A 57,671-nucleotide genomic window follows, 5' to 3' on the forward strand; every position below is an offset into this window, starting at 1 on the left:
ACGCTGGAGCAGCTGTTCCTGCAGATGACGGAGGGTGAGAGCATTGAGTAACCTGTTGCCCCTGATCAAGAACGAGTGTATCAAAATTATCAAACGAAAGCGGTTCTATGTTGTCTTGCTCGTTCTTCTTGTTCTGGTTCCCATGTTTACCTATGCCCAGATGAAGTCGGCTGAACGAAGCCGGGACAAGTTCAACAGTGACTGGCGGCTTGAGCTTCAGCAGCGAATCACGGATAATGAGAATTCACTTAGCAGTGACAGGGTACCGGATGAATGGAAACGATACAGGCAAATCTTTATTCAGCAAATGCAGTATTATTTGCAGCATGATGTGAATCCTAATCAACCAAACGGGGTTACGTTCACACGTGAATTTTTGAATAATGCGATATCTCTGTTTATCCCGCTGCTCATTATGGCCATCGCTTCGGATATCGTTTCCGGCGAACGGACGACCGGTACCATCAAGATGCTGCTGACAAGGCCTGTGAAGCGATGGAAGGTGCTGCTGAGTAAACTGATCGCCTTGATCATGTTTACGTCTCTTATTGTCGTTTCCACCTTTGTCATAGCCTATCTGATCTCCGGTCTTGCCTTCGGATACAAGGGGTTTGACATACCGGTATTCACGGGATTCCAAATTGTTGGTTCTGATGTGGATATGTCTGGCGTTCATGCTGTTCCTCAGTGGAAGTATTTGCTGATGCAGGGCGGATTGGTGTGGTTTGTCGGCGTATGTGTCGGTATGCTGGCCTTTATGGTGTCCGTGCTGGTTCGAAGTACAGCGGCGAGCATTGTGATTATGATGGCCGCATTAATTGCCGGAAATATTCTGACGAATATGGCATCGGCGTGGAGCAGCGCGAAATATTTGTTCATGGTAAACCTGAATTTGACCAATTATTTAGCCGGCAATTTGCCGCCAATTGAGGGGATGACTTTGAATTTTTCCCTTGTGGTATTGGCCCTCTGGGCAATTTGTGCGGTTATTGTTTCATTCAGTGTCTTTACGAGAAGGGATATCTTGAATTAAAATGGACAAAGCATGAAACATTTGTTTGCATTTTTTAGAGAACAGCGTTCTTCTAAAATATTGAAATGTAGAAATAGAAATACACTAGATACGTGAAATTGAAGGAGGAGCATGAATGGTCGAACAGATCGATATGTTTGCAGAGTCATCGAAGAACGGCGGTAACAACCGTTCAGGATACGATGCTGACGACATTCAAGTGCTCGAAGGCCTCGTTGCGGTGCGCAAACGGCCAGGCATGTACATAGGGAGCACAAGCTCGTCAGGCTTGCATCATCTGGTATGGGAAATTGTGGACAACGCCGTAGACGAGCATTTGGCCAAGTACTGCTCGAGAATTGAAATTACATTGCATAAAGACGGGTCCGCGACGGTATACGATAACGGACGAGGTATTCCAACCGGAATGCACAAGACAGGCATCCCCACCCCGCAGGTTGTATTTACGATTTTGCATGCCGGCGGTAAATTCGGCGGTTCCGGATATAAGAAGTCCGGCGGTCTTCACGGCGTTGGCGCATCTGTGACCAATGCGCTGTCCGAGTGGCTGGAGGTGGAAATTTACCGTGATGGTAAAATTCACCGCCAACGGTTTGAATACTGGAAGGACAAAAAAGGAAAAGAGCATGTCGGGGAACCGGTAACGGGCCTTGAAGTGCTTGGTAATACGAACAAAACCGGGACGAAGATTACGTTTAAACCGGATGCACGCGTGTTTACCACGGGAACGCACCTGAACTACGACACGCTTGCAGAGCGCTTACAGGAAATTGCCTTCCTGAACTCCGGACTTCGTATTGTATTGAAAGACGAGCGCAGCGGCAACGGGGAAGAGTTTTTCTATGAAGGCGGCGCAAGCCAGTTCGTGCAGTTCTTGAATGAAGGCAAGGATGTGCTGCATGATGTGATCCATTTTTATGCGGAGAAGGATGATATCGAAGTTGAAATCGCCCTTCAATATAATGCAGGCTATACCGAAACGTTGGCTTCATTCGTTAACTCCATCCCGACGCGCGGGGGCGGTACGCATGAGACGGGTTTTAAGACAGCGTATACCCGTGTCATGAATGATTATGCCCGCAAGAACAATCTTTTGAAGGAAAAGGACAAGAACCTGGAGGGGAATGATCTTCGGGAAGGCATGATGACTGTCATCAGCGTTAAGATGGCTGAGGTCGAATTTGTCGGCCAGACCAAGGACCAGCTGGGAAGCGCCTCTGCGCGCAGTGCGGTTGACAGCATTGTCACGGAGAAGATGCAAATCTTCCTCGAGGAGAATCCGCAGATCGCACAAACGCTGTTAAAGAAGGCCATTCAGGCCTCCAAAGCGCGTGAAGCGGCCCGTAAAGCAAGAGATGAGATGCGCACCGGCAAGAAGCGCAGCGAAAGCTCCAATCTGGGCGGCAAGCTGACGCCGGCACAGTCCAAGGATTTTACGAGAACCGAATTGTTTATTGTTGAAGGGGACTCCGCTGGCGGCTCTGCGAAGCAGGGACGGGATTCGAAAATCCAGGCTATACTGCCTCTTAAAGGGAAACCGATGAATCCGGAAAAATCGAAGCTGGCCGACATCCTGAAGAATGATGAATACCGTGCAATTGTAGCGGCGATCGGAGCAGGAATCGGTACGGAGTTCACCGCCGGGGACAGCAATTATTCGAAAATTATCATCATGACCGATGCGGATACGGATGGCGCTCACATTCAGGTGCTGCTGCTTACGTTCTTCTACAGGTACATGAAACCGCTGATTGATGAAGGCCGCGTCTATCTTGCGCAGCCTCCACTATATAAAATCGCAAGCAAGTCCGGAAAGCTGGAGACGGTACGGTATGCTTGGACAGAAGGGCAGCTGGCTAATTACTTGAAGGAATTCAAGAACTATGAACTTCAGCGTTACAAAGGATTGGGCGAGATGAACCCGGAGCAATTATGGGAAACGACGATGAACCCGGAAACACGGACATTGCTGCAGGTACAAATCGATGATGCTGCCAAAGCGGAGCGTCGTGTGTCTACGCTGATGGGGGATAAAGTAGACCCTCGCAAGCGGTGGATTGTAGAAAATGTCAACTTCGCGGAGTTTGAGGAATAGAAGGTGAAGGAATGAGTTTATCGGAGCAATTTTTACCGGCTTATCTGGAAGAGGTCGTAGGTGACCGATTTGGCCGGTATTCCAAGTATATTATTCAGGACCGGGCGATCCCGGACGTCCGTGACGGCCTGAAGCCCGTTCAGCGCCGGATTCTTTATGCCATGTACGATTCGGGTAACACACCGGATAAACCATATCGTAAATCGGCGAAAACGGTCGGGGATGTCATGGGTAATTACCATCCGCACGGGGATTCTTCGATTTATGAAGGTATGGTTCGGATGGCTCAGCCTTGGAAGATGGGGCATGTGCTTGTAGATGGTCACGGAAACTGGGGCTCCCAGGACGATGATCCTGCAGCAGCGATGCGTTATACCGAGGCCAGATTGTCGCGGATTGCCATGGAGCTGCTTCGGGATATCGAGAAGCGGACCGTGCTGTTTAAGGATAATTTTGATAACACGGCTAAGGAACCAGTTGTGCTGCCTTCACGGTACCCAAACCTGCTAGTGAACGGAGCTAGCGGGATTTCCGCAGGCTTCGCGACTGAAATCCCGCCTCACAATCTGCGGGAAGTGATCGATGCTTGTATTGCTGTCATGCAGAAGCCGGAGATTGAGCTGGCCGAGATTATGACCTTTATCAAAGGTCCGGACTTCCCGACCAGTGGAATCATTATGGGCGGCGAAGGCATTTTGGATGCCTATCGGACAGGCAAAGGCCGCGTTTATCTGCGGTCGAAGACGGATATTGAATCGCTTCGCGGCGGCAAGCAGCAGATTGTCATCACGGAAATTCCTTACCAGGTTGTTAAGTCCCGGCTTGTTACCGCTATGGAGAACATACGACTGGAGAAAAAGGTCGAGGGCATCGCCGAGGTTCGCGATGAGAGCGGAAGGGAAGGACTTCGCATCGTCGTTGAGCTGAAGAAGGATGCCGACGCAAACGGGATTCTTGCTTATTTGTTCAAGAAGACCGATCTGCAAGTTACGTACAACTTCAATATGGTTGCGATCGTGAATAAAACCCCTCAACAACTGGGGCTTAAAGACATGTTATCCGCCTATATCGAGCATCAGCGTGAAGTCGTCACGCACCGGACTCAGTACGAGCTGGAGAAAGCAGAGGATCGGGCGCATGTATTGGAAGGCCTGGTGAAGGCATTAAATATACTGGATGAGGTCATTGCGGCGATCAAAGCGTCCAAGAATCGCCAGGATGCCCAGAACAATCTGCAATGGATGTTTGGTTTCACGGAGCGACAAGCCGATTCCATATTGACTTTGCAATTATACCGCCTTACGAACCTTGAAATTCATTCGCTGCAAAAAGAGCTGGACGAGTTGACGAAGAAAATCGAGGGCTTGCGTGCGATACTGGACAGCGATAAGAAACTGATTGCCGTCATTCGCAAAGAGCTGCTTGAAATTCGCGAGAAGTATGGCATCGACCGGCGTTCGGTCATTCAGGAAGAAGTGGAAGAGATCAAGGTTAATCTGGAAGTGCTGGTTAACGCCGAGGACGTGCTCGTAACTCTGTCTAATGAAGGCTATATCAAGCGTACCAGCATGTTATCCTTCACCCGAAGCGGCGGTGAGCTGGAAAGCTCAGGCGTTAAGGAAGGGGATTACATCACCCGACTGTTTGAAGTCAATACTCTGGAGAATCTGCTCATATTCACGAGCCGTGGACAGTATTTCTTATTACCGGTTCACCAGATTCCGGAATACAAATGGAAAGATGCCGGTACGGCCATCGTGAACGTGATTCAGGTGCCGAAAGAGGATCACATCGTATCGGTCATTCCGGTGTCGAACTTTGAAGAAGAGGGCAAATCCCTTGTGTTTGTCAGCCGCAAAGGTCAGGTGAAGCGCACAGAACTCAAGGAGTATGTCACCAAGCGGGCCGGGGCTGTTGCGGCAGCCAAGGTTGCTGCGGAAGACAGCATTATCCAGGTCGTCGTGAGTGATAGCAATAAAGATATTGTGCTGATCTCGAAAGAAGGGATGAGCATCCGGTTTAATGAGCAGGAAGTCAACGCCATGGGACGCGTATCCGGCGGGGTCCGGGGAATCCAACTCCGTGACGGGGACGAAGTCGTTGCAGCGTTATGGGTGGAGAACGATGAGGGTGAAATTTTAACCATCACGGATCTTGGCTATGGTAAGCGCAGCTTGGTGTTGGATTACCAGACGCAAAGCCGCGGCGGAAAAGGAATGGCTACGTTTGAGTTTAAGGAAGGCAAGCGGGTGAAGCCTAACGGCAGCGCCATTGTCGGTGCTTTCTATTGCCGTGAACCGCTGCAGATTATGGCGTACAGCGAAGACGGGCAAGCTTATCTGATTCAGACGGAGAAAGTTCCGATCGCGGAGCGTAAATCGATAGGCAAGCTGCTTGCCGATGTTGGCAAGCAAGGACAGATTGTCGATGTGGTAAGTCTTCCGCATGCGGAGTTAAGCAAAGAAAGTTAAACAAGAATGAATGAACATCCTTCGTTTAGGTAGTTTCAAGTTTGTTGTAAGATAGATGGGCAAAAAGCACCTTCGATGATATTTGTCGAGGTGCTTTTGCTATATTTTGTGTTTGCGTAATATTTGAACTGTTATTTATACTATTTGACATATGTCCGTCCATGTCGAAGTGAGGTGAACCTTGAAAAACGCCGTCATATAAGGGCTGGCGGGTTTTGTCGGTTGGTTGGAAATTATATTTTTTAACGAAAAAAGAAGGATATTAGGAGGTTCCCCGCGAAAAGTTAATCCTATAAACTATTATGGAATCATGACTTTGGTTCAAAACGAAATCCATTCATCGAAGTACAGTGCAACATCCACGGATGGTATCCGATGTTTGATCATGACAGACATAATTGAAGGGACGGGATAAACATGCATACTGCCGAATTCGCCAAGGTGTGGTCCAAGCTGGCTAAGGACTATAAGCTCCATATGGAAGCTGGATTAGCACCGACATTGACGGAATCGCAATTGATGGTGCTGGAGGTGCTTGCTGAGCTAGAGCGAATGAAACCTTCCGATTTCATTCCTTACCTGGCTACAAGTCCGGCAGCCGTGACGATGCTATTGGACCGGATGGAGAAGAATGGATTGATCAAACGGGAACGGGACGAAAATGACAGACGGATCGTCTGGGTGACGATATCCTATAAAGGGCGAGAGGAATATACGCGCGGGTTACAAGTTAGGGATGAGTACCTTTCCCAAATTCTGAATCGTATATCCTCGCATAATCAACAGCTGCTTATCTATCTATTAGGGAAGATTAATACAGCTCCCAAGGAAGTTCTGGTTGAGGCGTGAGTTCTTGATGCTAACGTTGACGTTGCAAACGTAGAGAAGCCCCCTGGGCGACTGCATACGGCAGCTACCTTGGGGGCTATTACATATCTTCATTCTATTGAACATCAAGATCATGGTCACACCACGATTTCGAATGTTCACAAGACGTAATGGGATTACTTAAGCAACCACAAAGCCGCGACGTTGGAGGGTTCCCAACCAGGTAGGGGTGTGTGGGCTTGGCGGCACTCATCGGTATTGCCTCCATATGTGACTAAATCAACTAAATAATGTTAAACTAATATATTTACTATTCTTTGGTATTCTTTGATAAAAGTAAAGGGATAATATAATATCATAGAGGGATATAATATTACAAAATTTTCCATAGTGAAACAGAGGCATGAAAAAACGAAATCCATCCTTGGATTTCGTTTTTTTTTTTGAGTTCTATTGTATAGAACCGTTATGTGGTCTCCAGCTTGTCCATGGAGAAGAGACTCCAGGGATAGACGGATGCCGGCATGGAACGGATGGCGATTTCCTCTTTGGTAACGGGGTGCGGAAATCCGACCAATACGGACCATAAGGCAATCTGCTGCCCGGCTTTGTTCACCTTGCTTCCATACTTCTGATCTCCGAACAGCGGATGTCCCGCATGGCTCAGCTGTACACGGATTTGGTGTGGCCTGCCCGTGTGCAGCTCGATCAGGACGAGGCTGAAGCCTTCCGCCGTTTGGAGCACGGTGTAATCCAGAATGGCCTCCTTGGCCCCGTCGGTACCTTTAGAGGTGACATGGACGGTGTTGGTTTTCACATCTTTATACAGCATATTTACGAGCCTACCTGAGGTTTTCGAAGGAATCCCGTGAACGACCGCTACATACTGCTTGCGGAAGTTGCGATTGCGGACGGCTTCCGATAAACGGGATGCGGCTTTGGAGGTCTTGGCAAAAACCATCGCTCCGCCAACCGGACGGTCCAGACGGTGAACCAACCCCAAAAATACATTACCCGGTTTATTGTAGCGCTCCTTGATATCCTGTTTCAAAATCGTCAGCATGTCGGGATCGCCGGTAGCATCCTCCTGGGAGGGGATGTTTACTGGCTTGGTTACACCTAACACATGATTATCCTCGAAAATTATCGGCACTACCGGATATGCTGCTGGTTCCCGCTTGCTCATCGAATCAGGACTCCCAGCGACCCAGGATGCCGCATGGCAGGTTCATACCGGAGCGGGTAATCGGCAATCCGATTTCACCCGCACTGATGATACCGCCGTATTTCGGCTTCATGGTCATGGTCAGCATGTTATTCAGAACGGTAGGGGAGATGCCGGTCGTATAGGAGTTAATCAGCATAAACAGCGGATTATCCGATACAATGCTCATGCAGCTTTCGAGAAATGGGTACAAGCTTTGTTCAAGCTTCCACGTTTCTCCACTTGGACCGCGGCCATAAGATGGAGGGTCCATAATGATCGCATCGTATTTGTTCCCTCGACGCTGTTCTCGTTGCACGAATTTAAATACATCATCCGTGATATAACGGATAGGACGGTCGGCGAGGCCGGACAATGCCGCATTTTCCTTGGCCCATTGAACCATCCCCTTGGCAGCATCCACATGCACAACCTGAGCTCCGGCAGAGGCAGCCGCGACGGTTGCTCCCCCGGTATAGGCGAACAGGTTCAGCACGCTGACCGGACGTCCGGCTGAGGCGATCTTATCCATCATCCAACGCCAGTTGGCTGCCTGCTCCGGAAACAAACCGGTATGTTTAAAATTGGTTGGTCGAATATGAAATTTTAATTGGTCGTATGAGATGGTCCACCGGTCCGGAAGCTGCTTTTTCATGTCCCATTGCCCGCCGCCGGACGAACTGCGGTGATAGTGTCCGTGAACACTGCGCCATTGTTCATCTTCACGTTCAATCGGCCATATGATCTGCGGATCCGGACGTCTGAGAATCACGTCGCCCCAGCGTTCCAGCTTCTCCCCGCCTCCGGTATCGATGACCTCGTAATCTTGCCAATCCTGAGCTACATACATGTTGAAAACCATCCTTCAAATAGTCATTTAGACTTTATTGTACAACATATCAGAAGCTGAATGCCACCAAGGATTGCCCGGCTTGACCAAACCTATTCGGATGATATGGACTTTGAAGCTCGACTTACCCCAAATCTTCGAATGCGGAGTGGAAACGGAATTCGCCATGCAGGTGGTTGAGTGCGCCTTGCTGAAGCTCGGCAACCATGAACACTTCATCGGAAACCGTGAATTGCGTTAAGTCGATCCCATAGGTTCTGGCCTGAACAAAGCCGTAACGGGGATAATACACCGGATGGCCGAATAGAAAAACAAGGGGATAGCCATGCGAGAGGCACCGCCGTTTGCCTTCTTCAATCAAAATTCCGCCGATCCCTTGACGTTGATAATCCGGAAGCACAGCCAGTGGCCCTAGCGCAGCCACGTGATGGCTATGAATGCCGTCAACAAGGCTGGCCTGGCTGAACATAATATGTCCCTTGATGATTCCATCTTCTTCTGCTACGATTGACAATTCCCGTTGAAAGGCTTGGTATTCCCGCAGCCGTTGTACTAGAAGCGCTTCTTCCTGTCCGGGAAAAGCCTGAGTGAGAAGGTCCTGGACCTTCTCATGATCGTTTATGGTTTCTGTACGTATGATCATCGTGATCTCTCCTCGCAAATCCTGTGGATTTTTTATAGATATCCTGCGACTCATCCCAAGAGCTTCGTTACTCCGGCTTCGTTTCAATCTGCAGTCCTTCAACGTGCTTGCGGTTCATCAGTTTACGCTTCTTCAGGTTCTCTTTGCTCTCAAAAACGATATCAAGATTATAATCCTCCGGGTAAAGATCCTTGGCGGCAATATAAGGTTTCAGTCGTTTGTGGTTAATCTTCAGTCGATCCTTCTGAATCATAACACCGATATTTCCTCTACCGTCCATGGTTTCATACACGGTTCCGCTACGTTTCAAATAAGGCACATAGACACGATCGCCAAGTTGATAGAGGGAAGAGGGAGGATCTTCATCTACATCTACATCTACATGATCTTGAACAATCACTAGCTCATCCTGTTCGTCTGTCGGTAAGGTAACGTGTTCTGCCAGACTCGCTTCTTCTGCCCATGCTTTGGGCTCTGAGCGAACATCATCTCTAAGGACTTTGTCGCCTCTTGCAGCTCCCGCTTCCGTGATTTCACGCGATCTGGTTATAATCGACTCCGGAATACCCAGCTTCGCGGCAATGACAAAGGCATAACTGTGACCGGCTTCACCGATCCGCAGACGATAGAGGGGCTCAAGTGTGTCAGCGTCAAATTCCATGCGGGCATTCTCAAAGCCGGCTGTGCGCTCGGCAAAATTTTTGATTTCTGTAAAATGGGTGGTGACTACAACCGTTGCTTGACGTTGACTCAATTCCTCCAAAATGGCGATCGACAATCCAACGCCTTCACCTGGGTCCGTTCCGGACGCCATCTCATCGAGCAGTACGAGCGTGGACCGGCTAGCCGTCTGTAAAATGTCGCGGATGTTGCGTATATGTGCAGAGAACGTGCTGAGGGCATGCTCCAAGCTCTGTCCGTCTCCGATATCGACGGAAACCTCGTCAAAGATAGCGCAATGGCTGCCATCCGCTACAGGAACCAGCAGACCGGATTGAACCATGACCGTAATGAGTCCAACCGTCTTGAGCGCTGAAGTTTTGCCGCCGGTGTTAGGTCCTGTAATGATCAGGGTTTTATACCGCTTCCCGATGGTGAAGTCCAGCGGTACCATGGTGGAGCCGATTAAAGGATGCACCGCGGATTTTAAATGGATGAACCCTTCCTGGTTCAGGCTCACATTGCGCCCGCCGATAGAAATGGCATACTTGCCTCTGGCTATGATGTAATCGTAGACTCCAACAATGTCGGCATTGGTTCTCAGTTCGAATTGATATTGCTCGGCAAGTGCGGTTAAATCACTCAACACCTTTGTTTCTTCCCGAACTTCATCGGCGTGCAGGAGAGTTAATTCCATCTGAAGTGCCTGCAAGTCGGAAGGCTCGATGAATACGGTCTGTCCGCTGGCCGATTCATCCAGAATCGAGCCATTCACGGATTTACGGTGCTCTTTCTTGATGGGCAGCACGTAACGTCCTCCGCGTTTGCTAATGACATGCTCTTGCATGATCCCTTTGTAACGGCTCATCAGGCTGTCGAGCTTGCGCTTGATCCGTTCCTCGGTCATGATGATTTTTTTGCGGACTTTTGCCAGATCTTTGCTGGCGCTATCCACGACACGTCCGCCGTGAATGCTGCGTTCGATTTCGGACAGAAGCGGACGCAGTTCATGCATGGAAGAGGCGTAGGAACTGATCAATGGAGCAATGTCGTTCTTGGCATTCATATATTGAATGAGCTGGCGGCAGCTTCTCAGATATTGGACCATATTCCCGAAATCACGCTCAGACAGGACATAGCCGGTACCGAGCAAATCCAGGACCATTTTTATTCCCTCCAGTGAAGGAATAGGTACGCTGGCTCCGGTATGGAGCAAAGTTTTGGCTTCTACCGTTTCATTCAATTTATTGTGGATGGCTTTCATCTGGGTGAGGGGGGCCATCTTCTGAATATGCTCGACTCCCAGATACGATACGGCAAAGCGTTCAAGCTCGGTGCGTATTCTCTCATACTCCAATTTGTTTAATGCGAATGGTTTCATGGGCTTCATTCTCCTTTTGATTTATAAAATGGATGGCATACAATGCAAAAAAGGGCGGAAAGCGAACTACTAAGGTTCGCTTTCCGCCCATAGATCGTTATTCCGATGGCATGGCGTTATGGGACAGCTCCAAATAACCCTTTTGCATAAAAGAGGGGAGACCCAAAAAATCCGCGCTGAACTCAGCACGGATGACCATATCATATCTGAATAAACCCTAAAGGGGCTTCAATTGATATCCGCAGTTCTTAACTAATTCAACGGATGAAATGAAAAACCATCAAAAAATAAACATATCCCTGTACAGGGAATGCCCAAAATTTTACATTTCGATCCATATGAAATTTGGTTAGTTAAGAACGACCACCGACATCAAAATCTCTCCTTTAGATAAGAGTATGAAATAACTATATCCATAAATAGGGTCAGAAGTCAAGGTCGAAAAGCGAATACGATCCCTTAAAAAACTGTGATATGATGGAATTGTTATACCGTTGCTAATCAATAGTAACTGCTGTCGTCAATCATGAGAGGACAAGACACGAGAGGAGTTGTATCCATGGGGAAATTGCTGACACGAAGTGAGGTTCCAATCGAGGCAACTTGGAATCTGGATGATTTGTTTGTCTCGCAAGAAGCATTCGAAGCGGGATTAAAAGCGATTGAATCGCAAGCTGCTCAATTGACTCGATTCAGAGGCAGGCTGGGAGAGGGTGCATCCGTTCTTCTGGAGTGCTTGAATGAACAGGAAGCTCTGATGGAGAGCATTAGCAGAGTCGGGGCGTATGCCAGATTACGGCAATCGGAGGACGGAACCAACCCGGCTAACTTGGCGAATTCGGCCAAAACGGGCGATGTTCTCTCACGCATCCAATCCTCTCTGACGTTTATTGTATCGGAGCTGCTGGATCTCGAAGATGGCGCCATCGAACATTACATAACGAAGGAAGAAGGGCTTGTTCCATATGCCCGAAGCTTGAGATTGTTGCTGGAAACCAAACCTCACCGCTTGAGCCCTGAGACGGAGAGCGTGCTAGCATCGCTAGGAGAGGTGCTCGGGTCCCCTTACCGCATCTATTTGCGCAGCAAGCTGTCGGATATGACCTTTGACGATATTCGAGTAAATGACGAAACCAAACCGGTCTCGTTCCGTTTGTACGAGAATTCTTATGAAATGTCCGAGGATACGCAGCTTCGACGCGAAGCCTATGCTTCCTTCACGAAGTCACTGCAGGGATCGCGCCATACCTTTGCAGAGGCTTACGCCACCGAAGTGAAGAAGCAAGTGGTGATGTCCCGGCTTCGCGGGTATGATTCCGTAACGGACATGCTGCTGAAGCCGCAGCAAGTGACCATGGAGATGTACAACAATATCCATGATACAATTCTAACGGAGTTAGCTCCGCATATGCGGAGACTTATGAAGTTGAAGAAGCGTGTGCTTGGGCTGGATCAAATGCTGTTCTGCGATTTGAAAGCGCCGATGGATACGGATTTCAATCCAAGCATCACTTATGAAGAAGCTTGCTCTACAATTTCCAGTGCTTTGTCGATACTGGGTCCTGAATACGGCGAGATCGTTCAATCCACGTTCTCCAAGCGCTGGGTGGATTATGCCGATAATATTGGTAAATCTACAGGCGCGTTCTGTTCCTCCGTATACGGAGTACATTCTTATATCCTGATGGCATGGGCGGACAATATGCGCAATGCCTTCACGTTAGCGCATGAAGTCGGGCATGCCGGTCATTTAATGCTGGCTGCTAGCCATCAGCGTATCACCAATGCGCGTCCTTCCTTGTATTTTATTGAAGCGCCTTCAACGATGAACGAGCTGCTGCTGGCGGATCACTTGCTCAGTCAATCCGAGGATAAGCGGATGCGGCGCTCTGTTATTCTTCAGCTTCTGAGCACGTATTACCATAACTACGTGACTCACCTTCTGGAAGCGGAAATGCAGCGACGAGTATACAGCCATGCGATGGCTGATGAGCCGATTACCGCAGATAAGTTATCTGAGCTAAAAGGTGCCGTGCTATCCGATTTCTGGGGTGACGCGGTCGAGCTCGATGAAGGAGCGAAGCTTACCTGGATGCGGCAACCGCATTATTATATGGGTCTTTATCCATATACTTATGCCGCAGGACTGACCGCATCAACAGCTGCAGCACAATTGATTCGCGAGGAAGGACAACCGGCTGTAGACCGCTGGCTCCAAGTCCTTAAAGCCGGAGGCAGCAAGAGTCCGCTGGAATTAATGGCTATGGCGGGAGTCGATATGTCCACTTCTGAACCAATCTCCAAAGCGGTAGCTTATGTTGGCTCATTAATTGACGAATTGGAGACCCTGTACGAGGAATAGTACCATTTGAATATTGGAGAAAAGGGTGGTCAACAGCTCATTTGCTGAAGATCACCCTTTTGTTTGTGGAAGATATTGGAGAGACTCTGAAGTTTATTTGTCCGTGTTATCATCATTCAGCGTATGGGTCGGGATCGTAAAATAGAAGGAGGAGCCGACATGTTCACAACTCTCGACGCCGATGACCCCTCCCATCAGCTCAACGAGTTTTTTACTGATCGCAAGCCCCAGTCCCGTACCGCCGTATTTGCGATTCAAGGAGGGGTGAAGCTGCGAGAAAGAGGTGAATAGCTGATGCTGCTGTTCAGCAGGGATGCCAATTCCCGTATCCCTTACTTGAAAAGCAAGCGTGAATTCCTGGGTGCCCGTCCTGGGCAGTCCCTCGACACTCATCATGATGCTGCCCTCATGTGTGAATTTGATGGCATTGCTGATGAGATTAACAAGTACTTGCCGCAGCCGCAGGGCATCGCCGATGATCACATCGGGTACCTTGGAGCTGTTGATGCTGCAGGATAACGATAACCCTTTTTCTTTGGCTTTGGCCGAGAATAGATCAACGACAACCTCAAGCAAGGAACGCAAATCGATCGGTTCATGAATGAGTGTCATATTGCCGGTTTCGATTTTGCTGAAATCAAGGATCTCGTTTAGGATGTGCAGCAGCGAACTGCTGCTCTCCATTAGAATATTGGTATAATTCTGTTGGTCCTCGTCAAGCTCGGTCGTTCTTAACAGCTCAATCATCCCGATGATGCCGTTCATCGGCGTGCGGAGTTCATGGCTCATCATGGTCAGAAACTCCGTTTTCGCTTGATCTGCCCGTTCGGCATTCTCCTTCGCCCGGATGATCTCTTTCTCATCGGTGATATCGCGGAACACCATAACGGCGCCTTTGCGCTCTCCTTGATCCCAGATTGGGTTGACCTGATAATTTGCCAGAAAACTGGTTCCGTCGCCTCGCCAAAGCACAATTTCGGCTCTGGACAGTGGTACTCCTTGTTTGACGGCTCGAACTAGCGGAGAATCGTCCCCCCGATAAAAAGTGCCGTCATGGCGAATTTCTTTGATAATCTGGTCGCAAGGTCTTCCGATGGTGGTAGCCGGTTCATAATCCAGCATCGCTGCGCCTGCCGGATTGATAAAAGCGACCTCTCCGTGAATGTCCAGTCCGATAATGCCTTCGGATACCGTATTCAGCAAAAGAGTGAGCTCGCGGCTAAGTTTCTTAATCTCTTCCATGGTTCGCATGCGCTCGGTAATGTCCCGGGTAATGCCATAGACGCCGACCACTTCGTCATCCACGAAAATCGGTATGTTGATGGTATTGATGTCGATAGGATGTCCATCCTTATGAATTATCGTCAGATCATAGCTCTGCGGTATGCCTTCTGTCGCCTGATTAAAATGATACAACGTTCGAGCCATGTCATTTTCCGCTACAATCGGTCCGAAATACATTCCGATCAACTCGTCCAAGGAATAACCCGTTAGGTCCTGCAGATTTTGATTGGCCGTTAAGTAGTCGCCATCCAAATTCATGGAGTATACCGCCGACGGATTATATTCAAATAGAGAACGATATCGCTGCTCGCTTTCTTTAAGTTTAAATTCCATCAGCTTTCGTTCGGAAATGTCGCGGGCAATCGAAATGATTTCGTTCTTTTGGCCGTCCTGCGTGCTAATGTACCTGCAATTGACCTCAAACCAGATGTGCCTGCCATCCTTATGTATATAACGGAAGGTGATCGGTGTGAGCAATTTGCAGTCCAGGCAATTCTTGAAATAGTCCTGAAGCGGTATGATATCCTCAGCGTATACGTAATCGAATATACTGGTGCCAACCATCTCATCCGGACGATATCCAAGCAGAGAATAACAGGAAGGTGAACAATAAAGAAACGTTGAACAGCCTATGGTGCTGCTCGATATGAAATCAAGGGAATTTTCGGTTATGAGCTTGTACTTATTTTCATTCTCCAGCGACTGCTGTTCAATCAGCACCTGCTCGGTGATATCCTGCGCCATGCCAACCATCTCCATGGGTCTGCCTTCATTCGTAACGGAGACTTCCCATTGAGCTCGAATGGTTCGGATTTGCTTGTCCTGAAGCTGGATCCGGTAGATGATTTCATTCGCCTTCCCTTGAATGGCTCTGCTCACCGCCGCCTCCAGCCGCTCGCGGTCCTCCGGAACGACCAATGACAGCAGCGTGTTATGGTTTGGCTCGGTGGCACTGATCTGATATCCGTAAATTCGCCTCATCTCATCGCTGTAGGTTAGCGTATGCGTGATCAGGTCCCAACGCCAGGAACCGATCTTGGCAATCCGCTGCGCATGGGCCAGCGTATCCTCATCCGTTTTTCGTTTGGTAATATTTCGTCCAATGGCCAGAACCTTGTTAATCTCACCCTGAGCTCCCCGAATCAGCTGAAAATACGTTTCGAACCATAAATAATGCCCGTCCTTATGGCGAATGCGTCGAACGAAGCTGTTTTCCTCTGAAAATAGTTTGCCCGGTTCTTTTATTTGCTCGGAATCGACTTGATGATAGTAATCGATCCGGCATTGGCCCGTCATTTCCTCCTGGGTGTATCCGAGTATTTCGGTCACAGAAGGTGAGATGTACTCGATGATGCCGTCAGCGTTGCTGATGGATATAAGATCTTGTCCGCTTTTGGAGATAAGTGCAAGCAGCTCATCATTCTTAATGGTCCGCGGCAAAGATAATTCCTCCTGTATGGTTCGGGGTTCAATACAGCACAATATCCATGGAGTCTCTCCAGGGGCAGGATGTTTTAACAGGGAAATAGTCACTGAGACATGGACTTGATTTCCGTCACGGCGGATAAAATAAGAGTTACTTTTGAGCTTGGTCGTTTGGTTATATGTGAATGATTGCAATGTTTGTTGAATCGGTAGGTTGGATAGAATTTGGATTTCGGAAGGTTTGAGCTGAAGCAGGTCTGAACTTTTGGTTTCGCTAAGTTCGCAAAAACGATCATTAACCATCGCCACAGGCTCGTCAACCGCAGAAATCAGGATCGCCCCAATAGGCAATGTATCAAACATTTGTTCCCAGACCCAATGTTCCGCTGTTTGCCTCATGATTATAGTTGCCTCCCTAACTTAAGCTATACCATTCGATCATAGAGGATAAGATCACTCTATCGCAATCGAAAATACCTAAGTATAATTTGAACTTGGAATTAAGGCGCGTAAAAGCCAACCGATAAGAGGAGCATTCTTATGGCTGGCGAGTCTAACTTTACGAGGGGGACATCCGATTATCAATGCCATATGTTATTTTTAGTATCGTTTTTTATTTGTACAACAGTACACGATCGTCGATGTTTTTATCAAAATAATGCCCGGCATAGGAGCATGCTGGGATAATTTTCAAATCTTCTTCCCGAGCGTACCCTATTACTTTTCGAACGAGTTCGTCGGCGATTCCTTGCCCGCGCAGGCTGGGTGAGATATAGGTGTGATCGATACTGATCACTCCATTACCTTGAGGCGAGTAGGTGATTTCGGCTACCGTTTTTCCGTCATCTTTAATGAAAAAGCTGCCCGATTTTGACTGTATATTTTGTTTGTCCATGGTGTTTAATCCTCCTTCATCTGGTTGTACTATACCCGTATCTACGATGCATTAAACGGATTTCACATAGGCGAACACCCTTGACGGGATATTTGCATACAATGCGGATAGAAGAGAACGAAGGAGGAGCATCATGAACAATTATTCAACGCAACCGCAAATGCTGTTTCAATGCGATCACCATCTGGTACATTCCATGAAGAAGCATAGAGAAAGCGCCCATGCTGCTATGAAAAATGTGATGAATCGCAAGGTAAGAGTGCATACGATGGATGATGAAGCCATCGAAGGCGTCGTCATAAACGTAGACGCAAAAAATGTGTACATTCTTGTAGAACAAGGCAACAGAGGATTCTTTCCCGGATATCCGCCCTTTGCGCCATACGGGCCCAATCCTAATGTAGTATTGCCGCTAGCATTGTTTAATCTTTTGGCTGTCAGCTTGTTGTGGTAGCAAACGAAGAACCTGCAGTCTGGTCTGCAGGTTCTTTTTTTATGATAAATTTTAGAAATCTGCATTTACATACATACAGTATGTATGATAAATTGGATTCATCCCATTGTAGAAGGAGATGTTTTCCATATGAAGCTGCAAGGATTTTATCCTGTGATCATGACAGACAAGATCGCCGAAAGTGCAGAGTTTTACACACGGTTGTTTGGATTTGAGATTGTTTTTGAAGCGGATTGGTATGTAAGCCTGAAGCAGGGAGACCAGGAACAAGGCGCCTATGAAATGGCCATTTTGTCCAAAGACCATCCCACGGTACCGTCCGCTTTTCAGAAATCTGTACAGGGATTGATTCTTAATTTTGAGGTGGAGGATGTGGATGCCGAGTACCAAAGGCTGATCATCCACGAAAAGCTGCAGCTTCATCAGGAGATGCGGGATGAGGAATTTGGTCAGCGGCATTTTATTATCAGTGACCCGAATGGGGTACTGATTGACATGATCAAAATCATTCCGCCTTCCCAGACCTTTCTGGAGCAGTATAATGAAGAAGTGTGGTCACCTAACGAGGTTGACTCCAGAGAATGATGCATAGGGGAGAACAACGCTAATTATGAGAAGAAGTAAAAGCGAAACCCACGAGACAATACAGCTGCTGCTGAAGGTAGCCAGAACACAATTTACGGAAAAAGGCTATGCCAATGCGGCACTAGAGGAAATTGCCGACGAAGCTAACGTTACCCGCGGCGCTCTGTATCATCATTTTAAGAATAAACTAGGTTTGTTCCTGGCTGTGCTTGAATTAGTACAATCGGAAATTGCACAGCGCGTGGAAACGGAAGCGGGTAGCTCCGAGGATCCCTGGGAGCAGCTCCTGTTTGGCTGCCGGGCTTTCATTGCTGCTGTGGTAGAGCCGCAGAATAAGCGGATAATGCTCATTGACGGTCCTAGTGTTGTAGGTTGGGAGGCTTGGCGCGAGATGGACGAGTTGCATTCGATGAGTCATTTGCGGGAGCAGTTAACTTTGATGCAGGAGCAGGGAATGATGAAGAAAATCTCTGTTGATGCTATGACCCATGCTTTGTCCGGCGCATTAAACGAATGCTCGCTCTGGGTCGCTCAAATGCCGGTAACCGATAAAGGCATCGAGGAAACGATGGATGTGATTGCCGGCATGTTACAAGGGTTTCGAGTAAGAGACTAAAGTATATGATAAGGTTTACCCCTATTATGGACCGGTTTTCCAACAAACCTTACAATTTGCACGAATGTTGTAAGCTGGATAGGTACAGCAATAAATCCATGAAATGGGAAAGGGGTTAACCATGAAACCAATGAAACCGTTGAAGGAATTTTTGGAAGAGCATCAAGATCATCCAATCGAAGCCATCGGAAGCTATATTTCCGAGTACATTGAACATAACTGGCAAACCGTACTTACCGTAAATCAGGAAAAACTGATGAGGGCATACAACGAGGGTGGAGATGCAGCGTATGGGACGTTTTTGAACCTTTTATTCTTGCCCATTCATAGACAATTAAAGGAATTAGGAATACGACCTGAACCGAAATTCCCCGGTGAGTTTGACATCTCAAGAGAATGGGGAAGCCAGGAAGGGACGGACCAACAGCGCTGGATGTGGAGCACGGTTTATTCGCCAGAGCAGGAGCGACTAGGCACCATCGTCACCGTCGTATATCACGATCATACACAGTTTCGCGTCCCAAGGCAGCCTCGCATCATAGCTTTGCAGGAGACAGAAAAAGAGGAAGTCGTCGCGGCTCTTTCGCTCAAGTCCCCGAATTTTAAGGAAGCACTCGAATTTACGGTTGAATATGAAGCATATCTTCGGAGTTTGCAGGAGTAGGAAGTAACGATGCGGCGGATGCAGCGCGGATTTTTCTGCCCACCAAGGAGATGTCTTCGTCCTAGTATAAGATTTCAGATGGTTCTCATGAGCCTATAAAAAAGCGCCTTGGGCAGGATGGAAATATCCTGAGACAAGGCGCTTTTAATATTTAGATTGAAGACAGCTGATCAACCGTCAGGTCTAACCAGTCTAATTCTGCCCTTGTCAGCTGGATGGTTGAACCCTCATCACAGGATTTTAATTCTTCGGCTGATTGCGCACCGATCAGCGCACAGGTTGGGAATGGTTGGTTCAGCACATAAGCGAGTGCGATCTGTATGGCTGTCACATTTTTCGATGCGGCCAGTTGTTTGGCGCGCTCTAATCGCTCCCAGTTCTCATCGCTGTAGAACACCCGCACAAGATCCGCATTATCCCGAATTTCAGGCGTGAATCGGCCTGTGAAGAATCCTCTCGCTTGGGAAGACCAGGAGAACAACGGGAACTGCTCGGCTTCATGCCACGCAATTGTCTCTGCATCGGCAGACACGCAGCCTTTCCAGAACGGCTCGTTTGGTTTGGCCAGACTGAGATTCGGGCTGCTGAAGGAGAAACCGACCAATCCATTCGCCTCGGCATAGGCATTGGCATCCCGGATGCGCTCCCATGTCCAGTTGGATACCCCAATGGCCCCAACGCTGCCATCGGCAATGTATTCGTTCAGAGCCTCAATAACTTCGCCTGCCGGAACCTCAGGGTCGTCACGGTGAAGCGCGTACAGATCGATGAAATTCGTCTGCAGTCTTTCAAAGCTCGTTGTGATGTCACTCTTGATGTCTTTTTTATTTACGCGCGGGCCATTATGGTCATGATGAGCACCCTTGGTCAGTATGACGATCTGATCCCGGTTACCTCTTTCCTGCATGTATCTGCCGATCACTTCTTCGCTTTGACCTCCAGCGTAGATGTGAGCAGTATCAACCGAATTGCCGCCGATGGCCAGGTATGCATCCATATTCGCGGCTGCTTTCTCATACGAATCATGATAGAAGTAGTCCGTTCCTTTCATTAGCACCGAGACGGGTTTGTTTAATCCCTTGATTGATATATATTTCATTTCCATATCCTCCTTGGGTGAAATTACAACACAATTCGCTTCCGTTCATGGGCAGATTGCAGGCAGGCGTCGATGACCTTCATGTTGTGAATGGCATCCTCTGCAGTGTAGCGGAGAGGTTGGTTGTTCAAAATCGCTTCAGCCATGTGGTCGCCTTGTTCACTGTATGCGTTTGCATGAGGAACCTCGATTTCTTTACGTCCTTCGCCGGTCGTTAAGAAGAAGTTCGCTCCGTCCTCAGGAAGGCTATAGGCGTAGGGGACTTCGATCAAGCCATCCGTTCCCACAATCTCAAGCGGGTTGCGATACGCCGCCCACATTCCGCAATCAAAAGTCAGGGATACATTGCCCTCAAATTCTATTAATCCGGATGCCATCATGTCGACAAAATCATGCTCGGGGGAGAAGAAAGCTTGAACAGTAACAGCTTCCGGTTCTTGACCCAGCAGGATGCGCGCGGCATTGATCGGATAACAGCCGATATCATAAATCGAACCGCCGCCCCAGTCTTTGCGAAAACGGACATTCCCGTGATTGGCGGAGCTGTTGAAGGTAAACGCGCTGCGTATGCCCCGAATGTCCCCGATGGCACCGGCGTCGATCATTTCCTTCATCAAGTCATACCGCGGGTGATAGCGGTACATAAAGGCTTCGGTCAGCACTACCCCGGCTTTAGCCGCTGCTTCTGCCATTTCAGCTGCTTCTGCTTCTGTCAACGCAAGGGGTTTTTCGCATAGAATGTGTTTACCGGCTTCCGCCGCACGGATGCTCCATTCTTTATGTAGATGGTTAGGGAGCGGAATATAGATAGCATCTATAGAAGAATCCTCGAGCAAGGACTCGTAACTGCCGTATGCAGTCGGAATATTCAGTTCCTCTGCCGTTTGCGCTGCCTTTGCCTGGTCGCGGCTCGCAATGGCAACGACATCATTGAGACGGGATTGCTGTAAACCAGGTATGACCGAGCGTTTGGCAATGCTGGCGCAGCCAAGGATTCCCCAACGAAGTTTTTGAGTCATGTTCATCAGCTCCTATGCAACTTATTAAGATTATATTGCGATTATAAAAGACAAGAATTAAAATTGATATAATATTATTTTGTAGTCTAATACAACAATATTGTCATTTGAGGAGTATTATGATGAAACGACAAAGTCATCTGTTAACCCTTCCGCAAATGCCATTCTTCTGCCTGCCCGAATCAGTAGGGATATACCGGGATGAACTGGATCATACCGTTACGCGGGCAGCCGGGTCTCTGAACAATTTTAATATTCATTATGTGGCTTCCGGTAAAGGGTATGTTGAAATCGAAAATGTAGTTCATACGCTTGGCCCAGGGGAAGCCGTGCTATATTTTCCTATGCAGGCTCAGCGTTATTACACAAGCGAGGACGATCCGTGGGATGTGCGGTGGTTCCACTTTTATGGCAGCGGTCTGCAGAACTATTTCATCGAACGTGGATTTCATAAAAGCCAGCTGTGGAGCATTCGGCAGCCGTCAGCCTTTGAGGAAGCGCACGAAGCGCTGTTATGTGAGGCGGAGACCCACCGGATGCTCAAGCCAGCGCAGCTGTCCACGCTAACGTATTCCTTGTTAGCCGTATTCGTGGAGCAGGCGTCCGCATTATCGGACAATAAATCGAACAACTCGGCCAACCGGATTCTTGAACTACTGCCGATCATGCAGCAGGAAGCGGCACAACCGTTTATTTTGGAGGAGTGGGCGGACAGACTTGGCGTCACCACCTACTATTTCTGCAAATTATTCCGCAATGTTATGGAGATGACCCCGATGGATTTTGTGACGCGCTGCCGTCTTCAGATGGCAAAGCAGTGGCTGCTCGACCATAAAGAAAAAACCATCGGACAAATTGCAGTGGAAGCGGGCTATCCGAGCGTCAGTTACTTTAACAAGCGATTTATGGAGCATGAAGGTATGACGCCATCTTCCTATCGTCGCTTATATGGGGTATAGTTATGGATATCACGTCGCCAAGGTTAGGTGAGAACTCGACTTAGGTCCAGGTTCTATTCACACCTATAGTCGGTTATGGAAACGGCTTGCCTCTACTACAATGGAATTAACGAAGGATTTGACGAAATCCGGATTCAATGAAATATGTAATCAATGTATGTGGGGGAAAGCCAAATGTCCGATAACCAAAATATATATGTTCTACTGACCGATACGGGTACGATGTTTACCAAACTGATTAAACGAATTACTGCCGCGCCCTATAATCATGCTTCGCTGGCGCTGGACGAGAACTTGAATGAAGTGTTCAGCTTTGGGCGCAAATGCGCCAACAATCCCTGGGTTGGGGGATTTGTTGAGGAAGATGTATACGAAGGAACCTTCCGTCACTTTCCAGGTACGCGCTGCGCTCTGCTCCGACTCGAGGTCACAAGGGAGCAATTTGAGGCGGCAAGAAGCGTGATTCAAAATTATAAGGATGAAGAGGATGCTTACGGGTACAATCTCATTGGTATGTTTGGCGTGCTGATGGGACTTGATATTATGAGAGAAAGATCCTACTTCTGTTCACAATTCGTAGCGGAAGCGATGAAGCAAAGCAGAATCCATTTATGGAATCGCCCTTCCTCCGCAGTAACTCCGAATGATTTCTTTCAGCATCCGGCATTCGAAGTTATTTATGAAGGTATGTTATATGACTATCCATTGCTTGATCAATCCAGGTTGGCTGGATTCCAATACCCGTTCCAAACGGCTTCAAGTTGAGTTACTATTGAGTTGATTTGTTGCATATCGAACCATAACTTCTGCCCTCGGCAGAAGTTATTTTTGTATGGTGCGATTCTTGAAAGCGTCATTTTAATTGCGCATTTGCTCGTGCAATGATAGACTCGATTTTTTGTTCGTGACTGTAAATGCTTTTCTTTTTCATCAAGATCTGACCGGAGAGCGTCAGCAGCCTGGAAAGGGTATCGCTGGTTCTGGCCGATTCATTCGTCTTTACTGCTGCTTTGAAATTTTTCCACTCGGTTGTCATCAGTTTATTTGGCGTTGAGATTGCGCTTTTATCGCCCTTGATCTTGCTTTTGTAGGAATCAATCTCGGACAGGATAGAGCGGACCTTTGCCGCTTTGGAAGTTTTCTCTTTCTTGGCTGCCGTAAGTGCCGCCTGCTTATTTCGGATATCCTCACGTCCCAGGGTAACCAGGATCTTCATGCCACCGGCCTGTGACTGCAACATCTTGGAGACTGTTTTGTCTTTAAGTTTCTTAGCAACGGCGATTTGCTTATTGAGAGCGGTATAGGTATTAAACAGCGGCTGGTACTTGGTTTTGGCTGCTTGGAGTTGATCCTCCAGCTTGCGGATTTTATCCTTATCGATTTCGCTGATTCTTTTGCGGGTTTCCGAAGTTTTGGATTCATTGGCATAACGAAGGGAAGAGATTCGATCATCCCAATCCATCGCTTGCTTTCGTTCCGATTTAAAATTATCGTACTGATTGATGAGTTTGGTACGTACGGTTCCACCGGCCCGGTCCGCCGTGGCATTCAATTGGGCTTGGACCGCATCGGTGAACTCGATCGCAGCTGCATTCGCGAGAGGCATGGGGATTAAAGTGAGAAGTAGTGCCATAACAAGGGATGAGGTCAGTAATCTTCTAAACATAAACATCGCTCCTTAACATAACGAATAATCATCATGAGCGGCAGTCGCATCATGACAGGATGGCCGGACTCACGACAAAAAGCACCCGTTAGAAAGGCGCATTTAACGCCAGACTTACGGGTGCTTCCTTCGTAAGAGCTCCGATTCACTTTTTGTAAATATACAGGTAAATTTTGGTTTTGTCAAACATTTATTCCCCTGAAATGAGCGAAAATCCTCCAAGAATGGTCATCCAAGCCTCCAAATCTCCCTCCCATGTGGGCCCTTTCGGTATTTGCTTGATGAGCACCCGATCCGAGAAAGAAGGAAGAGTAACAATACTTGGACTGCTGCTAAGCATGACAAATAAGAGGGTTACGTTCGGATTGGAGTAAGTTTCGCGAATAACCTGATCAATCGTCTCAGCATCCTTTTTATGCGGGATGATCCGCACGAGCAGCGTCTTTTGTTCAGAATTCAAGCAGCGGTTAAAGCGTTCGATTCTTCGATCCAGCCGTTCGCGAAAAGCGGGGTAGTCATATAGCGGCTGCTCCTCCGGGTTGTTCTTGAAATCATGGAAGGATAAACAGGAGGATCGTTTGTCGCGTACATAATAACAGTTCACGGATTTACCATAAATGTCCAGGTTATCCCGGAGCATGAAATCACTGATTTGATGTTTAATCACTTTGCAAAATTCACGGGTCGAAGCGAAGTTGAACCAGTCCCACGGACCTGCTGCATGACGCAGCTTGTTTCTTCTTAGCTGGGCGGCAACTTGACAGTTGTGACCCAGACTGAAAATGGCATCAAACTCCATAGGGGTTGTCATGCTACCAGACCTCCTTGAATCTATCATTAGATATCATATGCAAATTGATAGAGTTGGTATGGAGTAGTGACCAAGGTAGGTGTGGAGAGCAGACGATAGCCACCGTTTAAGCTTAACGGTAGAAGGAAGTGATACTTTGAGAGGAGGGTGCCACACAGGAAAAACGAAGCACGAGTAGGATTAGCGCTTCGTTTTTCATATATTCATATTCGGTCCCAACCGTTAAGGACTTAGGCTAAATTTTGAATGAAGCTGCCATATTAATTCCCTCCGGCTGTTGACACCAGTTTTGACGAAAATAGACTTCAGATGATCCTGAATCGTGTAGGGGGAGATAAACAGGGATTGAGCAAGCTCCTTGGTGGACAATCCTCGCAGAATACCGCTGATCACTTCGTTCTCTCGTTCCGTTAATCCTAACGCATCCGAGATTAGCGGCAGCATATCTGTTGTATTGGCAGGCTCAAGCGTGACGGCGAGCTTGGTAAGGGCATCCGGACCGTGCAGAAAACTTGCCCGTATGCTGGCAAAGGATCCGCCCTTCAGCCTGACGCGAGTATGAGCGCTCGTTGAATAGGCCGTACCTCGGTCGTTCTCGGACAAAGCCCGGAAGCAGACTGCCCGCAGCGGGCGGGGGAGTGAAGCGGCATTCAAACCCTCTACATCCTGGAGCAATGACATCCACTGCCGTGCAGCAGCATTATAAGAAAGAATTTGGAGCGTTTCGGACAGCAGCAATAAACCAGGCTCAGGCACAGGATCCATTCCATTTACAGTGGATCGCGGAAGACTTCGATCACGTAGTATGGCCGCCATGAATGGTGCCAGGGAAGAGAGCAGCTGCCGTTCCTCCTCGCTAAAAAAGGGCTGGCCCTCCTGACGGAATATCGTTAGAAATCCCCAGCACATGCCATCCGCTACCAATGCGGCACGCATCTCGTCATGAAAGCCTGCCGGCTGCAGCACGTTCAGATAACGAGGGCTTTTGTTCAAAGCCCCGTTCGTAGCACCGCTTAGCGTTGCCACCTTCTCCATGGAGTTCGCCAATTCATGAAAGTGATTGTAATCGCTGTGCAGATATTCGTACTCGAACAGGCGATCATGGATTGCCTCAATGTCTTCATCCGTTATCGCACCGGTAGAGAGCAATGTACGTGGATCTACCGTCGTAAAGCAAGCCGATTCGAAAGGAATCCAGCTGCGCAATTGCTTGATGAGTTTGCTCCGGTAGGCCTGGGAAGTAGATAAAGCCCCGCCAAGCGCCGTTATTTTATTTAATAAGCTGTTAAGTTGCGTGTCCATATTAAGTCACCTGCATCATCAGTCTAAGAAAAACCCCACATTTATGGGATAGGGTTATCGTTCTCTATCCTTATAATTGAGAATGATTCTTATTATGTCATGAATGCAGAAGGAATGAAAGAGATCTGTACCTTTGCATCATGTTGGAAAAAGGGAGGTTTACCCATGAAAAAAGTGAAATCAGGGCTTGCTTCGCTGGACTGGAATCATGAGCATGCCAGCCGTTACGTGGAGACGATCGCTCGGAAAATACCGGGATATTCCTTGATATATGACATGGCAGAGCGGCTGATAACGGCTCGATTAGGAGAGGATTACGGCGAGGCGCACTTTCTTGTTGTAGGGGCAGGCGGGGGACAGGAGATTGTGGGTTTTGGGAGCGAACATGAGGAATGGAACTTTCAGGGAGTGGACCCATCTTCATCTATGCTGGAGATAACGCGGCAGCGAGTGGAACAGAGACGCATGGCAGATCGAGTTGCATTGCTCCAGGGGACGGTGAACGTGCTTCCTCGGGAAGTGGTTTATGATGCGGCAACATGCCTGCTTGTGCTTCATTTTGTGGAAGAGCTGGCGTTAAAAAGAGAGCTGCTGCGGCAAATAGCGGCACGCTTGAAGCCGAGTGCACCCTTCGTACTGTCACACATTGGGGGTGATGTGGATTCGGCCGCTTTTCGGATACAAATGATGGCATGGCGGAAACACATGCTTGATAACGGCATCCCTGAGGAGGAATGGGATCGTTTCTCGCAGTCCATGGGGAACGGTTCCTATCCTGTCACGGATTACGTCATGCGGGAATTGTTGGAGGAGACGGGTTTTAAAGACGTGACCCGGTATTATGGCGCTTTTCTGATCGAGGGATGGTTTGCAGTTAAGGGTTAGTCTTCGTTCCGAGGCAATGATACCGAGGATTTTCAAGTCTGAGCGGGGCTCGTTACTTATATAGATTTTTTAGAGATGGAGAGGAAGTATCATGAAGGAACGCATTGTGGTTGTAGGCGGATATGGGCATGTAGGAAGGATCATATGCGAGGAGTTAGGGGAGAAATATCCCGGTCTTGTATACGCTGCAGGAAGAAGTTTGGAAAGAGCCGAACGTTTCAGTCAGGAGACAGGTGGGAAGGTGCTCCCCATGCGATTAGATATGGGGCAGCCGGTCATGGAGAGTGAGTGGGAACAGATCAAACTCGTGGTCATGTGTCTGGATCAAGCGGACGATGCCTGGGTCGGGGCTTGCATCCGGAGCGGGACCAACTATGTGGATATATCGGCAAAAGCCGAATTTTTGAATCAAGTGTCGAAGTGGAAGGTGGCAGCAGAGGAATCCCGATCGACAGCCATTCTGAGTGTAGGTCTGGCCCCAGGGTTAACCAATCTAATGGCGAGCTGGGCGAGCAAAGGTCTGGATGTAACAGAGTCGGTTGATATCTCGATTATGCTGGGTTTAGGGGATCGGCACGGCAAGGCTGCCGTAGAGTGGACTGTGGACAATCTCCTTTCCACCTTTCAGGTGATGGAGAACCATCGCTTTAGGACGGTTGCGAGTTTCTCGGATGGAAGGTCGGTTCATTTTGGCGAAAAAATAGGACGTAAATCCGTGTATCGATTCCCGTTCTCGGATCAATCCACATTGCCCCACACCTTGGAAGTCCCCACCGTGTCGACCCGGTTGGGTTTTGATTCTTCCCCTCTAACTTCCATACTGGCAGGATTCCGTGCATCCGGTCTGCATCATCTGCTTAAAGTGAAATGGATACGGAACGCTGCCGTGCAAGCTTTTATGAATATACGAATGGGGTCCGATGATGTTGCTTTAAAAGTTGAAGCCCAGGGTAAGCACCATAGCAAAAACAGTACAGTTGAATGCTTGCTGATCGGGCGGGACCAGTCCAGATTAACGGCTAAGGTAGCAGCGAGTGTTGCGGATGCTGTATACAGTGGGAATATAGCGTGCGGGGTGTTTCATATTGAACAAGTGTTTGAATTAGCGAGTATGAAGGGGTGGCTGGAGAAAGAGGTTAGCGTGGAGGTATGGCGGGACGGGGTGAAAGGGAGTATTTAGCCACCTTCTAAAGGCGCGAATAACATGCGAACCCTCTCCTGGCTTCTATATCATTGTATTTTTCGTCTTCCTTATCCGTATGTTATATTAAAATCAGAATATTCAAAGGAGGATTATTGCATGCGGCAAAAAAGATGGATTTGGGTACAAAATTTGAGGGAAATCGCATCATTGACCCTATAAACTGCGTATTCCCCTAAATTTACGGGGGCAACTACCAAGTGGAAGAGATTACTCAACCAAGTCAAAAATTACGGATCACAAATTTGAAAGGCGCGTTTGCCTGGCTGGGATTTTTGGTTTTTTTCAGCGTTTTGAATGAAACGGTGTTTAATGTGGCACTTCCGGATATCGCCAGACAATTTCATGTGGAGCCATCGACAGCCAATTGGATCAATACAGGCTTTATGCTGTCGTTTGCCATAGGTTCGTTTGTGTACGGAAAAATATCGGATCTGTACGGGATCAAAAAAATGCTCATTATAGGCATCGTAACGTACGGTAGTGGGTCTATGCTGGGATTAGCGGCACATGCCTATTTACCTACTGTGATTGCGGCAAGATTTATTCAGGGGGCAGGAGCCTCTGCCATCCCTGCGCTGGTCATGGTCATGATTGTGCGTTATTTCGATGCAAAATCTCGTGGAAGAGCTTTTGGTCTTATAGGATCGCTGGTTGCAACGGGCGAAGGAATCGGGCCTGTCATCGGAGGCGTTGTTGCCCATTATGTGCACTGGTCCGTGTTGTTTGTATTTCCTCTTATGACGCTTGCAACGATTCCGTTCTTTTTAAAAGTGCTGCCGGATGAAACCGAACAGAAAGGGAACGTTGATGTTACGGGAGCAGCTCTGCTCTCCGTTGGCGTAGTGCTATTTACCTTGTTTACGACCCATGAACATTGGATGTATTTGGCTGGCTGTTTAGCAGCGCTCGTATTATTCGCCGCACGTATCAAGCGGGCCTCAAATCCATTTATCGAACCTTATTTATTCGTAAGGAAGAAGTTCATCGCCGGAACGATCACGGGCTGCGTCATTTTGGGCATAGTAGCCGGATTTCTGTCCATGGTTCCTTATCTGATGAGAAGCGTCCATCATTTGTCTACGGACATGATTGGCGCGGGTATTATATTTCCTGGTGCCATGAGCGTCATGCTGTTTGGCATGTTAGGGGGGTTACTCGTCGATAAGAAAGGTCATCATTTTGTGTTCTATATAGGAGCCATGATGATTATCGGTGGTTTTTTAACCATGGCTATGCTGGCGGATCAATCACCTAGGATTGTAACAGCTATGCTGATTTTTGTATTTGGAGGCCTTTCATTTGTGAAGACGGTGATTTCAACGGTCGTTTCCGATTCTCTGGAAGAGAAAGAAGCGGGAGCAGGGATGGGAATGCTTAATTTTGCCTGCTTCTTATCGGAAGGGATCGGAGTCGCAATTGTAGGAGGCTTGCTTTCCAGACGCTTGCTGGATTTCCCGCTTCTTCCGATGTTATGGAATGCTGAGGCAGACTTGTACAGTAATTTGCTACTTCTGTTTTCGTTGGTTATCGTAGCTGGAAGTATGATCTATACATTGGCTTTTATCAGAAAAAGAAGCAGCCAAATCTAACGCCTAGAAGCACATATGTGATCCAAATCCCGCTCTCTCTTGTAACAACGGAGAGAGCGGGATTTTTGGGTAACAAGCCTTTTATACGTCATGGTTAGCTGCCACTTCTGTATTGACTAACTCACGGATAACGCCTATATTGTACGAATAATAAATGGAAGGAGTTGTATTATTTAAAGAAAAACGGCATTCCAGTCTAATTTGCTGCCAGAACTAAATATTGGGGGAGAGCAATGAGGCGTAAACGAACCAATTCTCGCTTATTCTATCAATTTCTACTGTCGCATGTACTGATTTTTGCCATACCGTTCATCATACTTAGCAGTGTCGTGTATTATAATGCGGTCGTACGATTCAAAAGTGAAATTGAGGCATCCAATGTATACAAGCTGAACCAGGTTAAGAATACGTTCGACTTATTGGCACGCGGTCTGGACAACACGGCCTCAAGGATTTCGATTGACTCCGAATTGACTCCATTCGTAGTGAAGAGCGGGAAATACAAGGAAATTGAAGCGGTAGATGAGCTGGGCAAATATAAGGCAAATAATACGATAGTCGATGAAGTCGCGCTTTATTTTCATGGGGATGAGCGGCTGTATACTTCGTCCGGAATCAACTCATTCGATACATTTGCAAAGCGTGTATACGGATTTAGTGACCTGGACGGGATTCGCCTGGACGAGGAAATGAGCCGACTTCAGATCCCAGAAATCCGTCGTATCCAGACTACGGTCACGGGCAGCAGCCAACAGCAAAACGTGCTGATGTATATGTTCCCGATTCCACGCAATAGCCAAGCTCCTTACGGCACGGTTAGCTTCTTCATTCGTGAATCGATGCTGACCGACCTGGTTGGTCCTATTTTAGGGGACTTTAATGGTAGCGTTTACATTTTGGATTCCAAGGACAGCATTCTGGCTTCAAGAAGCCACGAGAACGACCTGACAGAACAGGAAGCTAAACAGTTACTTGTTTCCAAGACACAGGATGGCATTCATGATGCCAAGCTAGGCGGCGAACATTATTCTCTAATGCAGGCTAAATCAAAATGGACGGGTTGGTCTTATGTCATCGTTATGCCAACCGACCAGTTTTTGGGAAGGGTACTGGAAATGCGGACCTTTGTATTGCTCATTTGTGGTGCAGTTGTCGCCTTCGGGATTCTGATCGCCGTCCTGCTCTCGACTAGACAATATCGTCCGATCCGGAACATTGCAGACTATGTACGGACTTTACAAGTATGGACGCATGGAAACGATAACCGCCGCCATAATGAGCTCGACTTGATCCGCGATTCCGTTCAGGCTACGCGCGACCTGATGAAGAGAATCGATGAACAGCGTCCGATTGTGCGTGAGCAGTTTTTCGTCCGACTGATATTAGGTTTGATCAAGGATGAGGAGGAGACGATAGCTTTTTTGTCTCGGGAAAATTTGTCGCTTCCCGAAGAGAACTGCTTTGTGACCGTTATCCCGATGGACGGGAGTGAGTATATATCCACGCAGAACCGGGAAGAGCTGCTGCGGCTGCTGTCCGAGATATCCATGACGGATGCAGTTGGGTATGGAGTGGAACTCATACCAGATCAGTCCCTCGCCATCCTGATTAGCACGGGCTGCAACGAATCATGTCTGCGCCATGTCCAAGAGGAAATTGCAGGCGAAATTGCTCGGCTGTTCGAGCACTGCTGCGGGTTTCGGCCAACGGTCGGCGTGGGCAGCCCGGTATCCGGGCTGATTCATGCGAATCGGTCTTACATTGAAGCTTCAGCTGCTATGGAGCAAAGTGGTCGGATTCGCAAAGGGGAGATCGTATATTTCGCTGATATGTCCGAATGGCAGGAAGGCAGTGAATGGTACCCGATCGAAGAGCAAATCCGCCTTGTGCAAAGCATGAAGCAGGGAAACAATGCAGCAGCCAAAACCGCGCTGGTTAACATCGTGCACGATTTAGAAGGAAAAGAAGTATCCTTGTTTTACTTCCGCTGTATGAGTTTTGATCTGATTAACACGTTCCTTAGAACGATGAATGAACTGAAACTGAGTATTCCTCAAGAGTATCGGAGCCATTTGGCGGAATTTACGACCTTGAAACAACTGGATGCGGGGATGACCGGACTCATTGACCTCATATGCGATTATGTGCAGGCCAATAAAGAAAGCAAGAACACCGCCATGGGAGCAGAGATTTTCCAATACATTGAGCAGCACTACCAGGAATATGACCTGAATTTGGAGAAAATCGCCGATCACTTCCAGATGTCCATTTCCTATTTCAGCCGTTACATGAAGGACCAGACGGGTTATACGTTCACCGAATATGTTACCCATCTTCGCATGGAGGAGGTCAAACGGCTGTTAAAGCACAGCGATCTGGCGATTAAAGATATTGTTGCCAGCGTTGGCTATTCGGACGTCTCCAATTTTATGCGCAAATTTAAAAATACAGAAGGTATAACGCTTGGGCAATACCGGAAACTGTATTCGTGAGCACAAAGCTGTAAATCTTCGTATAATCTTTCGATAAAACGCGTGTTTCTACTCGAAATTTTCGATTCGAGAGAACGCGCTTTTTTTGTCCATTAGCTTGGGGTCAGGGTATAGGTAATCCTTAATAAGGAGGGCTGATACAGAATTGTAAAGAATCGACAAGCCACAGCAAGAATAACAAATTTACACGAATCCGCCTTGTCGTGGCAGGCAATGTAAAAAGTAACAACCCCAGAACAATATCTACAGATTTACGATTACATCTTCGAACAGATAGCATGAGATTTATTAACTGTGGTTCACAAGTTCAATTTGAGAAAGGGGTTGGTAGGTTCATGACACTGCTTGCTGCCAAAAGTGCGGAACGCGGGCTCAGGAAAAGCAGATGGAAGTCGGTTCTCAAAAATTGGGAGTTGTATATATTCGTTCTGCCCACGATGGCCTATTTTATTGTATTTCATTATTTCCCGCTGTATGGCCTGCAGATTGCCTTCAGGGATTATGCCCCCAGTTCGGGGATATGGAACAGCCCATGGGTTGGTCTTGAGCATTTAAGGCGTTTTTTCGATTCTTATTATTTTTGGGATCTGATTGGGAACACGGTTGGCATCAGCTTGTATGAAATGATCGTTGGGTTTCCGATCCCGATTATTATCGCGTTAGCGCTTAATGAGCTGAAGAACGGGGCGTTCAAGAAGTGGGTGCAGACCGTAACGTATGCGCCTCACTTTATATCCGTCGTCGTTATGAGCGGCATGATTATCGCCTTTCTGTCTCCGGGAACCGGTTTAGTCAATTTGGCCATCAAGGCTTTGGGTGGAGAACCTGTACAATTTCTGGGCGAACCGGGCTGGTTCAAGTCTGTGTTTGTACTCTCCGGTGTATGGCAAAGTATGGGCTGGGGGACGATTATTTACCTGGCGGCGCTGGCTGGAGTCGATCCCCAGCAGCATGAAGCGGCGATGATTGACGGAGCCACCAGGATGAAGCGCATATGGCATATCAATCTTCCGAGCATCCTGCCTACGATGGTGATCTTGCTCATTCTGAACGTAGGGAGCTTTATGTCCGTCGGGTTTGAAAAAGTATTCCTGCTGCAAAATCCACTGAATTTGGAGTCGTCAGACGTTATCTCCACATACGTATACCGAAGCGGGCTTGTGCAAGGCCAGTTCAGCTTCTCGGCTGCGATTGGCTTGTTTAACTCGGTCATTAATTTTATACTGCTGCTTACCGTTAACCGGATCGCCAAGAGAGTAAACGAGACAAGTCTATGGTAAAGGAAGGTGGATAACAACCATGAAAAGGAAACTTAGATCGGACAGAGTGTTCGAAATCATCAATTTCATATTTCTGTTCTTCATCCTGATCATCGTCTTATACCCGCTCGTATACGTTATCAGCGCTTCTATCAGTGATCCTGTCTATGTGAATCAGGGGACGATGTGGCTTTATCCCAGAGGCATTACGTTTGAAGGGTATCAGCGGGTGTTTCAAAATCCGGAGATTTGGTCCGGTTACAGAAACACGATTTTGTATACGGTTGCAGGAACAGCCATCAACCTGCTGTTTACCGTTCCAGGAGCCTATGCGCTCTCCCGCAAAGATTTGAAAGGCCGCGGGATTATGATGGGTTTGATCGTGTTCACGATGTTTTTCGGAGGTGGACTGATTCCATCCTTCCTGCTCGTCAGCTGGCTTGGAATGCTGAACACCGTGTGGGCGCTGCTGATTCCTAATGCAGTTGCAGTCTATAACCTGATTATTTGCCGCACATTTTTTCAAACCAATATTCCGAAAGAGCTCCAGGAATCCGCCGAAATCGATGGCTGCTCCAATACCGTTCTGTTTTTGAAAATTGTGCTTCCGCTCTCTGCTCCGATCATCGCGGTCATGGCCCTTTATTATGGGGTGACTCACTGGAACAGTTACTTTAGTGCGATCATTTACTTGAAGGACCGCAGCTTGTATCCGCTTCAATTAATATTGCGTGAAATCCTCGTACAGAATCAGATGAACGATACGATGCTGATGACCGGAGACGACATGGAAGCGATGGCCAAACAGGCCCGGATTGCCGACATCATCAAGTATGCCGTCATGATCGTGTCCAGCTTGCCGATTATCGTCATCTATCCGTTTATGCAGCGCTTTTTCATGAAAGGTGTGCTGATTGGCTCCGTCAAGGGGTAACGGGACATCTGGAATTTCACGATGATCAACAATATAAGCTCATAGAGAGGGGAAATAAAGAAATGAAAAAATGGTTAAAAGGCAGTTTCTGTATCATTATTAGCAGCGCAATTCTGTTAGCCGGGTGCAGCACGGGCAATAAAACGAATCATGCTGGGAATGAAAGTGGGGGAGAACCGAAAAATTTCAATACTAGCGGCTACCCGATTGTAGGTGAGAAAATCACGTTGACGATGATGGGGGCGAAAGCGGCCATTCATGGGCCTTGGGAGGACATGATATTATTTAAGGAAATGGAAGAAATGACAAATATCCATTTTAATTTCAATACACCTCCAGCAGCCAACTATCAAGAGGCTAAGAATCTGGCGTTCGCAAGCCAACAATTGCCTGATGTGTTTTTCAATGCTGGTCTTACACCTGACGATGAAGTTACATACGGCAGCCAAGGTTATCTGGTTCCGCTGGAAGGATTGATCGAGAAGTACGCGCCGAATTTCAATAAACTCATGAATGATAATCCGGAAATCAAAAAGTCGATCACCACCGTGGACGGGCATATCTACGCTCTCCCGCTTATCATTGACGAGCCTCGCGCGTTCGTTCCGAGCAGACTGTGGCTGAACGGGGACTGGATGGAGAGCTTGGGGATTACGACGGAGCCAACGACTACGGATGAACTGTATGAGCTGCTGAAGCGGTTCAAAAACGAAGACCCCAACAAGAACGGCAAGAATGACGAAGTCCCGTTATCCAGCGAGAAACTGGGAGGGTTCCAGAGCGTGCTGCTGCCGACATTCGGCTTGCTTGGCCGTGAAGTGGAGGTAAAGGACGGGAAGGTCCGCTTTAATCCGGTGCAAGATCAGTACAAGGAATATCTCGCTTACTTAAACAAACTGTTCACAGAGAAGCTGATGGATGAGGAAACCTTTGTACAGACGTCCCAGCAAATGACGGCCAAAGGCAATTCGAACCAAATCGGTGCTTTCCCACATTCATCTCCAGATCTCGTCCTGAAGGTGGATAAACCGGAAGACAATTTGAAGCACCCCATGCTTGGGACGCTGACCAGTCCGGTCAACAGCGAGAAGCTGGCGATGAAATCATCGAAAATTCGCCGCGGTACATTCGCGATTACGAGTCAGAATAAGTATCCTGAGGCAACGATGCGGTGGGTCGATTATTTGTACTCCTCCGAAGGCAGCAAGCTCGGGATTTACGGAAACAGCATCAAATGGCTGGATGACGCCAAAACGAAGTGGGAGTTCGATTTTCCTGAAGGAATGAACAGTGAGGAATATCGGGCGAAGTTAACCCCGGACTGTGGCGGACAGCTGCCATTGATCAAGGAAAGAAAATTTGACGCTATGCGTGATAACGGCAAAGGGCCGGATTACAACAAAATGGTGGACGAGAAGTTGAACCCTTATGCGGTTCAGGCATACCCCGATGTGTATTTCAGCAATGATGAGCAAAAAAGGCTGAATATCATTAAGACGGACATTAAAACCTATGTCGATCAAATGGAAGCGAAGTTTGTCGTTGGCCAGGAGCCGCTCACGAAGTGGGACGATTATGTGAAGATGATTAACAAGATGGGTCTGGATGAAATGCTGAAGATTTATCAGGATGCCTATGACCGCTGGAACAAGTCGGAATAATTAGGATGAAGAACCGTGATTCATGATTTTATTTCAGGTTAATTTATTTAGTGTCACGGAAGTATTTCCATACCGGATTGGCTACCATAAGGCTAGTCGAGTGCGATCGGCACCCGCATTATAAAATGACTACCATTCTGGAGGGATAAACATATTTCACTATACGGTAGAAACGGATAAGTCAGTAGACGATGCCATTGCTGCATTGGAACAAGCGTTGGCCGAAGAGAAGTTCGGTGTGCTATGGCGATTCAGCATTCAAGACAAATTGAATGAGAAGGGCATCGAGTTTGATCAGAAGTACGAAATACTGGAGGTATGCAATCCGGTTGAGGCGAAAAAAGTGTTGAGCGAGAATGACTTGGCCGGGTATTTCCTGCCTTGTAAAATCGCCGTTTATGAGTTGGAAGGGGGAACGAAGATCGGACTCCCGAGACCCACGGCGCTTATTGGCATGGTGGAGAATGAATCCTTTGAATCCCTGCGGGGCATTGCCCAGGATGTGGAGAAACGGCTTATCGCTTGTATCGATAATAGCAAATAAATTCTCGCATTTGGCGTGAGTGAAAAAGGATGCCGGCACGTTTGTGCTCTGAACGATCAAGTTGATTACATCCATGGCATTTTACAGAAGAGGCCACCTTCTAAATGCTCTGACAGAAGGTGAAGCCTCTTCTGCTTCTATATAAAGGGTTACAACCTGCAGACTATCATGTTGCTCCATTTATCAGCGGTTTACGGTCTTTTCCTGTGGCGTACATTCATTGACAGAACACGGGTCTGGTGGTATCCTCCAATCAAAGACGGGGTTTATCCGGATCAAATGAATCAATCCGTATTTGTCCCCTTGGCGAGGGAGTGAGCTCTCCCAAGCGGAACGGTTACGGCAGCCATTTCTAAATACCGTAAGCCTTTAAGCTCTTCGCATGAAGAGTTTTTTTCTTTTATATTACAACGAAAAGAATGTGATGACAGATGTTGGTTCGATTACGAACCCAAATGAACGGCTTGCTTCAACAGCATTTATCCGGGGAGTCGATGGACTACCGGCAGATTTTCGCTTTATTTTTCCCGATATTGATCGACCAGGCATTCATCATCGGGTTGAACCTGGTCAATACGGCCATGATCAGTTCTTCGGGCGTATCGGCGGTCAGCGCCGTGAACATGGTGGACTCCCTGAACATCTTCCTGATCAATGTGTTCGTAGCGGTGGCAACCGGGGGCACCGTCGTTGTCGCGCAGTATAAGGGAAGCGGCAATGCCTTGATGGTATCCCGCGCTTCTGCGGCCACCGTTACATCGGTGGCGATGATCGCTTTAGCGATCGCGCTGCTGATCATTGGGCTTCACCAGCCGGTGCTGAATCTGCTATTTGGCTCAGCGTCTCCCGAGGTGCTGGAGAGTGCGCGGGTTTATCTGATCGGAAGCAGCACTTCCTTCATCGGAATTGCCATCGTGCAGGCCGTTTGCGGCGCGCTGCGGGGGATCGGAAAGACCCGCGCTTCACTTGCATTGTCGTTAATTATGAACCTGCTCTACGTTCTGCTGAACATCGTATTCATCACCCTGTTGAATATGGGCGTTATGGGCATGACGCTGGCGATTAACATCGCCCGTTTTGCCGGTGCGGCCTGCGCGCTCTACTATCTGTTCAGAGTGGATGCAACGCTGCATATCCGTCTACGGGATTTGTTTCACTTCCCTGTATCCATGCTGCGCAAAATTATGTTTATCGGACTTCCGTTTGCAGCTGAGCAGATGTTTTTTAACGGGGGAAAGCTCTTAACTCAAGTGTTTATTGTCAGCTTGGGTACGTACGCCATTGCAACGAATGCGATCGGGTCTTCGCTTGCGGCCGTTTTCCAAATTCCAGCCAGTGCGTTGTCCTTAACGATTGTGACCGTCGTCGGTCAATGCATTGGTCGCGGAAATATAGCGGATGCGCGCAAGTTCATCAAATCTTTTCTATGGCTGGGTGCAATCTCGCTGGCCTTGATGGGTTTGATTTTGATGCCGCTCTACCGGCCGTTGGTCGGGCTGTTTAACCCGCCTCCGGAAATCGTGAACGATCTGTTCGTGGTGCTGTTGATTAACACCCTTGTACAGGTTCCGTTATGGTCGATAAGCTTTATTCTGCCTTCGGCGCTGCGTGCGGCGGGCGACTCGCGTTTTACCTCGATCACTTCGATGCTGACCATGTGGCTGTTCCGGGTGATTCTCGGTTATATTATGGGGATCGTTCTGGGCTGGAGCATTCTCGGCGTATGGCTGGCCATGAACTGTGAATGGGGCGTAAGGGGAGCGGTCTTCCTATGGCGCTTCCGCGGCAAGAAATGGTATGCGCACAAGCTGATTTAAGCTATTATTCATTTAATATTAAGCAAAAAAAGGCTCCCGTTCTTCGGGGCCTTTTTTTGCATGTTTTCATATTATGCATGTCTTCTTATGCATCAGACAGATGATACAAAGCCAATTATGATGGCTTGTAAACCGATGCGTACGTTTTCCAGCCGCCGTCCAGGTTCTTAACGCTGAATCCATGCTCTGCCAAAATACGTGCGGCCAAATATCCACGCAGCCCAACCTGGCAGGTAACGTACAGGGTTTCATTCTCTGGCAATTCCTTCAGCCGGTTACGGAGGTCGTTCAACGGAATGTTGATGGAACCTTCAATATAACCCGCGTCCCGCTCCTTGGGCTCACGCACATCGATCAAGGTAGCACCCTTTCTTACCAGATCGTCGATCTCGTCCCATTGTACGGCTTCAACCAAGCCATCCAGGATGTTGGCGGCAACATATCCAGCATAGTTTACCGGGTCTTTGGCGGAGGAATAAGGTGGGGCGTAAGATAGCTCCAGTTCCGTCAAGTCCCATATGCTGAGCTTCCCCTTGATCGCTGTAGCAATGACATCGATTCGCTTATCCACGCCATCTGCTCCAACGGCTTGTGCGCCATAGATTTGTCCTGTTTCCGGATGGAATAACAGCTTTAATGATATCGAATACGCCCTGGGGTAGTATCCAGCATGTGACGAAGGATGAATGTGGATAGCCTGGTAAGGTGCATTCATCTGCTTGAGACGTTTTTCATTGGCACCTGTCGCAGCAACCGTCAGATCAAAGATTTTGGCGATTGAGGAACCGAGTGTGCCTTTGTAACGGTTGTTTTTTCCATAGATATGATCTGCAACAAGGCGTCCCTGCCGATTGGCAGGTCCCGCGAGCGGAATGATCGTGGGGCTCTGAAGGATGAAATCCCTCACCTCGATCGCATCTCCGATGGCATAGATGTTTGGATCAGCCGTCTGCAAATACTCGTTCACTCGAATCCCCCCGCGATCATTGACAGGAAGAGCTGCATCTACCGCCAGTACATTCTCGGGACGAACACCAATAGAAAGCAAAATCATATCGGTTGTTATTTGTTTCCCGCTGGAAAGTTCAATTCGTTGTCCGCCGTCATGGAATGCCCGAACACCATCCTCAAGTATTAAACGGACTCCTTTTTCCTTAAGATGCGAATGGACGATAGCAGCCATCTCGTAGTCGAGAGGAGCCATAACCTGATTAGCCATTTCAATGACAGTCACCTGAATGCCGCGATCGGCCAGATTCTCCGCCATCTCAAGTCCGATAAACCCGCCGCCAACAACAACGGCTTCCTTGGGGTTGTCATTATCTACAAATTGTTTGATTCGGTCCGTGTCCGGGATATTGCGCAATGTGAATACGTTGCGAGATTCCGACAGGCCGGGAATATCCGGCACAATCGGCTTCGCTCCGGGCGACAGGATCAGGTAATCATAACTCTCCGTGTAGGTTTCTCCGGTTTTAAGGTTTTTAATCGTAACCATCTTCTCATCACGCTGAATGGACGTAACTTCACTTACATTCCGTATATCCAGCTGATATCGGCTGCTGAGGCCGGGTACGGTTTGAACCATTAGTTTATTGCGATCCTGTATAGTTTCTCCTATATAATAGGGCAGGCCGCAGTTGGCAAACGAAATATATTCACCGCGTTCTACTAAAATAATGGTAGAGCTCTCATCCAATCTCCGTAGTCTGGCTGCTGCCGAGGCCCCTCCAGCTACGCCGCCGACAATGACGATTTTTTTGCTCATGGTCTATTCCTCCCTGAATTGGCGTATATTATGAATTGAATTTGTATACCCTATGGGGTATCATAACATATAGCAGCCATGCTGTGTGTGACAAATATCAAACAGGATAAAACAAGTGGTGAACAGACTAGTCGTTATGGATATGTGGCATCACACACTTGACAATATACCCTATGGGGTATATATTAATATCATGTAAAACAATATGGATTCTAGGTTAAATATAATAACAAAGTATATGGACAGGAGGGATTCGAGATGGATTACAATGATCAGATGAAGAATCGGGTGAAACGCATCGAAGGTCAGTTGCGCGGCATCCTGAAGATGATGGAGGAGAACAAGGATTGCAAGGACGTGATCACCCAGCTTTCGGCAACACGGACGGCAATAGATCGCACGATAGGCGTCGTAGTCAGCTCAAACCTTGTCGAGTGCGTACAGAAAGCCGAAGAGAGCGGGCAGGACACAGAGAAGCTTGTGGTAGAAGCGGTAAATCTGCTCGTAAGAAGCAGATAATTGAAGGACCTAACGCTTTGATCCATATCAAGATGGAAACTACAACATGATTGACACGACATTCAATATCATTTAATATACCCCTATGGGTATTTAATTTTTTTCATCACTTCTAAGGAGGAATTATAGTGAACGCGGATAAAGTATTGGATGCAACAGGCTTGGCATGTCCTATGCCAATCGTGAAAACGAAGAAAGAGATGAAGGATATGGAACCAGGTCAAGTGCTTGAGATTCATACGACCGATCAAGGCGCGAAGAGCGATCTTGCCGCATGGGCCAAGTCAACAGGTAATGAATTGCTGGATCATCAAGAGGACGGCGGTGTGTTAAAATTTTGGGTTAAAAAGGGCTAAATTTTTTTAAATTCCATCATACCCATAGGGGTAAGGGTAAGGTGATTTCATTAATCATTTCACAGGGGGAGATCATAACGTGACAGAACCAAAAAAGACAATGATCGTATTATTTAGCGGCGATTATGATAAAGCCATGGCTGCCTATATCATCGCAAACGGCGCTGCCGCGTATGACCATGAGGTAACGATATTCCACACCTTCTGGGGGTTGAACGCACTGCGTAAGGAAGAGGATGTGCTGCTGCCTAAGAAAAAGAGTTTTATGGAGAAAATGTTCGGGAAAATGATGCCGCGTGGGTCCGATAAAATGGGACTCTCCAAAATGAATTTTGCCGGAATGGGTCCCAAAATGATTAAGGGTGTGATTAAGAAGCACAATGCCGTTCCGCTGCCGCAATTAATTGAGATGGCACAGGAGCAAGACGTGAAGCTGGTCGCATGCACCATGACGATGGATCTGTTAGGTTTGCAAAAGGAAGAATTGCTTAACGGCATTGAGTACGCGGGTGTTGCGGCGTATTTGGGTGATGCCCAGAATGGCAATGTGAACTTGTTTATCTAATGGAATAGAGGCGATTATGCCTCTATAAAGAGAGGAATTCAAGATGAATATACTCAATATCATGTTCATTGCACTCATTGTCCTGTTTTTCGTATGGAGAACTCTCCCGGCCAAGGGAGTCAGACAAATTACCGCGTCACAGCTGAAGCATGAGCTGAAGGACACAAACAAACAGTTCATTGATGTCCGTACACCGGGTGAATTCAAGGGAAATCACATTCGGGGTTTTCGAAATATTCCGCTGGATCAGCTTCTGCAGTGCAGCGATTCGCTTTCCAAGGATCAGGAAGTCGTATTGATCTGCCAGAGTGGTATGCGAAGCAATAAAGCCAGCAAATCTTTGAGGAAGTCAGGTTTTAAGAAGGTGACCAATGTCAAAGGCGGCATGAGTGCCTGGTCCTAAATTTGTAAGAGGGAGTTGTTTATCAGCATGAGAGAGATTTCTCCAAAAGCAGTTGAGCAGAAGCTGAATGATGGGGTTATTATGAATATTATCGATGTGCGAGAAACGGAAGAAGTCGCAGAAGGGAAAATTCCGGGCGCCATCAACATTCCGCTGGGTTTGATTGAATTTCGCAAGCAGGATCTTGATCCATCAAAGGAATATATCATGGTTTGCCGATCCGGTGGTCGCAGTGGCCGGGCAACGGAATATTTGGAGGGTCAAGGCTATCAAGTCGTCAATATGACGGGCGGCATGCTTGCATGGGAAGGCAAAACAGAGTAGCTGTATTCACGTTGAGAAAGAATAGGTGTGTTTGGCGCACCTTTTTTTTGAAATAAAATATACCCCTGGTGGTATATGAAAAATAAATATGATGGAGGTTCGATGTTAAATGACAGCAATTGAATCCAATGTAAAGCTTGACGCAAAAGGGCTGGCATGCCCGATGCCCATCGTCCGCACGAAAAAGGTGATGAAGGATCTGGAAGCGGGTCAAGTGCTGGAGGTGGAGGCAACCGACAAAGGGTCCAAGGCCGACATGAAGGCATGGGCTGAAAGCACAGGGCACCAATATCTCGGAACGATTGAAGAGGGTGATGTTCTGAAGCACTATTTGCGCAAAGCTTCCGGTGAAGAAACGGCAGAACGAACCTATCCGCATGTAGCGGATCATGCACAGCTGGAGGAGAAACTGCAGTCCGGTGCACCAATCGTTGTTCTGGATGTGAGGGAAGCGGCGGAATTTGCCTTTGAGCATATTCCGAATGCGGTATCCATGCCGCTTGGTGAACTGGATAAACGTATGGATGAACTGAACAAACAGGATGAGATCTACGTCATCTGTCGTACCGGAACCCGCAGTGACATGGCAGCTCAAAAGCTTGCAGCTAACGGCTTTACAGACATTGTGAACGTCGTGCCGGGCATGAGCGGTTGGGGTGGACAAACGAAGAGCATGAACGATTGATCAAATGGTTAAGAAGCCCGCCTGTTAAAGCATGCTGCGTGATTCCAAGCTTTAAAACGCAGGTTGAAGCATTTATAGATGATTACTGAACTTACGAGGAGGAATAACAACATGACAGTAAGAGAAATGAAAGCACAAGAGGTGGCCATGAAGGCGATTCAGAAAGAGAGCCTGTTCATATTGGACGTAAGGAACCCTTCGGATTTCGAAGATTGGAAGATTGAAGGCGAACGAATTCAGCATTTGAATGTCCCTTACTTTGATGTGATTGACGGGGTGGAAGATATTCTGGATCGGATTCCGTCCGATCAAGAAGTACTCGTAGTATGCGCTAAGGAAGGATCGTCGGTGATGGTGGCTGAGATGTTGGCCGAGCACGGCCGGAATGTCGCGTACTTGAAAGGCGGAATGAAAGCCTGGAGTGAACACCTTGTGCCACTGAAAGTCGGCAACTTGGCAGACGGCGGCGCGCTCTATCAGTTCGTTCGAATAGGAAAAGGCTGCTTGTCTTATATGGCGGTATCGAACGGGGAAGCAGCATTGTTTGACCCAACCCGCATGACGGAGGTTTATCTTGAATTTGCTGAGAGCATTAATGCTGAAATTAAACATGTGTTTGATACCCATCTGCATGCGGACCATATTTCCGGTGGTCGAATGATTGCCGAGCAGACGGGGGCAGTTTACTGGCTCCCGCCGAAGGATGCAGGCGAGGTGGTTTATAAGTACGAACCGCTGGAGGATGGTAACGAGGTGATGATTGGCAGCACAAGAATCCGTATTGAAGCGCTCCATTCCCCGGGGCATACCATTGGCTCCACTTCGTTTGTTATCGATGATCAGTACCTGCTGACAGGCGATATTTTGTTTATCGATTCCATTGGCCGCCCGGACCTGGCAGGTCTTGCAGAGGATTGGGTTAGCGATTTGCGGGAGACGCTTTATGCCCGTTATACCGAATTATCGGATGATTTGATCGTGCTGCCAGCCCATTTTATGATCATGGAAGAACTGAATGAGGACGGAACGGTTGCGAAGAAACTTGGGGAACTTTACCGGGAAAACCATGGTCTGAATATAACCGATGAAGCAGAGTTCCGAACGATCGTAACGGAGAATCTGCCGCCACAGCCAAATAGCTATCAGGAAATCCGTCAAACGAACATGGGGAAATTGAATCCTGACACGGACCAGCAGCGCGAGATGGAGATTGGACCGAACCGGTGTGCGGTGCGTTAATTCTGACCAGACCATCCGTTCTTTATAGATGGATTAACAAAATATGCACGAAGGATGCTCAGTTCAGAAGTCAGAACAAGATGGAGCCAGGAACAACACAGATTATAAAGAGAAGGGGAACCATAAGGGTTCCCTTTTCTAAAGAAGTAAGGGGGCAACAGGATGGAACTGAATATAACCTTCATCATCACGATATTTTTAATCGGATTCATTGGCTCATATATTTCCGGAATGGTTGGCATTGGGGGTTCGATAATCAAATACCCGATGCTGCTGTACATCCCGCCGCTGTTCGGTCTTGCGGCATTCACGGCACATGAAGTGTCGGGCATAAGCGCCGTACAGGTATTCTTTGCCACGATCGGCGGCGTTTGGGCGTACCGTAAGGGCGGATATCTGAACAAGACGCTTATTATCTATATGGGGTCAGCCATATTGCTGGGCAGCTTTATCGGCGGCTTCGGCTCCAAGATGATGAGTGAAGGCGGTATCAATCTCATTTACGGAATACTGGCACTTATTGCAGCCGTTATGATGTTCATTCCTAACAAAGGCGTGGACGATATTCCGCTGGACCAGGTCAAGTTCAATAAGTGGCTCGCCGCTGGACTGGCTCTTGTGGTCGGAATCGGAGCCGGTATCGTCGGAGCGGCCGGTGCTTTTCTGCTCGTTCCGATTATGCTGGTTGTATTGAAAATACCGACCCGGATGACCATTGCAACCTCGCTGGCGATCACCTTTATCTCATCCATCGGTTCAACGGTAGGCAAGCTGACGACGGGACAAGTGGATTATATCCCTGCCCTCATCATGGTTGTTGCCAGTCTGATCGCTTCTCCGCTTGGAGCGGCAGCGGGCAAGAAGATGAATACGAAGGTCCTGCAGATCATGCTGGCAGTTTTGATCCTGGCAACCGCCATCAAAATTTGGCTGGACATTCTATGATTGCGGGTTCTGGATAGAGCCTGGATCATTCTGACCCCGTGCGGTAGATACTGCACGCCAAGAGGCTGATCTCCCGAGTCATTCAGGGAGCCTTTTTGGCATTTTAAGGGGAAAGGCAGGGGGGCATCACATAAGGCGTGATGCTGAATCTATGTAACAGGCATGGTATTATGGTGATATGTCCACTCTCATTTAAGATAACTGATGATTAATAGAGGTGATCAAACGATGAATCGATGGAATGAACGGTTTCAGGGAGAAGATTACGTCTTTGGAACCGAGCCGAATGTATTTATAGCCGATATGCATAAGAAGTTGGCATTAACGGGGGATGCGCTGGCGATCGCAGAGGGAGAAGGACGGAATGCGGTGTTCCTGGCCCGGGAAGGCATGAACGTAACCGTATGGGATTACGCGGAATCCGGCCTGAACAAAGCCAATCAACTGGCGGAAGCCTGCAATGTGCAGATTCGCACAGAGCTTGTGGATCTGCACGAAGCGCAGTGGAAGCAGGATCAATGGGATGAGATTATTTGTGTGTTTGGACATTTTCCCAAGGCATTGAGAACGAGGACTTTAGAAGGCGTGAAGAGAGCGGTGAAGCCGGGTGGATATTTTCTCGCCGAAGTGTACTCCCCGTACCAGATTCCTTATCGAAGCGGGGGACCGCAAGATCAACAGTTTTTATACGCCCCTGGGGATTTCCTCGAAACTTTTGCCGAATGGCGGATTGTCCATTTTTTCATGGGTGAGGTCATCAGGCAGGAAGGGCAGGGGCATCAAGGCTTGTCTCATGTCATTCAGTTTGCAGGCCAGAAACCGCGAACAACGGAATGAAAGCCAGCGGGGAATTAAGAGAGCAGCAATGAAACATCGGACTGATCGCCCTGCTGCACATAGTCGGAGGGTGACAGGCCGGTGTATTTTTTAAACATCCGATAAAAATAGGACGTGTCATAATAACCCAAATAGTGGGCGATATGGGCAATCGTCATGTCCGAATGTAGCAGCAGGCTGCACGCTTCGAGCACGCGCAGCTGATGCATATACCGAATCGGGGAAAGACCGTACACCTCTTTGAAGAGGGCTGCAGTATAGCTCGGAGAGCGATGGATTAGCTTCGCTAATCCATCGATTTCGATCGGTTCGCGGTAATGCTCCAACAGAAACGATTTGATGGTATCCGCGTAGTTACGTTTGCTGGGTGCCAGCTCGGTTTTCTCAAGTTCACGGGCCAACGTGCCGATGAGCTCCTGCATAATGCCCTGACAGATCATGGTGCGGTAGCTTTTGCCTCCCCGCATTTCCTCGTACAAGCGCTCGCAACGATGGTAGGCATATTGGATATGGGATAGATTGAATTTCATGCATTGACCCGCATCCAAAAATGGAATGCCTGTGGAACCTTGATGATCCAATGTAAAGAGAATGGTATGTTTCTGATGGGGAATGCCATTCCAGTTGCTGCCGCTGCGGCGCGTCGATCGGGGAATAAAGAGCACTTCTTCTTTTTCGGCAATGATTTCTTCCCCGTTGATCTCATATTTCACTTTGCCTTCTCTAACCACAACCAGGACATTGTACTCAATCGTCTCCAGCTGTGTCCGCCAATTCGGAATGTAATCATCAAAATTTACGCTCATCAATTGGATCATAGAACAACACCCCGTAGTGATTTTATACCTATAGCCTAGCACAATAATACTTCTGATGAGTAGCTGTTCATAGTTTTTAATAATCTTCCTAATTGAAAATGGAGTAGAATCGTACAACTTTTTATGAAATGTACATCGACTACGAATAGATGAGTAGCCTATAATTTCAGACAATTGCAGGATTATTGTAAACGCTGACATGAGTCCTAAGGAAGGGTAAGTGAATTCGACAAGAGGAAGGAAACGATGACGATATGAGAGTATTATTACTGGATTTGGATTCGACCAGGCCGGATCATTTAGGCTGTTATGGCTATCATCGGAATACATCGCCGAATATTGACCGAATCGCGGCGGAAGGCGTGCGTTTTGACAATTACTATACCTCGGATGCTCCATGTTTCCCTTCAAGAACCGCGCTGATGACGGGGAAGTTTGGCATTCATAACGGTGTTGTGGGTCATGGAGGCACGGCTGCTGATGTCCGGCATGAAGGCATGACCAGGGACTTCCGCGACAAGCTGGGGTCGGAGAGTTTTCCCGCTATATTCCGCCGGGCCGGCATGAAAACCGCCTTGATCAGTCCGTTTGGAGAACGACATTCCGCCTGGACCTTCTACGCGGGCTTCAATGAAATGTATAATACAGGTAAGGGCGGCTTGGAGTCGGCAGAAGAAGTATCTCCAGTCGTGCTGGATTGGCTGGATCGTAATGCCGATGAAGATAACTGGATGCTCTATGTGAACTTCTGGGATCCGCACACACCATATCGCGCACCCCAGTCGCTGGGAAATCCTTTCGAACATGAGCCGCTTCCCGATTGGATTACCGAAGAGGTGCTTCAGGAGCATCAGAAGAAGGTTGGCCCGCATGGGGTGAACGAAATTAACATGTATAATAGTGAAGTTTCCCCTGATTTTCCGCGTCATCCCGGAGAGATCAGGACGATGGAGGATTTGCGGACGATGGTGGATGGCTATGATTGCGGCATTCGGCATATGGACGAGCACATCGGCGCCATTTTTGAATTGCTGGAGAACAAGGGAGTAATGGATGATCTGATCGTTATCATTACAGCGGATCATGGCGAGAACATGGGAGAGCTTGGGATTTATGGTGAACATGGCACAGCGGATCAGGGAACCTGCCGCATCCCGATGATTATCCGGGGACCTGGCATCATGAAAGGGATATCGGATCGCGATCTGCACTATCATCTGGATCTTCTGCCTACGATGGCGGAATATTTGAACGTTGCACCGGTTCGAAGCTGGGATGGCATCAGTTATGCGAAGAGCCTGCGAAGCGGAAAAGGCAGCGGCAGGGAGTATTTGGTGGTCTCTCAATGCGCCCATGTCTGTCAGCGAAGCGTGCGGTTTGGAGAATGGCTCTACATTCGAACATATCATGACGGCTATCATCTGTTTGACAAAGAAATGCTGTTCCATATCACCGAGGATGTCCACGAGCAGGACAATCGGGCAGCCCAAAGACCGGATCTTTGCAGAGAGGCCGTATACCTTCTGAATGAATGGCATGATCATATGATGTCAACGATGCCGTTTGACGTGGACCCGTTGTGGACGGTCATGAAGGAGGGAGGACCTTACCATGCCAAAGGTCATCTGCCCCGGTATATCGAACGTTTGAAGAACACAGGCCGCGGGGAAGCCGTTCCGGAATTGATGCGCCGCCACCCGCAGGAATTCGTATAATATGATAGTTAAGTGAAGCAGGATAACCGCTCCGGTAGTGGTTGTCCTGTTCTCTGTATCAAGCATAGGACTGGTTAAGTATAGGAGGAACCGAGCATGGGAGAACAACATTCTTGCTGCGCTGGCGTAAGAGCGAAAGTGCAGTTGGGAGAAGCCGATCAGAAGGATCATCAAGGCAGTATAAGAGAAGGCCAATATCAAGACCAGTCTCATCCTGAGCTCCATGCCAACATGATCACGATCCCTGGAGGGACGTTTACGATGGGCACGAATTCGCAAGAAGGCTTTCCGCGTGACGGCGAGGGGCCGGCTCGCAGCGTAACCGTTTCCGGATTTGAGATCTCACCGTATGCCGTTACGAACGAACAGTTTCAACGCTTTGTGGAAGCAACCGGTTATGTCACGGAAGCGGAGCATTTTGGATGGTCGTTTGTATTTGAACTGCTGGCTTCGGAGGAAACCAAGGCAAGAGTTGCACAAGTCCCGCAAGAAGTGCCTTGGTGGCTGGTGGTCGAGGGTGCATACTGGGCTGCACCCGAGGGGGCGGATTCGAGCATCGAAGACCGGATGGATCATCCAGTCGTACATATATCCTGGAACGATGCAAATGCATACTGCTATTGGGCTGGCGTGCGGCTTCCCACAGAAGCGGAATGGGAGTATGCGGCGCGCGGCGGTTTGGAGGGCAGAACCTATCCTTGGGGAGATCTACTGAAACAGGACGGAGAACATCAATGCAACATATGGCAAGGTAAATTTCCAGTTAAAAATAACGCAAGCGACGGATACATCGGTACAGCGCCGGTGGATGCCTATAAACCGAATGGTTACGGACTATATAACATGTCCGGCAACGTATGGGAATGGTGCGGCGATTGGTTCAGCCCGTCCTATCATCAAGTGACTTCGGCCACCCATCCGTTCTTTGGTGAGTCTACCGGCAGAAGGTCGATGCGCGGCGGTTCGTACCTGTGTCACAGATCCTATTGCAACCGTTATCGAGTCGCGGCACGCAGCGGGAATACACCCGACAGTTCGACGGGCAATTGCGGTTTCCGTGTGGTTAGGGAGAAGAGGTAGAATATGCCATCGGTTGTATTGTGATGATGGAGCGTCTTCCAAGGATGTTTCGCGCCTAAAAATGCATATAAATGAACAAAACAGAAGGGAAATGCTTGATAAACGGAACAATAACGAATATAATGGAGGTGTAAAGCGGAAAACTTTGGAATAAACAGGAGGATAAGAGTATGGTGCAAGATCAATCAGGAATGTTTGCCGAGGAACGTCGTCAGAAAATTCTTGCTTTGCTGCATCAAGATAAACGGGTGATTGCCAAGGACTTGGCCGAGCGATTTGAAATATCGATTGATTCGATTCGTCGGGATTTGACAATGATGGAGGAGCAAGGTTTACTCCAGAAAACGCACGGAGGCGCCATCCCTTCCATGAAAGTCAGGCAGCCGCCCGTGGCTCCGGAACAGCGGTATAGTGAAGGCTCACCGGAAGGGAACGCCATTGCTCAATTAGCCGTTTCATACGTCCGAGAAAAAGATACGTTATTCATTGGCAGCAGCTCGCTTACCTATTTACTGTTGAAGCATCTTCCGGAGCAAATGCCCTTGACAATCGTGACCAACTGCATGCGTGTAGCAGAAGCTCTGCGCGAACGCGAATGGATTGACACCTATTTGATTGGTGGACGGGTGAAACCTTCCGGAAATATCACAGACGTGCTTGCTAACGAATTTATTCGTCAATTTAAATTTGATATCAGTTTCGTTAGTGGAGGCGGTATTTCCGATGAGGGAATATACGTGGCTACTCCTGAAGTTGCCGCTTTTGGACGCGCGGTCTCTGCCGTATCCCGCCGCAGAATTGGCATGGCAACGCATCGGATTCTCGGACAGGATGGCTTTGCCAGAGCTGGCGCCGTCGAAGATCTGGATGTGTTAATTACCGATCAGAAGGCAGATCAGCACGTTATGGATCGGATCCAGGAGCTTGGCGTAAAGGTCATCGTGGCGAAAGCGGAAGAAGCTGCACCAAAATGATAAACCATTCGATATAACTTTATATAACTTATGATTGAAAAGGTAAGAGAGGTATAAACATGATTCAGCTTCTTCTGCAAGCGCACTGGCCAGAGTGGAACGGTGAACTGGTTGATGGTCCTACAGGCTGGAACAATACGACCCATTTTATCCATAACGAGCAGCGCAGCTCGGTCATGCGCATTTATAATACACATCGAGATAAGGCAAGAATCGAATTTGAGTTTGCCGTTCTGGAATCGCTGCAGCGGGTTCCGCTGAGCTTTAAGATTCCCGCTCCTCTTCCTTCCGTGTCTGGCGATAGGATGGTTCAGGTTCAGGATGGGAGTGATCGTTATGCTTGCCTATTTGCATATATTGAAGGAGAACGTCCGGAAGAAGGCAGCACTCAAGCAGCGTATTCTTTCGGGGAGAAGACGGGGGAACTGGTAAATGCCCTTGCGGGTTGTTCAATCGGAATGAGGCCGGTGTATTCGCCTTATTACGAGCTGCTTCAGTCTTATCCTGCATGCAGCGATGTATTCATTCTAGATTTTTGCAAGCAACCGCCATTGGAGTTCAAGGATCAAGGAGAGGCACTTCATATACTAAAAGAAGCATACGCCGATATTTGCAACAGCCTTGAATCTCTAAAAAGTCTGCCCCAACAGCTGGTTCATGGCGATCTGAACTTTTCGAACCTGCTGGTAAACGCAGAGCAACCGCATACGGTCACCGCTTTGCTTGATTTTGAATTTTGCACACGGGATGTGAGAGCGATGGAGCCTGCGGTTGTCATCTCGGGATTTTTGGGAATCGCGGACGAGAGGAAGGCCATAAAGCAGTTTTGCGAAGGATTTGCCAGCCGCGTTCAACTGAGCGCAGAGGAGATTGTCGCGATTCCGGTTCTCATAAGCTTGCGTATGGTGGATGTATTTCTGCATTTTTTGAGCCGCTATCGGGAAGGGACCGATGAGTCTCAAGTGTTAAGGGAACAGGTGGATATGCTAGCTGCTGGATTTAAGCGGATGGAATACAGCCAGGAGTGGCTGGATGATATGTTGTTTCAGTATTTGATGTAAGAAATGGGTGCTGTATCAGAAAAACCCGGCTCTCTAAGAGACCGGGCCTTTCCGATGTTTTTGGACAGGTTAACCATAAATTAGGAAAGTAAGAGTTTCTAATCACGGTTATTTTTTCAGCAGATTAATATGGTCAAGCTCTGTGCTACTGTTAAAGATGAACTCCAATTTGTAATCTCCCCGGTTGTAAGTGAGCTTGGTTTGCTTGACTTTTCCGGTTTTGAAAGTGGTTGTAGCATTCGGTGCAAACCAGTTCTGCTTCAGCATTTTCATGGTGATGCCGCCGATATTTGTTTGTCGTTCCACGTTCGTGCCAAAGTATCGCATCTCTCGAATTTTATTCAGTTTATAGGAAAAGGCGTAGCCCGGGTTCCCCATGTTGGCCCCGTATACATCGAAGGCATCGGCATCCTTGCCTGCCACGGAAGGCTCGCCAATTGCTTTATAAACGTCCTGCTTTGTGCTTTTACCGATCGTTAAACCGCTGACGGCACCAGGGAATTGTCCCTTTAATGCAGGTTTATAGAAGCTGTTGAGTGTCTTAAGCGCGTACTCTGCAGCATAATCGCCGGCATTTGCTGCCGTGGCAGCTTCTGCTTGCTGCAGCGGAAAAACAGCATGATTTACGTCGATAGCACTTACGCCGAGGACTCCTGCCATAGTCAAGGTGATGATTGCTTTTTTTGCTGGTTGTTTCAAGTTCATGTTGTATCCTCTCCTTTGTAACAACTAATTACCACATGCGCTGTGCATCAAACAAGTGTGCCAGACTTATCTTCCCATGATAGTGGAAGCTAAGCGGCATTGGGTTACGATTCTGTGAAGATGAAATATCAGATTTGATACCGGGACTGAAATCGAGTTCTGCTCAACATGAATGTTTCGTCGGGGAAAATGGGGTAATGATACATAAGGTGATATGAATTATTGGAAAAATCGTGTAATCTATATAGAACCGACTTTTTCAGGAGGAATTATGGAAACCGAATCATTACTCAAGGTGGAGCAGCTAGCTCTCAAAAAACACAAAATCTTCAAACAAAGCCATCTTCGTTACATCGCCCGTTCCATGCTCGCCAGCATGTTTATCGGCTTTGGCGTCATTGTTGCGTTTAAGACAGGCAACTTCTTTTATTTGGAGCATTCCCCCCTGACTTACCCGATGGCCGCCATTACGTTTGGCGCGGCGATCATTCTGATCGCGTATGGGGGAGGGGACCTGTTTACGGGAAACACGTTCTACTACACGTATGCCGCTCTGCGGAAGAAACTAAGGTGGCTCGAGGTCGTCAAGCTGTGGGTCTTCAGCTACGCGGGGAATATCTTGGGGGCGTGCACGTTTGCGCTGCTGATTTTCTTAACGGGACTATTTATGGATTCATCCGTGAACGGATTCCTGCTCGATGTGGTTGAGCACAAAATGACCACCCCGACAGTGCAGCTGTTTTTCAGGGCAATTCTGTGCAACTGGCTCGTATGCCTTGCCTTTTTCATCCCGATGTCACTGAAGGGCGACGGGGCCAAAATGTTTGCCATGATGCTGTTTGTATTCTGCTTCTTCATTTCCGGATATGAGCACAGCGTTGCGAATATGTGCACCTTTGCCATTGCGCTTGTGCTGAATCATCCCGGCACGATTTCACTGGAGGGCGTACTGCATAACCTGATCCCGGTAACGATTGGAAATTTGGTTGGCGGCGTGCTCTTGATGGGCTTTATGTATTATTTTGTGAACAAACCGTTTCTGGATGCCAAGGAATCCCCGGATGAATGAAACTAGAGAGGTTTATGCAGAACCCCAAACGCGAATGTGGCTAGTTTTTTAATAATGAGTACACCCGCGTATCGTGTGCCACGCCATTTTGATATATATATTGGCGTAGGATACCTTCCGCTTCAAAACCGAGTTTGGTCAGCAGCGCGTGGGAAGCCTGGTTCTCCATAAAAACAACGGCACCGATGCGCGTCAGGCCAAGCTCCAGAAAACCATATGCGATGACGGCGGAAGCAGCTTCGCTTGCATATCCTTGCTCCCAGAATTCAGGATGTAATTCATATCCGATTTCGGCCCTCTTATGCCGCGGAGACCATACGTTATATCCAATCGTGCCAATGAGACCTTGCGCGTCTTTCCTTTCGATTCCCCATCGAATCCCGCGTTTCTCCTTGTAGTTGTTTGCGAAGAGCTCAACGATTTGATGAGCCTGCTCGAGGGTAGTCAACGTGTCTTGTCCGTAATATCGAGTGACTTCATCATTCGAGAAGCAGCTATAGATAGCCTCAGCGTCCTGATGTTGGATTTCCCGCAGCGTTAAACGTTTAGTCTCTAGTATTGGAAACATGTTCTTCCTCCCAGGTAGATATAGTAATCATTATATTGAGATTTATTTAGGAAGAGAAGAGGGCTCCTGACAGGGAGCTCTTATTTCGCGTTTGTATAAGAAATGATTTGAGAAAATGTATTGTTTGATCACATGGAGTGAGATACAATGTTCCTGAACGAAATGAGAATGATTATCATAATCAGTATAAATAAAAAATCTCTTTCGTACCTTTTAACAACAGGCAAGGGGAGAAACGATTTATGGCAAGGTCATATCCTAAGAATACCCGATGGATGATAGCATTACTTGTACTGGTGATTGCTCTGGCTGGATGCGGAACACCGCAGGACAAGGAGGGTGCAGCACCTTCCGGGCAATTCACGGAAAAGGTTGGGGAACAGGTCGCTCAGGACGAGACAAAACAAGGGGCTGTTGATACCAAAATGATGAAGGATGAGTTCGGTGAGGTCGAAATACCAGTAAATCCGAAGAGGGTAGTAGGAATCTATCTGGAGGACTATCTGCTGGCTTTAGGAGTTACACCTGTTGTACAGTGGTATCATCCAAGCTGGGGGAAACAGGATTACTTGGGGCTGGAAGTCCCGACCTTTGATATAACGGGAAGTATAGAATCGCTGCTGGAGGCAAGTCCGGATTTGATCATTGTCGACGGAGCAGCAGATTCGGCAAAATATGAGCTTTATTCCAAAATAGCTCCTACGTATCGGCTGCCCGAGTCTATTTTACAAAGTCCGCCGGACATTATGAAAGCGATAGGGGATGTGCTTGGCATACCTGAGGAAGCCGAAGGCGTGTTGAGCGACTATCATAAGAAAATCGAGGAAACGAGGATGAAACTGCAACAAGCTGTCGGGGAAGAGACCGTGGCGGTGCTCCGGTTAAATGTCGGAGATAAAACGCTAGCCCTGTTTGGTATCGAGAACCGGTTTATCGGCAATATCTACAAAGAAATGGGATTGACTCCACACCCGTTTGCGCGTGACATGACCGATTTTCAAGCTATTCTATCCGAAGAGAAAATCCCGGAGTTAGATGCGGACCATATCATTATTTTGCCTTCGAACGGCAGCTGGGACTCGGAAGAGAATCAAGAAGCAATGCAGGTATTTGACAGTCCGTTGTGGAAATCTGTACCCGCCGTCAAAAACGGTCATGTGTACAGAGCGGATCGAACCCACTGGCAATCGGGGGCAATTAAAGCCAATATGATGAAAGCCGACGATCTCTTGAAGTGGTTTGTCCAATAAGGAGATGATCTCCGTATTGGAATAGAAACAGGAAGCTGTCAACGGCGTTGACGAGCTTTCTGTTTCTTTGCACTATGTATGAATAGATTCTCGGGTAGGGGTAGATGAAATGAAGGCGGAAACCAGCTCGATTAACCGAACTTCTTTATTTTATGTGTTGAAGGATATTCAGCTTCATACGCAATCTATGGGTTGGCAGCAAGAAATTCTGGTTGACAACGAGCACACACTGCTGATTTTGACGGCCGGCACGGGGCGACTGCACTTGGAGGAAACGGAGTTTCACATGCGGCAAGGTCGAAGTTATCACATAACCCCCGGCTCAACAGCACGTATTCATTCTGAAACGGACGGCATGGGTTTCTATCTGTTAACCTATGAACTTTGGGGGATGGAGGGAACTCCCTCTGGACAGGCATTGCCTGTACGAAACCCTCAATTTGCTCCGTACCAGCATCAGGCCGAATGGTCATGTCTCCCGTTCTCTCAATGTATTGAATACCTGGAGGGCATTTATCGGCAGCGCGATACCTATAGCGAGTTGGAATCCTTCGACATTCATGTGCGTTTTCAGGCGTTCATGCTGTTTTTATATCGGCAGAATCAGAACGCTGCTCACCATACGAATATGCGCCAGGCTGTTGAGAAATCGATTCAACATCTACAAGAGCACTATCGAAATAATTGGACTGTGGAGCAGTTGGCAGAGCTTGCGAACGTTGCACGCTGGCAATATACTCGGATTTTTAAAAAGATCACGACCAAGTACCCCCTTGATTATCTGAACGGGGTCCGGATTGACCGGGCAAAACAGTTGCTGCTGGCGACAGATGATCGGCTGCTGGATATTGCACAATTTGTTGGTTTTAACAACGAATATTATTTTAATCGTCGATTCAAACAAACCGTGGGGATTTCTCCCGGACAATATCGCCGTCAACGTCATCAGGAGAAGATGCGGGTATTTGCGCCATTCCTTGAAGATTTTCTGGTAGCCCTCGGCATAACACCGGTCGTGCAATGCGCTCACTACAGATGGGGGAGACAGGATTACCTTGGTCTGCATGATGTCCCTGTAATTGATATTGAGCAGGAGGATATCGATGAACTTGCTCGTCACAAGCCGGACTTAATTATGATGGATAGGGGGTTCAGGCGCTGGATGTCTGACGACGGCTTGGGACGGCTAGCTCCAACGTATGAGTTCCCGCATGCGAGTGAGGATTGGCGCATGACACTGCGTAAATCGGCGGACCTGCTGGGTAGGAAGGACCGAGTGCAGGATGTCATCTCACAATACGAATATAAAGCTAGTGAAGCCAGGAGACTCCTTAAGCGCTCTGTCCATGCCCAAACCGTGGCCTGTCTTCGTATATCGGCGCTTGGAATCAGTTTATATTCGGGTCCGTATCACGGGTATACGGGGCCAATCCTGTACGGGGATCTGGGTCTGACCCCGCATCCACTTGTTCAGCAGTTGTCCAGGGATGCCCGGAATGCGATCTTGTCCAGGAAATATCTGAAGTTGCTGGATGTCGATCATCTGTTTATTACGTTTGACAAGCGTCATTCTTCCTGGGAAGGCGAGGAACGTTGTTTGCTCGATGCCCCAGAATGGCGATCACTTCCGGCAGTTAGGAGCGGCTGCGTGTATGAGGTTGATTTTCTGACCTGGATGAATTATGGGGTGATCTCTCATGGGAAAAAGATTGAGGATGTGCTGAGGGTGCTGACATAGGACGCTTTTAATAGATTGCGCATGATGAACCAACTATCATCCATATAACGTCCCGTATAAGAAAAACAAAGGCTGATCCCAAAGTCAATATGACTAAGGACCAGCCCTTTTTTATTTCATCCTATAGGCGGCTGCTAGAAGAACTCTAAAAGCTCGTTTGGGTTTAACGTAACTGAATCCGACTTAAACTGCCTCCGTCCGCAAATAAACGCTTGATGCTGCGTTCAACCTCTTCATCCGGTATTAATGGCGGAGCCTGATGCGGTTTTGTACGGGCATCGATAATGACCGTATCACAGCCCCAATGCTTATGCTCATAGCGGCTGTTCACGCCGTGAATGTCATGGGAAGGATTGCTGCG

The 57,671-nt window shown here is 48.0% G+C and carries 53 protein-coding genes and 1 pseudogene (2 of these 54 running past the window's edge); 37 read left to right on the top strand and 17 right to left on the bottom strand.

Going from position 1 to position 57,671, the window contains the following annotated elements:
- The 5 genes from MKY48_RS12370 to MKY48_RS12390 all read left to right on the top strand — a co-directional run.
- A protein-coding gene (locus MKY48_RS12370) for an ABC transporter ATP-binding protein (RefSeq protein WP_339293007.1) crosses the window boundary here: on the top strand, positions 1-51 show its end. The gene continues 918 nt to the left of window position 1, outside the view; the window shows 51 of its 969 coding nt (coding positions 919-969); the start codon falls outside the window, past its left edge; its stop codon occupies positions 49-51.
- Entirely contained in the window at positions 44-1,033 is a 990-nt protein-coding gene (locus tag MKY48_RS12375) for an ABC transporter permease (RefSeq protein ID WP_339293008.1), read from the top strand. Before MKY48_RS12370 ends, MKY48_RS12375 begins: the two co-directional genes overlap by 8 nt.
- A gap of 115 nt (positions 1,034-1,148) precedes the next feature.
- Positions 1,149-3,128: a DNA topoisomerase IV subunit B gene (gene parE, locus MKY48_RS12380; protein WP_076321036.1), complete on the top strand. Its 1,980-nt coding sequence runs from the start codon at positions 1,149-1,151 to the stop codon at positions 3,126-3,128.
- A gap of 11 nt (positions 3,129-3,139) precedes the next feature.
- Positions 3,140-5,599 carry a DNA gyrase subunit A gene (gene gyrA / locus MKY48_RS12385; RefSeq protein WP_339293009.1) on the top strand — a complete coding sequence of 820 codons (2,460 nt, stop codon included), beginning with the start codon at positions 3,140-3,142 and terminating at the stop codon, positions 5,597-5,599.
- Between the two features lie 417 nt (positions 5,600-6,016).
- Positions 6,017-6,448, top strand: a complete 432-nt coding sequence (locus tag MKY48_RS12390; protein ID WP_076321038.1) for a MarR family transcriptional regulator — start codon at positions 6,017-6,019, stop codon at positions 6,446-6,448.
- A gap of 155 nt (positions 6,449-6,603) precedes the next feature.
- On the opposite strand, the pseudogene MKY48_RS12395 reads toward MKY48_RS12390, so the two are convergent.
- From MKY48_RS12395 to MKY48_RS12415, 5 genes and pseudogenes are all read right to left on the bottom strand, one after another.
- Positions 6,604-6,664: pseudogene (locus MKY48_RS12395) on the bottom strand (hypothetical protein); the annotation flags it as partial.
- A 229-nt stretch (positions 6,665-6,893) separates the two neighbouring features.
- Positions 6,894-7,613 carry an RNA pseudouridine synthase gene (locus MKY48_RS12400; RefSeq protein WP_339293010.1) on the bottom strand — a complete coding sequence of 240 codons (720 nt, stop codon included), beginning with the start codon at positions 7,611-7,613 and terminating at the stop codon, positions 6,894-6,896.
- A 4-nt stretch (positions 7,614-7,617) separates the two neighbouring features.
- Positions 7,618-8,481, bottom strand: a complete 864-nt coding sequence (locus MKY48_RS12405; RefSeq protein WP_339272253.1) for a class I SAM-dependent methyltransferase — start codon at positions 8,479-8,481, stop codon at positions 7,618-7,620.
- Positions 8,482-8,605: 124 nt separating this feature from the next.
- Complete coding sequence (locus tag MKY48_RS12410; protein WP_339293011.1) at positions 8,606-9,124, bottom strand: N-acetyltransferase; 519 nt, start codon at positions 9,122-9,124, stop codon at positions 8,606-8,608.
- 67 nt (positions 9,125-9,191) lie between these two features.
- On the bottom strand, positions 9,192-11,165 hold the full coding sequence (locus tag MKY48_RS12415; protein ID WP_339293012.1) for a DNA mismatch repair protein MutS: 1,974 nt from the start codon (positions 11,163-11,165) through the stop codon (positions 9,192-9,194).
- Between the two features lie 559 nt (positions 11,166-11,724).
- On the opposite strand from MKY48_RS12415, the gene pepF reads away from it, so the two are divergent.
- On the top strand, positions 11,725-13,527 hold the full coding sequence (gene pepF, locus MKY48_RS12420; RefSeq protein ID WP_339293013.1) for an oligoendopeptidase F: 1,803 nt from the start codon (positions 11,725-11,727) through the stop codon (positions 13,525-13,527).
- Positions 13,528-13,620: 93 nt separating this feature from the next.
- On the opposite strand, the gene MKY48_RS12425 is transcribed toward pepF, so the two are convergent.
- The gene (locus MKY48_RS12425; RefSeq protein WP_339293014.1) at positions 13,621-16,635 is read right to left on the bottom strand and encodes a PAS domain S-box protein; all 3,015 of its coding nucleotides are present in this window, start codon (positions 16,633-16,635) and stop codon (positions 13,621-13,623) included.
- A gap of 214 nt (positions 16,636-16,849) precedes the next feature.
- Complete coding sequence (locus MKY48_RS12430) at positions 16,850-17,131, bottom strand: GNAT family N-acetyltransferase (protein ID WP_339293015.1); 282 nt, start codon at positions 17,129-17,131, stop codon at positions 16,850-16,852.
- A 133-nt stretch (positions 17,132-17,264) separates the two neighbouring features.
- Between MKY48_RS12430 and MKY48_RS12435 the strand changes: the two genes are divergently transcribed.
- The 4 genes from MKY48_RS12435 (at position 17,265) to MKY48_RS12450 (ending at position 19,450) form a co-directional block, all read left to right on the top strand.
- Entirely contained in the window at positions 17,265-17,585 is a 321-nt protein-coding gene (locus MKY48_RS12435) for a hypothetical protein (protein ID WP_339293016.1), read from the top strand.
- A gap of 129 nt (positions 17,586-17,714) precedes the next feature.
- Entirely contained in the window at positions 17,715-18,170 is a 456-nt protein-coding gene (locus tag MKY48_RS12440; protein ID WP_339293017.1) for a VOC family protein, read from the top strand.
- A 25-nt stretch (positions 18,171-18,195) separates the two neighbouring features.
- Positions 18,196-18,786, top strand: a complete 591-nt coding sequence (locus MKY48_RS12445) for a TetR family transcriptional regulator (protein ID WP_339293018.1) — start codon at positions 18,196-18,198, stop codon at positions 18,784-18,786.
- Between the two features lie 121 nt (positions 18,787-18,907).
- On the top strand, positions 18,908-19,450 hold the full coding sequence (locus tag MKY48_RS12450) for a DUF6022 family protein (RefSeq protein WP_098743134.1): 543 nt from the start codon (positions 18,908-18,910) through the stop codon (positions 19,448-19,450).
- Positions 19,451-19,601: 151 nt separating this feature from the next.
- Here MKY48_RS12450 and MKY48_RS12455 read toward each other — a convergent pair whose 3' ends face one another.
- Together MKY48_RS12455 and MKY48_RS12460 are read right to left on the bottom strand one after the other, a co-directional pair.
- Positions 19,602-20,549, bottom strand: a complete 948-nt coding sequence (locus tag MKY48_RS12455; RefSeq protein WP_339293019.1) for an aldo/keto reductase — start codon at positions 20,547-20,549, stop codon at positions 19,602-19,604.
- A 23-nt stretch (positions 20,550-20,572) separates the two neighbouring features.
- A complete protein-coding gene (locus MKY48_RS12460; RefSeq protein WP_339293020.1) occupies positions 20,573-21,568 on the bottom strand; it encodes a Gfo/Idh/MocA family oxidoreductase in 996 nt (331 codons plus the stop codon).
- A gap of 122 nt (positions 21,569-21,690) precedes the next feature.
- Here MKY48_RS12460 and MKY48_RS12465 point away from each other — a divergent pair, with 122 nt between their 5' ends.
- Positions 21,691-22,527 (top strand): AraC family transcriptional regulator, encoded by an 837-nt coding sequence (locus MKY48_RS12465; RefSeq protein ID WP_339272273.1) that lies wholly within the window; start codon positions 21,691-21,693, stop codon positions 22,525-22,527.
- Positions 22,528-22,701: 174 nt separating this feature from the next.
- Positions 22,702-23,292, top strand: coding sequence for a hypothetical protein (locus tag MKY48_RS12470; protein ID WP_213645061.1), 591 nt, complete (start codon positions 22,702-22,704; stop codon positions 23,290-23,292).
- Positions 23,293-23,380: 88 nt separating this feature from the next.
- On the opposite strand, the gene MKY48_RS12475 is transcribed toward MKY48_RS12470, so the two are convergent.
- The 3 genes from MKY48_RS12475 to MKY48_RS12485 form a co-directional block, all read right to left on the bottom strand.
- Positions 23,381-24,193, bottom strand: a complete 813-nt coding sequence (locus tag MKY48_RS12475) for a hypothetical protein (RefSeq protein WP_339293021.1) — start codon at positions 24,191-24,193, stop codon at positions 23,381-23,383.
- 190 nt (positions 24,194-24,383) lie between these two features.
- Positions 24,384-25,004, bottom strand: a complete 621-nt coding sequence (locus MKY48_RS12480) for a DUF1796 family putative cysteine peptidase (RefSeq protein ID WP_339293022.1) — start codon at positions 25,002-25,004, stop codon at positions 24,384-24,386.
- A gap of 222 nt (positions 25,005-25,226) precedes the next feature.
- Positions 25,227-26,306: a LuxR C-terminal-related transcriptional regulator gene (locus MKY48_RS12485; protein WP_339293023.1), complete on the bottom strand. Its 1,080-nt coding sequence runs from the start codon at positions 26,304-26,306 to the stop codon at positions 25,227-25,229.
- A 165-nt stretch (positions 26,307-26,471) separates the two neighbouring features.
- On the opposite strand from MKY48_RS12485, the gene MKY48_RS12490 reads away from it, so the two are divergent.
- From MKY48_RS12490 to MKY48_RS12530, 9 genes are all read left to right on the top strand, one after another.
- Positions 26,472-27,191 (top strand): class I SAM-dependent methyltransferase, encoded by a 720-nt coding sequence (locus MKY48_RS12490; RefSeq protein ID WP_339293024.1) that lies wholly within the window; start codon positions 26,472-26,474, stop codon positions 27,189-27,191.
- Between the two features lie 91 nt (positions 27,192-27,282).
- Positions 27,283-28,371, top strand: coding sequence for a saccharopine dehydrogenase NADP-binding domain-containing protein (locus MKY48_RS12495; RefSeq protein WP_339293025.1), 1,089 nt, complete (start codon positions 27,283-27,285; stop codon positions 28,369-28,371).
- A gap of 230 nt (positions 28,372-28,601) precedes the next feature.
- Entirely contained in the window at positions 28,602-29,984 is a 1,383-nt protein-coding gene (locus MKY48_RS12500) for an MFS transporter (protein ID WP_339293501.1), read from the top strand.
- Between the two features lie 233 nt (positions 29,985-30,217).
- Positions 30,218-32,476 (top strand): helix-turn-helix domain-containing protein, encoded by a 2,259-nt coding sequence (locus MKY48_RS12505; protein WP_339293026.1) that lies wholly within the window; start codon positions 30,218-30,220, stop codon positions 32,474-32,476.
- 335 nt (positions 32,477-32,811) lie between these two features.
- Positions 32,812-33,756 carry an ABC transporter permease subunit gene (locus MKY48_RS12510; RefSeq protein ID WP_339293027.1) on the top strand — a complete coding sequence of 315 codons (945 nt, stop codon included), beginning with the start codon at positions 32,812-32,814 and terminating at the stop codon, positions 33,754-33,756.
- 10 nt (positions 33,757-33,766) lie between these two features.
- Positions 33,767-34,669, top strand: a complete 903-nt coding sequence (locus tag MKY48_RS12515) for a carbohydrate ABC transporter permease (RefSeq protein ID WP_076321084.1) — start codon at positions 33,767-33,769, stop codon at positions 34,667-34,669.
- A gap of 62 nt (positions 34,670-34,731) precedes the next feature.
- Positions 34,732-36,330, top strand: a complete 1,599-nt coding sequence (locus MKY48_RS12520) for an extracellular solute-binding protein (protein ID WP_339293028.1) — start codon at positions 34,732-34,734, stop codon at positions 36,328-36,330.
- Between the two features lie 151 nt (positions 36,331-36,481).
- Positions 36,482-36,874, top strand: coding sequence for a DUF302 domain-containing protein (locus MKY48_RS12525; protein ID WP_339273486.1), 393 nt, complete (start codon positions 36,482-36,484; stop codon positions 36,872-36,874).
- Positions 36,875-37,305: 431 nt separating this feature from the next.
- The gene (locus MKY48_RS12530) at positions 37,306-38,691 is read left to right on the top strand and encodes an MATE family efflux transporter (protein WP_339293029.1); all 1,386 of its coding nucleotides are present in this window, start codon (positions 37,306-37,308) and stop codon (positions 38,689-38,691) included.
- A gap of 115 nt (positions 38,692-38,806) precedes the next feature.
- Here the strand turns inward: MKY48_RS12530 and MKY48_RS12535 are convergent, their stop codons facing one another.
- Entirely contained in the window at positions 38,807-40,459 is a 1,653-nt protein-coding gene (locus MKY48_RS12535; RefSeq protein ID WP_339293030.1) for a CoA-disulfide reductase, read from the bottom strand.
- A gap of 258 nt (positions 40,460-40,717) precedes the next feature.
- On the opposite strand from MKY48_RS12535, the gene MKY48_RS12540 reads away from it, so the two are divergent.
- From MKY48_RS12540 to MKY48_RS12580, 9 genes are all read left to right on the top strand, one after another.
- Positions 40,718-40,978, top strand: a complete 261-nt coding sequence (locus tag MKY48_RS12540; RefSeq protein ID WP_076321089.1) for a metal-sensitive transcriptional regulator — start codon at positions 40,718-40,720, stop codon at positions 40,976-40,978.
- A 128-nt stretch (positions 40,979-41,106) separates the two neighbouring features.
- Entirely contained in the window at positions 41,107-41,334 is a 228-nt protein-coding gene (locus tag MKY48_RS12545) for a sulfurtransferase TusA family protein (RefSeq protein WP_076321090.1), read from the top strand.
- Positions 41,335-41,413: 79 nt separating this feature from the next.
- On the top strand, positions 41,414-41,899 hold the full coding sequence (locus MKY48_RS12550) for a DsrE/DsrF/DrsH-like family protein (RefSeq protein ID WP_339293031.1): 486 nt from the start codon (positions 41,414-41,416) through the stop codon (positions 41,897-41,899).
- A 43-nt stretch (positions 41,900-41,942) separates the two neighbouring features.
- A complete protein-coding gene (locus tag MKY48_RS12555; protein WP_339293032.1) occupies positions 41,943-42,302 on the top strand; it encodes a rhodanese-like domain-containing protein in 360 nt (119 codons plus the stop codon).
- A 27-nt stretch (positions 42,303-42,329) separates the two neighbouring features.
- Positions 42,330-42,626, top strand: a complete 297-nt coding sequence (locus MKY48_RS12560) for a rhodanese-like domain-containing protein (RefSeq protein ID WP_339293033.1) — start codon at positions 42,330-42,332, stop codon at positions 42,624-42,626.
- Positions 42,627-42,735: 109 nt separating this feature from the next.
- Positions 42,736-43,311, top strand: a complete 576-nt coding sequence (locus MKY48_RS12565) for a sulfurtransferase TusA family protein (RefSeq protein ID WP_339293034.1) — start codon at positions 42,736-42,738, stop codon at positions 43,309-43,311.
- Between the two features lie 111 nt (positions 43,312-43,422).
- Positions 43,423-44,550 (top strand): MBL fold metallo-hydrolase, encoded by a 1,128-nt coding sequence (locus MKY48_RS12570; protein ID WP_339293035.1) that lies wholly within the window; start codon positions 43,423-43,425, stop codon positions 44,548-44,550.
- 168 nt (positions 44,551-44,718) lie between these two features.
- Positions 44,719-45,495, top strand: coding sequence for a sulfite exporter TauE/SafE family protein (locus MKY48_RS12575; RefSeq protein ID WP_339293502.1), 777 nt, complete (start codon positions 44,719-44,721; stop codon positions 45,493-45,495).
- A 228-nt stretch (positions 45,496-45,723) separates the two neighbouring features.
- Complete coding sequence (locus MKY48_RS12580) at positions 45,724-46,332, top strand: class I SAM-dependent methyltransferase (protein WP_339293036.1); 609 nt, start codon at positions 45,724-45,726, stop codon at positions 46,330-46,332.
- A 14-nt stretch (positions 46,333-46,346) separates the two neighbouring features.
- On the opposite strand, the gene MKY48_RS12585 is transcribed toward MKY48_RS12580, so the two are convergent.
- The gene (locus tag MKY48_RS12585; RefSeq protein WP_339293037.1) at positions 46,347-47,150 is read right to left on the bottom strand and encodes an AraC family transcriptional regulator; all 804 of its coding nucleotides are present in this window, start codon (positions 47,148-47,150) and stop codon (positions 46,347-46,349) included.
- Between the two features lie 254 nt (positions 47,151-47,404).
- Here MKY48_RS12585 and MKY48_RS12590 point away from each other — a divergent pair, with 254 nt between their 5' ends.
- The 4 genes from MKY48_RS12590 (at position 47,405) to MKY48_RS12605 (ending at position 51,980) form a co-directional block, all read left to right on the top strand.
- Positions 47,405-48,865 (top strand): sulfatase, encoded by a 1,461-nt coding sequence (locus tag MKY48_RS12590; protein WP_339293038.1) that lies wholly within the window; start codon positions 47,405-47,407, stop codon positions 48,863-48,865.
- Positions 48,866-48,961: 96 nt separating this feature from the next.
- Positions 48,962-49,945 (top strand): formylglycine-generating enzyme family protein, encoded by a 984-nt coding sequence (locus MKY48_RS12595; RefSeq protein ID WP_339293039.1) that lies wholly within the window; start codon positions 48,962-48,964, stop codon positions 49,943-49,945.
- A 191-nt stretch (positions 49,946-50,136) separates the two neighbouring features.
- Positions 50,137-50,919 carry a DeoR/GlpR family DNA-binding transcription regulator gene (locus MKY48_RS12600; RefSeq protein WP_339293503.1) on the top strand — a complete coding sequence of 261 codons (783 nt, stop codon included), beginning with the start codon at positions 50,137-50,139 and terminating at the stop codon, positions 50,917-50,919.
- A gap of 59 nt (positions 50,920-50,978) precedes the next feature.
- Positions 50,979-51,980, top strand: a complete 1,002-nt coding sequence (locus MKY48_RS12605; protein WP_339293040.1) for a phosphotransferase — start codon at positions 50,979-50,981, stop codon at positions 51,978-51,980.
- 108 nt (positions 51,981-52,088) lie between these two features.
- Here MKY48_RS12605 and MKY48_RS12610 read toward each other — a convergent pair whose 3' ends face one another.
- Positions 52,089-52,685 (bottom strand): YjgB family protein, encoded by a 597-nt coding sequence (locus MKY48_RS12610; RefSeq protein ID WP_339293041.1) that lies wholly within the window; start codon positions 52,683-52,685, stop codon positions 52,089-52,091.
- A gap of 271 nt (positions 52,686-52,956) precedes the next feature.
- Here MKY48_RS12610 and MKY48_RS12615 point away from each other — a divergent pair, with 271 nt between their 5' ends.
- Positions 52,957-53,754 carry a formate/nitrite transporter family protein gene (locus MKY48_RS12615; protein WP_215160060.1) on the top strand — a complete coding sequence of 266 codons (798 nt, stop codon included), beginning with the start codon at positions 52,957-52,959 and terminating at the stop codon, positions 53,752-53,754.
- A gap of 40 nt (positions 53,755-53,794) precedes the next feature.
- On the opposite strand, the gene MKY48_RS12620 is transcribed toward MKY48_RS12615, so the two are convergent.
- Positions 53,795-54,322, bottom strand: a complete 528-nt coding sequence (locus MKY48_RS12620; RefSeq protein WP_339293042.1) for a GNAT family protein — start codon at positions 54,320-54,322, stop codon at positions 53,795-53,797.
- A 242-nt stretch (positions 54,323-54,564) separates the two neighbouring features.
- Between MKY48_RS12620 and MKY48_RS12625 the strand changes: the two genes are divergently transcribed.
- Entirely contained in the window at positions 54,565-55,572 is a 1,008-nt protein-coding gene (locus MKY48_RS12625; RefSeq protein ID WP_339293043.1) for an ABC transporter substrate-binding protein, read from the top strand.
- Between the two features lie 109 nt (positions 55,573-55,681).
- Positions 55,682-57,310 (top strand): AraC family transcriptional regulator, encoded by a 1,629-nt coding sequence (locus MKY48_RS12630; protein ID WP_339293044.1) that lies wholly within the window; start codon positions 55,682-55,684, stop codon positions 57,308-57,310.
- Between the two features lie 163 nt (positions 57,311-57,473).
- Here MKY48_RS12630 and MKY48_RS12635 read toward each other — a convergent pair whose 3' ends face one another.
- Positions 57,474-57,671, bottom strand: partial view of a UbiD family decarboxylase gene (locus tag MKY48_RS12635; RefSeq protein WP_339293045.1) — the end only. The gene runs 1,641 nt beyond the window's last position; only the last 198 of its 1,839 coding nucleotides appear in the window; the start codon falls outside the window, past its right edge; its stop codon occupies positions 57,474-57,476.

This window comes from Paenibacillus sp. FSL W8-0187 (assembly GCF_037969755.1).
Classification (GTDB): Bacteria; Bacillota; Bacilli; order Paenibacillales; family Paenibacillaceae; genus Paenibacillus_AQ.

Coding starts and splice junctions, on each gene's coding strand:
- parE (WP_076321036.1), top strand. CDS start 1,149: ATGGTCGAACAGATCGATATGTTTGCAGAGTCATCGAAGAACGGCGGT.
- gyrA (WP_339293009.1), top strand. CDS start 3,140: ATGAGTTTATCGGAGCAATTTTTACCGGCTTATCTGGAAGAGGTCGTA.
- MKY48_RS12390 (WP_076321038.1), top strand. CDS start 6,017: ATGCATACTGCCGAATTCGCCAAGGTGTGGTCCAAGCTGGCTAAGGAC.
- MKY48_RS12400 (WP_339293010.1), bottom strand. CDS start 7,613: ATGAGCAAGCGGGAACCAGCAGCATATCCGGTAGTGCCGATAATTTTC.
- MKY48_RS12405 (WP_339272253.1), bottom strand. CDS start 8,481: ATGTATGTAGCTCAGGATTGGCAAGATTACGAGGTCATCGATACCGGA.
- MKY48_RS12410 (WP_339293011.1), bottom strand. CDS start 9,124: ATGATCATACGTACAGAAACCATAAACGATCATGAGAAGGTCCAGGAC.
- MKY48_RS12415 (WP_339293012.1), bottom strand. CDS start 11,165: ATGAAACCATTCGCATTAAACAAATTGGAGTATGAGAGAATACGCACC.
- pepF (WP_339293013.1), top strand. CDS start 11,725: ATGGGGAAATTGCTGACACGAAGTGAGGTTCCAATCGAGGCAACTTGG.
- MKY48_RS12425 (WP_339293014.1), bottom strand. CDS start 16,635: ATGAGGCAAACAGCGGAACATTGGGTCTGGGAACAAATGTTTGATACA.
- MKY48_RS12430 (WP_339293015.1), bottom strand. CDS start 17,131: ATGGACAAACAAAATATACAGTCAAAATCGGGCAGCTTTTTCATTAAA.
- MKY48_RS12435 (WP_339293016.1), top strand. CDS start 17,265: ATGAACAATTATTCAACGCAACCGCAAATGCTGTTTCAATGCGATCAC.
- MKY48_RS12440 (WP_339293017.1), top strand. CDS start 17,715: ATGAAGCTGCAAGGATTTTATCCTGTGATCATGACAGACAAGATCGCC.
- MKY48_RS12445 (WP_339293018.1), top strand. CDS start 18,196: ATGAGAAGAAGTAAAAGCGAAACCCACGAGACAATACAGCTGCTGCTG.
- MKY48_RS12450 (WP_098743134.1), top strand. CDS start 18,908: ATGAAACCAATGAAACCGTTGAAGGAATTTTTGGAAGAGCATCAAGAT.
- MKY48_RS12455 (WP_339293019.1), bottom strand. CDS start 20,549: ATGAAATATATATCAATCAAGGGATTAAACAAACCCGTCTCGGTGCTA.
- MKY48_RS12460 (WP_339293020.1), bottom strand. CDS start 21,568: ATGACTCAAAAACTTCGTTGGGGAATCCTTGGCTGCGCCAGCATTGCC.
- MKY48_RS12465 (WP_339272273.1), top strand. CDS start 21,691: ATGAAACGACAAAGTCATCTGTTAACCCTTCCGCAAATGCCATTCTTC.
- MKY48_RS12470 (WP_213645061.1), top strand. CDS start 22,702: ATGTCCGATAACCAAAATATATATGTTCTACTGACCGATACGGGTACG.
- MKY48_RS12475 (WP_339293021.1), bottom strand. CDS start 24,193: ATGTTTAGAAGATTACTGACCTCATCCCTTGTTATGGCACTACTTCTC.
- MKY48_RS12480 (WP_339293022.1), bottom strand. CDS start 25,004: ATGACAACCCCTATGGAGTTTGATGCCATTTTCAGTCTGGGTCACAAC.
- MKY48_RS12485 (WP_339293023.1), bottom strand. CDS start 26,306: ATGGACACGCAACTTAACAGCTTATTAAATAAAATAACGGCGCTTGGC.
- MKY48_RS12490 (WP_339293024.1), top strand. CDS start 26,472: ATGAAAAAAGTGAAATCAGGGCTTGCTTCGCTGGACTGGAATCATGAG.
- MKY48_RS12495 (WP_339293025.1), top strand. CDS start 27,283: ATGAAGGAACGCATTGTGGTTGTAGGCGGATATGGGCATGTAGGAAGG.
- MKY48_RS12505 (WP_339293026.1), top strand. CDS start 30,218: ATGAGGCGTAAACGAACCAATTCTCGCTTATTCTATCAATTTCTACTG.
- MKY48_RS12510 (WP_339293027.1), top strand. CDS start 32,812: ATGACACTGCTTGCTGCCAAAAGTGCGGAACGCGGGCTCAGGAAAAGC.
- MKY48_RS12520 (WP_339293028.1), top strand. CDS start 34,732: ATGAAAAAATGGTTAAAAGGCAGTTTCTGTATCATTATTAGCAGCGCA.
- MKY48_RS12530 (WP_339293029.1), top strand. CDS start 37,306: ATGTTGGTTCGATTACGAACCCAAATGAACGGCTTGCTTCAACAGCAT.
- MKY48_RS12535 (WP_339293030.1), bottom strand. CDS start 40,459: ATGAGCAAAAAAATCGTCATTGTCGGCGGCGTAGCTGGAGGGGCCTCG.
- MKY48_RS12540 (WP_076321089.1), top strand. CDS start 40,718: ATGGATTACAATGATCAGATGAAGAATCGGGTGAAACGCATCGAAGGT.
- MKY48_RS12555 (WP_339293032.1), top strand. CDS start 41,943: ATGAATATACTCAATATCATGTTCATTGCACTCATTGTCCTGTTTTTC.
- MKY48_RS12560 (WP_339293033.1), top strand. CDS start 42,330: ATGAGAGAGATTTCTCCAAAAGCAGTTGAGCAGAAGCTGAATGATGGG.
- MKY48_RS12565 (WP_339293034.1), top strand. CDS start 42,736: ATGACAGCAATTGAATCCAATGTAAAGCTTGACGCAAAAGGGCTGGCA.
- MKY48_RS12570 (WP_339293035.1), top strand. CDS start 43,423: ATGACAGTAAGAGAAATGAAAGCACAAGAGGTGGCCATGAAGGCGATT.
- MKY48_RS12580 (WP_339293036.1), top strand. CDS start 45,724: ATGAATCGATGGAATGAACGGTTTCAGGGAGAAGATTACGTCTTTGGA.
- MKY48_RS12585 (WP_339293037.1), bottom strand. CDS start 47,150: ATGATCCAATTGATGAGCGTAAATTTTGATGATTACATTCCGAATTGG.
- MKY48_RS12590 (WP_339293038.1), top strand. CDS start 47,405: ATGAGAGTATTATTACTGGATTTGGATTCGACCAGGCCGGATCATTTA.
- MKY48_RS12595 (WP_339293039.1), top strand. CDS start 48,962: ATGGGAGAACAACATTCTTGCTGCGCTGGCGTAAGAGCGAAAGTGCAG.
- MKY48_RS12600 (WP_339293503.1), top strand. CDS start 50,137: ATGTTTGCCGAGGAACGTCGTCAGAAAATTCTTGCTTTGCTGCATCAA.
- MKY48_RS12605 (WP_339293040.1), top strand. CDS start 50,979: ATGATTCAGCTTCTTCTGCAAGCGCACTGGCCAGAGTGGAACGGTGAA.
- MKY48_RS12610 (WP_339293041.1), bottom strand. CDS start 52,685: ATGAACTTGAAACAACCAGCAAAAAAAGCAATCATCACCTTGACTATG.
- MKY48_RS12615 (WP_215160060.1), top strand. CDS start 52,957: ATGGAAACCGAATCATTACTCAAGGTGGAGCAGCTAGCTCTCAAAAAA.
- MKY48_RS12620 (WP_339293042.1), bottom strand. CDS start 54,322: ATGTTTCCAATACTAGAGACTAAACGTTTAACGCTGCGGGAAATCCAA.
- MKY48_RS12625 (WP_339293043.1), top strand. CDS start 54,565: ATGGCAAGGTCATATCCTAAGAATACCCGATGGATGATAGCATTACTT.
- MKY48_RS12630 (WP_339293044.1), top strand. CDS start 55,682: ATGAAGGCGGAAACCAGCTCGATTAACCGAACTTCTTTATTTTATGTG.